This is a genomic window from Pedobacter rhodius (genome assembly GCF_027213645.1).
Lineage (GTDB): Bacteria > Bacteroidota > Bacteroidia > Sphingobacteriales > Sphingobacteriaceae > Pedobacter > Pedobacter rhodius.
This window is the reverse complement of record NZ_JAPWGL010000002.1, coordinates 922,744-980,414: the sequence shown is the minus strand read 5'-3', so window position 1 is coordinate 980,414 and position 57,671 is coordinate 922,744. Positions and strand designations below refer to the sequence as shown.

55 protein-coding genes (2 of these 55 only partly in view) are annotated in these 57,671 nt (G+C 37.4%); 44 read left to right on the top strand and 11 right to left on the bottom strand.

Translation table 11 applies throughout. The features are described from left to right. On the bottom strand, positions 1-502 hold the 5' portion of the coding sequence (locus tag O0931_RS09465; protein ID WP_269415318.1) for a hypothetical protein. It extends 83 nt beyond the left edge of the window; 502 of the gene's 585 nt are visible here — the first part of the coding sequence; its start codon is at positions 500-502; the stop codon falls past the left edge of the window. Between the two features lie 311 nt (positions 503-813). Here O0931_RS09465 and O0931_RS09460 point away from each other — a divergent pair, with 311 nt between their 5' ends. The 16 genes from O0931_RS09460 (at position 814) to O0931_RS09385 (ending at position 14,247) form a co-directional block, all read left to right on the top strand. Then, the gene (locus tag O0931_RS09460; RefSeq protein ID WP_269415317.1) at positions 814-1,392 is read left to right on the top strand and encodes a GNAT family N-acetyltransferase; all 579 of its coding nucleotides are present in this window, start codon (positions 814-816) and stop codon (positions 1,390-1,392) included. A 25-nt stretch (positions 1,393-1,417) separates the two neighbouring features. Next, a complete protein-coding gene (locus O0931_RS09455) occupies positions 1,418-2,338 on the top strand; it encodes a helix-turn-helix transcriptional regulator (RefSeq protein WP_269415316.1) in 921 nt (306 codons plus the stop codon). A gap of 230 nt (positions 2,339-2,568) precedes the next feature. Next, on the top strand, positions 2,569-3,462 hold the full coding sequence (locus O0931_RS09450) for an RteC domain-containing protein (protein WP_269415315.1): 894 nt from the start codon (positions 2,569-2,571) through the stop codon (positions 3,460-3,462). Positions 3,463-3,568: 106 nt separating this feature from the next. Next, positions 3,569-4,090, top strand: coding sequence for a hypothetical protein (locus tag O0931_RS09445; protein ID WP_269415314.1), 522 nt, complete (start codon positions 3,569-3,571; stop codon positions 4,088-4,090). 27 nt (positions 4,091-4,117) lie between these two features. After that, positions 4,118-4,432, top strand: coding sequence for a DUF4134 domain-containing protein (locus O0931_RS09440; RefSeq protein ID WP_428982662.1), 315 nt, complete (start codon positions 4,118-4,120; stop codon positions 4,430-4,432). A gap of 2 nt (positions 4,433-4,434) precedes the next feature. Continuing rightward, positions 4,435-4,755 (top strand): DUF4133 domain-containing protein, encoded by a 321-nt coding sequence (locus tag O0931_RS09435; RefSeq protein ID WP_269415313.1) that lies wholly within the window; start codon positions 4,435-4,437, stop codon positions 4,753-4,755. 2 nt (positions 4,756-4,757) lie between these two features. Further along, positions 4,758-7,229 (top strand): TraG family conjugative transposon ATPase, encoded by a 2,472-nt coding sequence (locus tag O0931_RS09430; protein ID WP_269415312.1) that lies wholly within the window; start codon positions 4,758-4,760, stop codon positions 7,227-7,229. Then, a complete protein-coding gene (locus O0931_RS09425; protein ID WP_269415311.1) occupies positions 7,226-7,648 on the top strand; it encodes a hypothetical protein in 423 nt (140 codons plus the stop codon). Before O0931_RS09430 ends, O0931_RS09425 begins: the two co-directional genes overlap by 4 nt. Positions 7,649-7,662: 14 nt before the next feature. After that, positions 7,663-8,361, top strand: a complete 699-nt coding sequence (locus O0931_RS09420) for a conjugal transfer protein TraI (RefSeq protein ID WP_269415310.1) — start codon at positions 7,663-7,665, stop codon at positions 8,359-8,361. Continuing rightward, a complete protein-coding gene (locus O0931_RS09415; protein WP_269415309.1) occupies positions 8,348-8,995 on the top strand; it encodes a hypothetical protein in 648 nt (215 codons plus the stop codon). The genes O0931_RS09420 and O0931_RS09415 overlap by 14 nt, the downstream gene beginning before the upstream one ends. Further along, a complete protein-coding gene (locus O0931_RS09410) occupies positions 8,979-9,626 on the top strand; it encodes a TerB family tellurite resistance protein (protein ID WP_269415308.1) in 648 nt (215 codons plus the stop codon). Before O0931_RS09415 ends, O0931_RS09410 begins: the two co-directional genes overlap by 17 nt. 5 nt (positions 9,627-9,631) lie before the next feature. Further along, positions 9,632-10,837 (top strand): conjugative transposon protein TraJ, encoded by a 1,206-nt coding sequence (traJ, locus tag O0931_RS09405; protein WP_428982661.1) that lies wholly within the window; start codon positions 9,632-9,634, stop codon positions 10,835-10,837. A gap of 19 nt (positions 10,838-10,856) precedes the next feature. After that, positions 10,857-11,471 (top strand): conjugative transposon protein TraK, encoded by a 615-nt coding sequence (gene traK / locus O0931_RS09400; protein ID WP_269415307.1) that lies wholly within the window; start codon positions 10,857-10,859, stop codon positions 11,469-11,471. Positions 11,472-11,719: 248 nt separating this feature from the next. Next, entirely contained in the window at positions 11,720-12,748 is a 1,029-nt protein-coding gene (locus O0931_RS09395) for a conjugative transposon protein TraM (protein WP_269415306.1), read from the top strand. 111 nt (positions 12,749-12,859) lie between these two features. After that, on the top strand, positions 12,860-14,029 hold the full coding sequence (locus O0931_RS09390) for a hypothetical protein (RefSeq protein WP_269415305.1): 1,170 nt from the start codon (positions 12,860-12,862) through the stop codon (positions 14,027-14,029). A 41-nt stretch (positions 14,030-14,070) separates the two neighbouring features. Then, the gene (locus O0931_RS09385; protein WP_269415304.1) at positions 14,071-14,247 is read left to right on the top strand and encodes a histone H1; all 177 of its coding nucleotides are present in this window, start codon (positions 14,071-14,073) and stop codon (positions 14,245-14,247) included. Positions 14,248-14,295: 48 nt separating this feature from the next. Here the strand turns inward: O0931_RS09385 and O0931_RS09380 are convergent, their stop codons facing one another. Both O0931_RS09380 and O0931_RS09375 read right to left on the bottom strand, forming a co-directional pair. Then, entirely contained in the window at positions 14,296-16,917 is a 2,622-nt protein-coding gene (locus tag O0931_RS09380; RefSeq protein WP_269415303.1) for a S8 family peptidase, read from the bottom strand. Continuing rightward, a complete protein-coding gene (locus tag O0931_RS09375; protein ID WP_269415302.1) occupies positions 16,910-17,896 on the bottom strand; it encodes an AAA family ATPase in 987 nt (328 codons plus the stop codon). Before O0931_RS09375 ends, O0931_RS09380 begins: the two co-directional genes overlap by 8 nt. 578 nt (positions 17,897-18,474) lie before the next feature. On the opposite strand from O0931_RS09375, the gene O0931_RS09370 reads away from it, so the two are divergent. The 10 genes from O0931_RS09370 (at position 18,475) to O0931_RS09325 (ending at position 31,826) form a co-directional block, all read left to right on the top strand. Beyond that, positions 18,475-19,050 carry a hypothetical protein gene (locus O0931_RS09370; RefSeq protein WP_269415301.1) on the top strand — a complete coding sequence of 192 codons (576 nt, stop codon included), beginning with the start codon at positions 18,475-18,477 and terminating at the stop codon, positions 19,048-19,050. Positions 19,051-19,107: 57 nt separating this feature from the next. Further along, positions 19,108-19,443 carry a hypothetical protein gene (locus O0931_RS09365; protein ID WP_269415300.1) on the top strand — a complete coding sequence of 112 codons (336 nt, stop codon included), beginning with the start codon at positions 19,108-19,110 and terminating at the stop codon, positions 19,441-19,443. Continuing rightward, positions 19,427-20,482 carry a DUF932 domain-containing protein gene (locus tag O0931_RS09360; RefSeq protein WP_269415299.1) on the top strand — a complete coding sequence of 352 codons (1,056 nt, stop codon included), beginning with the start codon at positions 19,427-19,429 and terminating at the stop codon, positions 20,480-20,482. The genes O0931_RS09365 and O0931_RS09360 overlap by 17 nt, the downstream gene beginning before the upstream one ends. A 548-nt stretch (positions 20,483-21,030) precedes the next feature. Then, complete coding sequence (dinB, locus tag O0931_RS09355; protein WP_269415298.1) at positions 21,031-22,182, top strand: DNA polymerase IV; 1,152 nt, start codon at positions 21,031-21,033, stop codon at positions 22,180-22,182. 10 nt (positions 22,183-22,192) lie between these two features. Continuing rightward, positions 22,193-25,138 (top strand): DNA polymerase III subunit alpha, encoded by a 2,946-nt coding sequence (gene dnaE / locus O0931_RS09350; protein ID WP_269415297.1) that lies wholly within the window; start codon positions 22,193-22,195, stop codon positions 25,136-25,138. A gap of 52 nt (positions 25,139-25,190) precedes the next feature. Next, positions 25,191-25,682, top strand: a complete 492-nt coding sequence (locus tag O0931_RS09345) for a hypothetical protein (protein ID WP_269415296.1) — start codon at positions 25,191-25,193, stop codon at positions 25,680-25,682. 75 nt (positions 25,683-25,757) lie between these two features. Next, entirely contained in the window at positions 25,758-26,027 is a 270-nt protein-coding gene (locus O0931_RS09340) for a helix-turn-helix domain-containing protein (RefSeq protein WP_269415295.1), read from the top strand. A 468-nt stretch (positions 26,028-26,495) separates the two neighbouring features. After that, positions 26,496-26,747: a hypothetical protein gene (locus tag O0931_RS09335; protein WP_269415294.1), complete on the top strand. Its 252-nt coding sequence runs from the start codon at positions 26,496-26,498 to the stop codon at positions 26,745-26,747. 214 nt (positions 26,748-26,961) lie between these two features. Beyond that, positions 26,962-31,104: a hybrid sensor histidine kinase/response regulator transcription factor gene (locus tag O0931_RS09330; protein ID WP_269415293.1), complete on the top strand. Its 4,143-nt coding sequence runs from the start codon at positions 26,962-26,964 to the stop codon at positions 31,102-31,104. A gap of 68 nt (positions 31,105-31,172) precedes the next feature. Further along, entirely contained in the window at positions 31,173-31,826 is a 654-nt protein-coding gene (locus O0931_RS09325; protein WP_269415292.1) for an RNA polymerase sigma factor, read from the top strand. 34 nt (positions 31,827-31,860) lie between these two features. Here O0931_RS09325 and O0931_RS09320 read toward each other — a convergent pair whose 3' ends face one another. The 4 genes from O0931_RS09320 to O0931_RS09305 form a co-directional block, all read right to left on the bottom strand. Continuing rightward, positions 31,861-32,529, bottom strand: coding sequence for a hypothetical protein (locus O0931_RS09320; protein WP_269415291.1), 669 nt, complete (start codon positions 32,527-32,529; stop codon positions 31,861-31,863). Continuing rightward, positions 32,516-32,671 (bottom strand): hypothetical protein, encoded by a 156-nt coding sequence (locus tag O0931_RS09315; protein ID WP_269415290.1) that lies wholly within the window; start codon positions 32,669-32,671, stop codon positions 32,516-32,518. The genes O0931_RS09320 and O0931_RS09315 overlap by 14 nt, the downstream gene beginning before the upstream one ends. Positions 32,672-32,728: 57 nt before the next feature. Next, positions 32,729-33,046 carry a hypothetical protein gene (locus tag O0931_RS09310; RefSeq protein ID WP_269415289.1) on the bottom strand — a complete coding sequence of 106 codons (318 nt, stop codon included), beginning with the start codon at positions 33,044-33,046 and terminating at the stop codon, positions 32,729-32,731. Between the two features lie 156 nt (positions 33,047-33,202). Beyond that, positions 33,203-34,162, bottom strand: a complete 960-nt coding sequence (locus O0931_RS09305) for an IS1595 family transposase (RefSeq protein WP_269415288.1) — start codon at positions 34,160-34,162, stop codon at positions 33,203-33,205. A gap of 114 nt (positions 34,163-34,276) precedes the next feature. Here O0931_RS09305 and O0931_RS09300 point away from each other — a divergent pair, with 114 nt between their 5' ends. Then, complete coding sequence (locus O0931_RS09300; RefSeq protein ID WP_269415287.1) at positions 34,277-34,717, top strand: hypothetical protein; 441 nt, start codon at positions 34,277-34,279, stop codon at positions 34,715-34,717. 5 nt (positions 34,718-34,722) lie between these two features. Here the strand turns inward: O0931_RS09300 and O0931_RS09295 are convergent, their stop codons facing one another. After that, positions 34,723-35,364 carry a hypothetical protein gene (locus O0931_RS09295; protein WP_269415286.1) on the bottom strand — a complete coding sequence of 214 codons (642 nt, stop codon included), beginning with the start codon at positions 35,362-35,364 and terminating at the stop codon, positions 34,723-34,725. A gap of 162 nt (positions 35,365-35,526) precedes the next feature. Between O0931_RS09295 and O0931_RS09290 the strand changes: the two genes are divergently transcribed. Beyond that, entirely contained in the window at positions 35,527-35,715 is a 189-nt protein-coding gene (locus O0931_RS09290) for a hypothetical protein (RefSeq protein ID WP_269415285.1), read from the top strand. Between the two features lie 197 nt (positions 35,716-35,912). Here the strand turns inward: O0931_RS09290 and O0931_RS09285 are convergent, their stop codons facing one another. Together O0931_RS09285 and O0931_RS09280 are read right to left on the bottom strand one after the other, a co-directional pair. Beyond that, entirely contained in the window at positions 35,913-36,470 is a 558-nt protein-coding gene (locus O0931_RS09285) for a hypothetical protein (RefSeq protein WP_269415284.1), read from the bottom strand. Between the two features lie 71 nt (positions 36,471-36,541). Next, positions 36,542-36,772: a helix-turn-helix domain-containing protein gene (locus O0931_RS09280; RefSeq protein ID WP_269415440.1), complete on the bottom strand. Its 231-nt coding sequence runs from the start codon at positions 36,770-36,772 to the stop codon at positions 36,542-36,544. A 75-nt stretch (positions 36,773-36,847) separates the two neighbouring features. Between O0931_RS09280 and O0931_RS09275 the strand changes: the two genes are divergently transcribed. The 3 genes from O0931_RS09275 to O0931_RS09265 are packed head-to-tail and all read left to right on the top strand — an operon-like array spanning position 36,848 to position 38,446. After that, the gene (locus O0931_RS09275; RefSeq protein ID WP_269415283.1) at positions 36,848-37,420 is read left to right on the top strand and encodes a hypothetical protein; all 573 of its coding nucleotides are present in this window, start codon (positions 36,848-36,850) and stop codon (positions 37,418-37,420) included. Positions 37,421-37,430: 10 nt separating this feature from the next. Continuing rightward, the gene (locus O0931_RS09270; protein ID WP_269415282.1) at positions 37,431-37,679 is read left to right on the top strand and encodes a hypothetical protein; all 249 of its coding nucleotides are present in this window, start codon (positions 37,431-37,433) and stop codon (positions 37,677-37,679) included. Positions 37,680-37,732: 53 nt separating this feature from the next. Continuing rightward, a complete protein-coding gene (locus tag O0931_RS09265) occupies positions 37,733-38,446 on the top strand; it encodes a hypothetical protein (protein WP_269415281.1) in 714 nt (237 codons plus the stop codon). 65 nt (positions 38,447-38,511) lie between these two features. On the opposite strand, the gene O0931_RS09260 is transcribed toward O0931_RS09265, so the two are convergent. Beyond that, the gene (locus tag O0931_RS09260) at positions 38,512-38,664 is read right to left on the bottom strand and encodes a hypothetical protein (protein ID WP_269415280.1); all 153 of its coding nucleotides are present in this window, start codon (positions 38,662-38,664) and stop codon (positions 38,512-38,514) included. A 362-nt stretch (positions 38,665-39,026) separates the two neighbouring features. Between O0931_RS09260 and O0931_RS09255 the strand changes: the two genes are divergently transcribed. The 13 genes from O0931_RS09255 to O0931_RS09195 all read left to right on the top strand — a co-directional run. Beyond that, positions 39,027-42,533: a heparinase II/III family protein gene (locus tag O0931_RS09255; protein WP_269415279.1), complete on the top strand. Its 3,507-nt coding sequence runs from the start codon at positions 39,027-39,029 to the stop codon at positions 42,531-42,533. Positions 42,534-42,710: 177 nt separating this feature from the next. Further along, positions 42,711-43,640 carry an ROK family protein gene (locus O0931_RS09250; RefSeq protein WP_269415278.1) on the top strand — a complete coding sequence of 310 codons (930 nt, stop codon included), beginning with the start codon at positions 42,711-42,713 and terminating at the stop codon, positions 43,638-43,640. 7 nt (positions 43,641-43,647) lie between these two features. Then, positions 43,648-44,163 carry a DUF4861 family protein gene (locus O0931_RS09245; protein WP_269415277.1) on the top strand — a complete coding sequence of 172 codons (516 nt, stop codon included), beginning with the start codon at positions 43,648-43,650 and terminating at the stop codon, positions 44,161-44,163. A 16-nt stretch (positions 44,164-44,179) separates the two neighbouring features. Beyond that, positions 44,180-44,833 (top strand): DUF4861 family protein, encoded by a 654-nt coding sequence (locus tag O0931_RS09240; RefSeq protein ID WP_269415276.1) that lies wholly within the window; start codon positions 44,180-44,182, stop codon positions 44,831-44,833. Positions 44,834-44,986: 153 nt separating this feature from the next. Then, on the top strand, positions 44,987-45,526 hold the full coding sequence (locus O0931_RS09235; protein WP_269415275.1) for a hypothetical protein: 540 nt from the start codon (positions 44,987-44,989) through the stop codon (positions 45,524-45,526). 330 nt (positions 45,527-45,856) lie between these two features. Continuing rightward, positions 45,857-46,057, top strand: coding sequence for a hypothetical protein (locus O0931_RS09230; RefSeq protein ID WP_269415274.1), 201 nt, complete (start codon positions 45,857-45,859; stop codon positions 46,055-46,057). 54 nt (positions 46,058-46,111) lie between these two features. After that, on the top strand, positions 46,112-47,326 hold the full coding sequence (locus O0931_RS09225) for a glycoside hydrolase family 88 protein (RefSeq protein ID WP_269415273.1): 1,215 nt from the start codon (positions 46,112-46,114) through the stop codon (positions 47,324-47,326). Between the two features lie 84 nt (positions 47,327-47,410). Continuing rightward, positions 47,411-49,861 (top strand): glycosyl hydrolase family 95 catalytic domain-containing protein, encoded by a 2,451-nt coding sequence (locus O0931_RS09220; RefSeq protein WP_269415272.1) that lies wholly within the window; start codon positions 47,411-47,413, stop codon positions 49,859-49,861. Between the two features lie 11 nt (positions 49,862-49,872). Further along, the gene (locus O0931_RS09215; RefSeq protein ID WP_269415271.1) at positions 49,873-51,771 is read left to right on the top strand and encodes a glycoside hydrolase family 97 protein; all 1,899 of its coding nucleotides are present in this window, start codon (positions 49,873-49,875) and stop codon (positions 51,769-51,771) included. 23 nt (positions 51,772-51,794) lie between these two features. Further along, the gene (gene fucP, locus O0931_RS09210; RefSeq protein ID WP_269415270.1) at positions 51,795-53,018 is read left to right on the top strand and encodes an L-fucose:H+ symporter permease; all 1,224 of its coding nucleotides are present in this window, start codon (positions 51,795-51,797) and stop codon (positions 53,016-53,018) included. Between the two features lie 38 nt (positions 53,019-53,056). Continuing rightward, the gene (locus O0931_RS09205) at positions 53,057-54,931 is read left to right on the top strand and encodes a class A beta-lactamase-related serine hydrolase (RefSeq protein WP_269415269.1); all 1,875 of its coding nucleotides are present in this window, start codon (positions 53,057-53,059) and stop codon (positions 54,929-54,931) included. Positions 54,932-55,006: 75 nt separating this feature from the next. After that, positions 55,007-56,647, top strand: a complete 1,641-nt coding sequence (locus O0931_RS09200) for a glycoside hydrolase family 43 protein (RefSeq protein ID WP_269415268.1) — start codon at positions 55,007-55,009, stop codon at positions 56,645-56,647. Positions 56,648-56,754: 107 nt separating this feature from the next. After that, positions 56,755-57,671, top strand: the 5' portion of a protein-coding gene (locus O0931_RS09195; RefSeq protein ID WP_269415267.1) for a GH39 family glycosyl hydrolase. It continues 757 nt past the right edge of the window; the window shows 917 of its 1,674 coding nt (coding positions 1-917); its start codon is at positions 56,755-56,757; its stop codon lies off the right edge, out of view.

The following is a 57,671-nucleotide window of genomic DNA, read 5'->3' as shown; positions in this document are numbered from 1 at the left end:
TAACTTCACCAGCATGTAGAGCTTCAACATCTGTTTTAATATATAACGCTACGTGTACCCATTCACGCAACTGATCCCTGTATTCCTGTGGTTTAATTTTTTTAAAGATTTTCTTAACCGCTTTGTATGGTTCAAGCTGTTCTTTTAGAGAAAGATTTTTAGGATAGTATTCCCATTGTTCTTTTTCTTCCTCTAATTGTTGTTCCGTAAGTCTTTTGCGCTGATAATAAAAATTTTTGTAGTTAAGTAACAATAGGAACATGGCTTCTAAAATTTTCAAATTGAGCTCATATATGTAAAGTAAGGAACCAGGGCCGTAACGTTTTTCATTATAATGCTCATCATTAACCACATAATAACGCCAGTTTTTTAATCGCTTGCCATGACCTTTTACCGAATCAGCATTGAAAAAATCTATTACTACAGAGATCGGATTTTGCACTTCTTGATGGCGAAGTGTTTTAGGGTAATGCTCCCATGGAGCATAGGTTTTATTGCGCATATTATTTTTTCTTAACACCGATATGTATTAATCGGTAAAACAAAAAAATAACAAAACATAATCGTATCAAACTATAAACGGATGTAATTTACAATAAAATGGTTGTTTTATACCGGACGTAAGCAATTTAAGAATAGGTTGGAATAAAATAATAATATCAATAAAATAGTATAACTACGCGTATGTATAAGTTATCATAATTAATTTTAAAATATTATAAGTCAGATATGTAATAAAATTATGTCTTCTTATCACATTATTTGCATTGTTTTTGCTTAGCTGTTAAATTATAATCTTTTAAAGTTTTCTCTATGACGCAAGCTACTTATGATGACAAGAAACTGGTAATTGACATTCTCTCACAGTCGTTTGATGCCAATCAAAGTGTAAATTATGTAATTCATCAAGATAACAAACGTATTCGACGAATTCAAGCACTTATGGCTTACTCTTTTAACGTATGTTTTCAATTTGGGAATGTATATCTAACAGATGACCGAACAGCTTGTGCTTTAATATTATTTCCTGATAAAAAGAAAACCAGCCTTAAAACGATTTCTTGGGACATCAAATTGATTATTAAAAGTTTTGGAATATTAAATATTTATAAAGTACTCTCCAGAGAATCCAAAATTAAGAAACACCAACCAAATGAATTAATGTATTATTTATGGTTTGTTGGTGTATTACCTGAGCGTCAAAATACTGGAAGGGGAACGCAGCTTATCAATGAAATAATAAAAGATAGTAAAAGAATAGGAAGAGCAATTTATTTGGAAACATCGACAGTAAAAAATATTCCCTGGTACAAAAAATTCGGGTTTGAAATATATGATCAACTGGATCTAAGTTATAGGCTATTTTTTTTAAAACGAGATATTAACAAATAATCGCATTATATAAAGATTCAGGACTATGCTTGTTTTTGGAACACAAATGCACATTGTAACTTTTGTTTTTGTTATTTTGGAAATTGCTATGTTCTTTTATCAGACAATTTATTATCTGTTTCGTCCACAGGATAGAAATAGATTGTGGTATATGATACTTTTGTTCCTACTTATAATTTATAATATTACAGGAGGAATATTTCCAGACGATGGTATCGAAGTCCCTATTGTTATCCAAAACATAATAGCTTATGGAAGCGGATTCTTAATGGCCTCTTATTTTCCATTTTACTTTTATAAAGGTTTAGAATTAAAACGGCTAAGATTTCATGCCATTTATGGTGTTCCATTTTTTTTGATATTGCCATATCTTATTTTTTTTGTTGTTGGTTATTCTCTAAACGGCAATCTTGATCTTGCTATAAAATATGGAGTTATAATTCCTTTCTTTTATGCTGTAGTCGTTCTGATTGCAATCCTAATATCTATTCGTACTAAGTATTTAGAAGCGACTAAGAATGTAGATATAATGGAAATGGTTGCTGTATATTGTGCTGTTATACCCTGGGTTTCCATGCCGGTACTCGCTTATTTGCATGCAAGTCAATTAACAGAAGTAATGTTTTCAAATATAGGGTTCCTCATCATTACTTTAATTTTTATTTCAAAATCAGTTAAAAAAGCTAGAAGAGAGCACGAATTATTAATGGAAGTTGAACCCACATCATACAATCCTCAGCTAATAAACAATAATTGTAAGCTTTACGCGCTCACAGCCAAAGAAGCAGAGATTGCTGAACTAATCTGTCAACGAATTAGGTTTAAGGATATAGCAGATAAGCTTTTCATTTCACCGAGGACAGTAGATAAACACGCAGAAAATATCTACAAGAAAGTTACAGTGAGCAACAGAGAAGAGTTAATTCGTAAGTTGAATAGTTTATAGAGCAGACCATTCTTATTCAATCTAAAAAATACGTAACGATTACGTATGAAGATACGTAGAACTCCTTATTGTTATAAATACCTATTTAATCCAATTTTGGTTCAAGACCTTAAATTATTGAAGTTTTTGAAACTTAAAGAAAATTATTTGATAACAATTATACTCATTTCCTGTATGTTGGAGTAGCCAGATAACTGGTAGGCAGCGGGAGTTACTAATATGTTTAATCTATGTTAGCTAAAGTGAGTGAAGAGCTGTATACACAGCTAGATGAAAAAATTACCCAGATTTTAATTGAAGAAACAGATATATTCAGATCATTATCTGAAATATTAAAGGCTGTACGTGAATCCTTAAGACAGTTAAAAGAATATATTTTAGCTAATCCATTTATTGATGATGATGAACAAATTTGGTTTTTCAAATATATAAAGCCGAAATTCTACTGTCTAAGACTTTTTTACTTAGAAAAATACGAACTTCAAACAATTGTTCCATCAGCTAATCCGAAACAAATTAAGCAATTCTATCATGACGAGCTAGCTACGATAATGCGTTTTTTTCAGCGTAATGCTTTCATTTATCAATATTATAGAAGAGGAGCAACCGAACTGGATAGCATTTACTTTTTGAGAGGAGTAGATGTTCAAAGCGTATTACTTCCAGATATCCCAGAACAGGATTGCGAATTTTCAACAAGCCAGGATTACCTGTTTTCTAAGATAAAAGCTTATGAACTTTTGCAGGAATATATCTTAACCCAGTTAAGGCTTCTTGATAATCAAATTTCCGTGCAACCAACGACGGCGGTAAAAAATGAAACCAATAGACTTACTTGGACGGGAGACAAAACAAATCTTGTCGAAGTAATTTATGGTCTTTTCTATACGGGGCAACTTAATAATGGAAATGCAACCATAGCCGACATCATTAAATGGATGGAAGCAAATTTGCAGATAGACCTAAGCCGTTCTTACCGTAATTTCATTGACATCAGAAATAGAAAGCGTGATAGTCCGACTCGCTTTTTGGACAAAATGCGTGATTTTATTTTGCAACGAATTGACGAGGACAATACCTATAAGCCGAATAGAGGTGCAAAATTGTTAGGTGATAAGCAATAATATCACGTACCTACCGAGATGGTTGCGATTGAAAAAAATGTAGTTTTTGAAACTTTGCTTTTGGAAATCCCGGTGCAATGGAGCATTGGGATAAAAGCAAAAGAATATGTTACAACATTTCACATGGCAACAGTTTTTAATTGCCTCAATGGTGCTTAGCCTAATTTGGTATCTAGGTGTAATCCTAATCTTCTATCGAAGTGAATTTTTAAGGTTCTTTAAAAGGGATGGTACATCCTCCTCTCTTGAAAAATTGCCACACCGGTGGGAAGATAAGGTGGATTTACTTCAAGAAGAATTGCAGGAGGATGAACTAATGGGAAAAGCAAAGCTTCCAGATGGCCTTTCTTCGGTTACCTTAGGGAGTTTCGGATTTGCTCCATCAGAAAAAGATAAGGCAGACCAAGTTGGGCTAATACATGACCTGCTCCAAGAAATCAAAGAGGTCTTTTCTCTAATTGAAAGGGAAGACTTCACTAAAAAAGACCTTCTCAACTTATTAGAGGTGGTTAAGGGAAATTACCCCAAGATCGGTTCACATCCGAATATCGGTCGCATCAATCAGTTCATCAGTAATCACGTCCCTTTTCATCTCTCTAGCGATGAACTAGAAAACCTATGGGATTAAAATCAATCATTTTTAATCAAGAGCAATATGAAATCTATTAAAAAATCAAAAATTAGCATCGTTTTCCTCTTCTGTCTAATGGGGTTAACGTTCGCCGCCAGAGCACAAGATGGTAATTCGGGCATACAAGAGGCAACAAACAAAGTGAAGGGCTATTTCGATACTGGTTGCGACCTAATGTATGCCATTGGTGCAGTAATCGGTATTATCGGAGCTGTGAAAGTCTACTCCAAATGGAACGGTGGCGAACCTGACACCAACAAGGTAGCTGCCGCTTGGTTTGGTAGCTGTATCTTTTTGGTGGTGGTAGCTACAGTTCTTAAATCATTTTTTGGGATTTAGTTATGGCAAGCATCTATCAGATAAACAAAGGTGTATCTAAGCCGATTATGTTCAAAGGATTAAAAGCCCAATATATTGCCTACTTAGCAATTGGACTTGTGTTGCTACTCATCGCATTTGCAATCCTTTACATTTCTAGAGTTAACCTGTTCATCATTCTTCCTGTAGTTGTGGGAACAGGTACAGCGATCTTCATGATTACATTCCGATTGAGCCAACGCTTTGGTGAACATGGACTAAGCAAGTTCATTGCAAAACGTAATCTGCCGACATGTTTGAAGTTTCGCTCTAGACAGTTATTTATCAAATTAAAATCAAAATAATTATGGTAGAAGCAAGAAACATCCTGCCAATCTATAAGGTGGACAACAATTGTATCCTTTCTGCTCAAGGCGATATCACTATAGCTTACGAAGTAAAGTTACCTGAGATATTTACCCTTTCGGACAGAGATTATGAAGCTTATCACCAAACATGGGTAAAGGCTATCAAAGTATTGCCACAGCACTCAATATTCCACAAGCAGGATTGGTTTACCGAAGGGAAACATAAGGCAGACTTTGAAGTTTCGGGTAACAGTTTTCTTTCCAGAAGCAGTGAAAGATTCTTTAACGAAAGAGAATGTTTAAACCACAAATGCTATATTTTCCTAACCAAAAAACCGAAGGATAGAAAACTATCTAGTTCAGTTTACAGTAACATTCTTCGCAGGTCAATCGTTCCTCTACAAACTATCAATCCTTTTCTTTTTAAGGATTTCTTGGACTGTGCAGGTCAATTCGAAAAAATTATGACGGATGGTGGCTTTGTATCACTCCAAAAACTTGGTAATGATGAGCTTGCAGGCACCGCCAACCACTCTGGAATTATAGAACGCTATTGCTTTTTGCAGGACTCCAGTTTACAGCCTGTTATCCGGGATATCCATATCAAAGACGAAATTAGGATTGGCAATAAACATCTAGAACTTTATACTTTAGCTAATACTGAAGATCTACCCGCTCTTTGTGGTAGTCGCATTAATTACGACAAGTACAGTACAGACCGCACAAAATTTAGTATCGGCTTTGCAAGTCCGTTGGGAACACTTCTTAATTGTAACCACATTTTCAATCAGTATATTTTCATAGAGGATTCGCAAAAGACTATAAAAAGGCTCGAATCCAAAAAACTACGATTGCAGTCGCTTTCTAGTTATTCGAGGGAAAATGCCATTAGTCGAGATGCGGTGAACGATTTTTTGAATGAGGCTGTTGCATTACAACGATTACCAATCAAAGCACATTTTAATGTATTGGCGTGGTCTGATGATGTGGGCAAATCCAAAGATCTGAAGAATATTGTTTCCTCGGCGATGGCTCAAATGGATGCCGTGGCAAAACAAGAAACTGACGGACAGGCGCAAATTTGGTTTGCGGGCTTGCCTGGCAATGAAGCTGATTTTCCTATGAATGATACCTTTGACACATTCGTTGAACAAGCAACCTGTTTTTTTAATCTCGAAAGTAATTACAGATCAAGTGTTAGCGCATTTGGCATTCGTATGGGCGATCGGTTATCTGGAAAACCTGTTCATGTAGATATTTCTGACGAACCTATTAAGCTTGGTTTCACCACAAATAGGAACAAATTCATTCTTGGCCCCAGTGGAAGTGGCAAATCATTCTATACTAATCACATGGTGCGAAGTTATTATGAGCAGGGTACACATGTAGTTTTAGTGGATGTTGGACATAGCTATAAAGGCCTTTGTGATCTTGTTGGCGGGTATTATTTCACCTATTCTGAAAAAGATCCAATTAAGTTCAACCCATTTTATCTGACTGATGGAGATGTGCTCGATACAGAGAAAAAGGAAAGCATCAAAACCCTTCTTCTTGCTCTATGGAAAAAAGATGATGAAACGTTTAAACGTTCAGAATATGTAGCCCTTTCTAATGCGCTAACCCTCTATTTTGAACACTTGGAGAAGAACTCCGATCTGTTCCCATGCTTCAATACTTTCTATGAATTCCTTTTATCAGAATACATGCAGGTATTAGATGATGCCAAGGTAAAGGAAAAGGATTTCGACATAGGTAATTTTCTCTATGTGCTTAACCCTTATTACAAAGGTGGCGAGTTTGACTATTTGCTCAATGCCACAGAAAACCTAGATCTTCTAAATGAGCCTTTTATTGTTTTCGAACTTGATTCGATTAAGGATCATCCAATACTTTTTCCAGCCGTTACGCTGATAATTATGGAAGTGTTTATTTCCAAGATGCGCAAACTAAAAGGCATTCGAAAAATGATTCTCATTGAAGAATGTTGGAAAGCAATTGCTAAAGAAGGAATGGCAGAATACATTAAATACCTTTTCAAAACAGTTAGGAAATTCTTTGGCGAGGCAGTAGTGGTTACACAGGAAGTTGAGGATATCATTTCTTCCCCGATCGTTAAGCAGGCCATTATCAATAATTCAGATTGTAAAATACTGCTTGATCAAAGCAAGTACCAGAACAAGTTCGATAGCATACAAGAACTGCTTGGACTTACAGAGAAGGAAAAGGCACAGATACTTTCGATGAACAAGGCTAACGACCCAAAAAGAAAGTATAAAGAGGTATTCATCTCCCTTGGTGGGCAATATAGTAAGGTTTACAGAACAGAAGTTTCCATTGAAGAATACCTTGCTTACACAACCGAAGAGAGCGAAAAACTCAAGGTTCAGCAATACGCCGAGAGGTATGGCAGCTATCAAAAAGGCATCTCTGTCTTGGCCAATGAAATTAGAAACCAAACCAGTAATCTATGAAAAATCTGATCATTTTATGTGCAGTTGCATTAGTGATGACTATTGCCTGCAAAACGGAAAACATACGCTCATTTATCCCCGGAACATATACTAATAAAGCCGGAAGTGAATTCAGCATAGCCAATGACACCCTTGTTATTGAGCCTTCAGAAAGTAATATTTTTTACATCCATAGTAAGACAGGATTTAATCTTGTGACCGATGGGAAAATTGGAAAACGAGAGTATGAGATCGAAAACTGGAATGCTGTTTTTGATGAGAGAACCAAAACGCTTACGGAAACAAAAAAAGGTAAGCTTATCACTTTTTATCCTGACTCGTTAAGGTTGAAAGTTGGCAATAGGTCTTACCAAAAAACTGTGAGCGAAGCGATCTTGAACGCCTTTGAAAACAGGATTGCTAGTGAAAAAATCAACTAACAAAATTTATCACCATGAAAATTATAAAAATTATGAAGACGTACATGGTCATACTGCCATTGAGCGCCATGACATTGTTTGTTGCTTTGCCCAAGGTGGCAAACGCACAGGTGGCAGTGTTAGAGGTCATCAAAGCGGGAGTAAAAAAAGTAATCAAGGCAGTCGACCTAAAAGTTCAGCGACTACAGAACCAAACAATTTGGCTCCAAAATGCGCAAAAGGTATTGGAAAACCAGCTATCGAAACTTAAGCTTACAGAAATATCCGATTGGACTGAAAAGCAGAAGAATCTGTACAGCGAGTACTATGAAGAGCTTTGGAAAATCAAATCTGCCATTGCCTACTATAAACGCATCAAAGATCTCACTTTAAAACAAGTCGCAATTGTAGATGAATACAAATGGGCATGGGGGCTTTTCAATAAGGATAAGCATTTCAAACCAGAGGAACTCGAACAGATGGAAAAGGTCTACAAAGGAATTCTGGACGAAAGCATTAAAAATTTAGATATGATAATTCTAGTAGTCAATTCTTTCAAAACCCAGATGACGGATGCCAAAAGGCTTGAGCTAATTAATGATGCCGTAAACAAAATGGATGGCAATTACAGTGATCTTAAGCGTTACAATCAGGAAAATATCCAATTGAGCATACAAAGATCGAGGTCATTGGACGAGACGGCTAAACTTAAGGAGATTTATGGAGTCAACTAAATTTAAAACAATTGTGTTCTTCGTTGTTGCTGTGCTCTGTTCTATTACATCAAATGCGCAAACTTATGCCGAATTTTTTAGGCAAAAGAAAACACAAAAAAAATACCTTATTGAGCAGCTTGTAGCCTTAAAGGTTTATGCAGGCTATCTAAAAAAAGGATATGATATTGCAAGTGATGGCATAAACACCGTAAAAGACTTATCAAAAGGAGAATTTAACTTACACAATTCCTTTATCAGTTCTTTAAAAGCAGTCAGCCCTGCAATTAAGAATAATGGAAAAGTTGTAGACATCATCATCCTTCAGCTTGACATCTGCCAATTATTTGGAAGTATTGGAAAAAGTAAATTATTGGATGCCACTACACTTAGGTACGTCGATCAAGTTCGGGACAACGTAGTCGGCGAATGCGAAAAAGACTTGGACGAACTTTTACTGGTCATTACTTCAGGCAAGGTTGAAATGAAAGATGATGAACGGCTTAAACGTTTGGAAAACATCTATTTGCGCATGGTAGACAAGTCTCAGTTCGTACAGCATTTCGCCAATCAACTCGAAATGTTCGGTCGCCAAAAACAGCACGAAGAACAATATATTCACGATTTAAAAAAGCTTTATGAAACCAATAATTAAACAAAGGATTATCTGTTTTGCATTTCTTCTGCTATTTATCTCAAAAGTTCAGTTTGTAAATGCACAATCACAGGAGACTCAACAATTATTGCTGAACGTCGAAAAGTTGAGCCAATTAAAAAATATCCTATCAGATATGAAGCGCGGATATTCGGTAATTTCCAATGGCTATAATTCGGTCAATAATATTGCTCAGGGCAATTTTTCACTTCACGAAGTCTTTTTGGATGGGTTGATGTTGGTTAATCCGGAAATCAAAAAATACAGGAGAGTTGCCGATATCATCAGCTACCAGAAAAAAATCATCACTGAGTATAAAACCGCATATAATAGGTTTAAGTCATCTTCTAACTTTAGCCCTCAGGAAATTGACTATTTGGGTAAAGTATATAGGCAGCTATTTGACCAGAGTTTAGATAACATCGAAGAACTGACGACAGTGATCACTTCATCCAAGCTTAGGATGAGTGATGATGAACGGTTGCAGGCCATAGAAAGAATCTTTGCGGACACTGAAGATAAACTGGTGTTTCTTCGAAATTTTAATAAAGAGGCAAGCATTCTCAACCTTCAGAGGAAGAGGGAAACTATCGATCTGAAAACTACCCAGGGCTACTTTGGGATAAACTAAAGCTTATGAAAACTAGATTTTTTTTAACCACATTTATTGTGGTATCAGCCATGCTTTTGCCCCAAGTTTCCAATGCCCAGGGCATGGCGGAAACGCTAACTGGAATGCAGCCCGTTCTTGACAGGGTGTACAATGATATGCTTCCACTTTGCAGTCGACTAATCGGTGTTGCCCGTGGCATCGCTGGATTTGGTGCCTTGTGGTACATTGCCAGTCGGGTATGGCGCCAAATGGCATCCGCCGAACCCATCGACTTCTATCCGTTATTGCGCCCCTTTGCATTAGGAATGGCCATACTGATGTTTCCAATTGTGATTGCGGTAATGAACGGGATTTTACAGCCAACCGTTACAGCGACTGGCGCTATGGTAAAAGATTCCAACAAAGCCATCGAAGTGCTTTTGAAAAGAAAAGAACAGGCCGTTAAAAAAAGCAAGTATTACGAAATGTATGTCGGTGAAGATGGACGGGGCGATAGTGATAAATGGTACAAATATACACATCCAAAAGACCCTGATCGTGAAGATGAGGGAATGTTTGAAGGCCTCGGAAACGACATCAAATTTTTCATGGAAAAACAGTCGTATAACTTTAGGAATTCGATAAAACAATGGATGTGCGAGGTGTTGGAGGTATTATATGCCGCGGCAAGCCTCTGTATCAACACAATAAGAACTTTCTTTCTGGTCGTACTTGCCATTTTGGGGCCACTCGTGTTTGGTTTTGCAGTCTTTGATGGCTTCCAGAATACGTTGACTGTTTGGCTTGCCAGGTATATCAACATTTTCTTATGGCTTCCTATTGCCAATATTTTCGGGAGTATTCTTGGGAAAATACAGGAAAATATGTTGAAGCTGGACATTTCCCAAATCGATCATCAGGGTGAAACTTTCTTTAGTAGCACTGATATAGCATACCTTATTTTTCTTGTGATCGGAATTGTAGGCTATTTTTCGGTGCCCAACGTGGCTAATTACGTTGTGCATGCAGGGGGCGGAAATACCATCCTTCAAAAGGTAAATTCAATTATAAGCACAACAGGCCATACAGGGATGCGAGCAGGTTCGGCGGGTGCAGGAATGGCGGTCGATATGCTTGGAGACAGTAAACGCAACATGAGCCAAGGATATGCTGCGGCTAGTAACTCTGATTATTTCCCAGATAAGCAGAATAATTCAAACCATCAGCATGATAAACTTTCGGGCAAATAACCCTTAAAAACACATTATTATGTTTACACAATTTAAAAACATCGATACGGCATTCAGCCACATTAAAAGATTCAGCATTTTTTTGATAGTAGCGTGTGCATTTATATCTGGCTTTTCTATTTATAAAAGCTTTGATATGGTAAAGACAGTTCAGGCGAAGATTTACATTTTAGCTAATGGAAAGGCTATCGAAGCCTTTAGCACGGAACGAAAAGACAATCTTCCGGTGGAGCTTAGGGATCATGTCAAAACATTTCATCACTTGTTTTTCACCCTTGACCCGGATGACAAGGTAATACAGAACAACATTTCAAATGCGTTGAATTTGGCAGATGAAAGCGCTAAAAAAGCCTATGATAATCTGCGAGAGCAAGGCTATTACAACAACCTCATCTCTGCTAATATTTCACAGGAAATTGCGACTGATAGCATAAAAATTGATGTTGAACAATATCCATTTTATTTCAAATGCTATGCTACACAGAAGTTGATTAGATCAACATCGGTCACATCTAGAAAACTCATTACGCAAGGTTATATACGGAACGTTACCAGGAGTGATAATAACCCGCACGGATTTCTAATCCAACGGTGGGAAACTTTGGAAAATACAGACGAACAATTAATTCATTAATGCAATGAGGCTATTTAAAAAAGAAAAAAAGGCGGTTAAATCCAATGATGCGATCGCTGAGAAAATTGCTAAAAAAATTATCGACAAGCAACGTCATCTAGCAGATTACTTAAACGCCAAAACAAGTAGGTTATCACGTCTAACGATCTCCTATATCTTATTTGGCCTTTGTATCGCATTTGCTTTCTACTGCACAATGTTGCTATTTAATTCAATCAATTAATCACAATTTATTAAAAATTTTAAAGATGGAAAGAAAACAAAGAGACAAAAGAAAGGTGCTATTGGTAATTCCATTACTGATACTCCCGTTCTTGGCGCTAGCATTTTATGCTATGGGTGGAGGAATTGGAAATGAGCCTTCTACATCAGCCAGCAAAGGCATTAATACTTCACTGCCCAACGCCGAATTTAAAAACGTAGACCCTTCCGATAAATTAAGTATCTACAATTTAATAGGAAACGATGCTGCCGAAAATGACATTGCAAAAGTTGCTGATCGGCTTGGGTTTAATCCTACGGGCGAGGACTCCCAGACTGAACAGATTAGCCAAAAATTGGAAGCATTAAACCGAGAGATATCAAAACCATCCACAAAGGCTACAACTACTTCGGGCATTAGTCAGCAATCAACTGGAATGAAAAATGATGTCGACCGATTGGAAATGCTGATGCGATCAATGCAGTCGGGAAAAACTTCAGACCCTGAGATGGAACAGTTGAATACAATGCTCCAAAGTATCATGGACATACAACATCCAGAGCGTGTGAGGGAAAAATACATTAATCAAATTGTAGATAGTCCCGATAGCTTGTTTAAAGCCATACCCGCAATTATCGTAGATAATCAAAGAGTAGTTCAGGGTGCAACAATCAAGCTTCGCCTCTTGGATAGTGTAAAGTTAAACGGGCAGATGATACCAAAGGGCCAGCTTATTTATGGCATCTGTAATATCGCTAATCAGAGATTGCTGCTCAACGTAAAAACTATCCGATTGGGCAATCGCATTGTTCCTGTTGATCTATCGGTTTATAGCTTGGACGGAATCCGTGGCATCGAAGCACCTGAAGCATTATTAACAGATGCTATTAATGGCGGTTCTGATGATGCTGTTCGCAATCTACAGTTCATGACCCTCGACCAATCTATGGGCGCACAAATTGCAGGTGCAGGGATTGAAACTGCAAAAAACCTTTTTTCAAAAAAGGTAAAACGTATTAAGGTCAAGCTGAAAGCGAATCATCCAATCCTATTGCGGAACAATAAACTAAAATAATCGAAAATGCGCTTGGAGATGACATTGTTGCGACTGAATGCGACAATTATGAACCTTCATCGGGATTTAAAAGAAGGATATGTTTAGACGGTTATCAATAACTACTATTGAGTGGAAGGCCCTTGGCATTTGCAAGGAATCAAAGAAAGGAAGATTGCAGAAGAGTATATGCATGAATACAGGGGTTACGACCGCGACTTTCGACTTTATCCTACTAAACATGTCATCAAGCATCTGAAAAAGATGTTCAACAGTGCAAAAAATATAAATAAAGAAAAAGAACTAATTCACATTGATATGAACTTAAATAATCTGGAAGATCTCAAAGATGAGATGAAGAAATTAGGCTTCAATGAAGCGTTAATTGCTAAAATGGAAGAGCACATGAAAAATGATGATTCGGCATTCAAGCTCTACGATGAAGTAAAAGCAAGCAGAGGCCAAGTAGATATTACCCTGCATTTTAAGCAATCCGGTCAGTCGGACTACTATTACCTTAACAAATTGGAAGCTGTACATAATCAGGGCAAACCTTTGGAAGAAGGCCAAAAGTACATGGTAATTACCAAAACAGATGAAGGAAAAAATATCGTTAAAAAACTAGAAAACGTAGCGGAAGCTATAGATTTCTTCAAGAAACAGAATGGAAATAGCGAGTTGGCGGTTGGTAAGGATGCAGCTCACAAAACCATGCTTGCAAACATGGAGGAAGGCAAAGTAAATTACGTGTCGAAAGATTTCAAAAGAGACTACTATTCTCCATCTATTCCGCAAACTTTTTGGTTAGACCATGGAAAAGGTTTCTCAAAAAAACAAGCAGCCAATCTAGTGCAGGGAAGAGCCGTTTACCGTGATGATTTGTTGAGTAGAGAAGGTACACCTTATAAAGCTTGGATGCAGCTTGATACCGAAAAAGAAAGAGATCGTCAGAACAACTTAACCTTTCGCCAGTTTACCGATGCTTACGGCTATGATATAAAAGCGTTATTGGATGATTTCAAGATTAAAGAAATGGCTGATCCTAAAAAAGCTGCCGCCTTAGAAGCATCTTTGATCAACGGTAACCGTCCACTTGTCACAGTAGAAAAAGAAGGGCAAGAAGCAAAAATGTACTTGGAAACGGCTGTACGTTACGGAAAGCTTAATTTCTATAGAGAAGATGGTAAGCCAGAAAAAAGAGAACAGTTCCTAAAAGAAACCGGACTTGAAGTTGCCAATATCTTCTCGAAAAAACAAGAGCAGGGTAAGGACCAAGAAATGGCGCAAGGCCGAGGCATTTAATTTCAACCCTTGATATAAGTATCAAATAAATTTAAATCGATATGGAAAAATTCGGAAAAGTAAAACAGCTCATTGCTGACATTGAAAAAGATGCAGATAAGTTTTATAAAGCTAATAATGGTGCTGCTGGCACTAGAGTTCGCAAAGCAATGCAGGACCTGAAGATTCTAGCAACAGAAATTCGAAGAGAGATTACAGGAAAAAAGAACGCCAAGTAGATTAAACGTAATTTGGGAATTAGCCCGGTCGAGAACGGTCGGGCTTTTTTATATTCTTTCTTGAATTCTCTGTTGAAGTCTAAGTTTAATCTCTTCGTAGATCATAGTATGAACATTTTCCTGAATCTCTAATGTTACAGTAAGTGAATAACGTACTGATTCGTTTACTGAAAGGCCAGATGCATCACCTCTACAACTTACTTTAATGTTAAGCGTGTCGCCGTCCCGAAAAACATCCGCATACTCCCCTGTCAGTATATCATGTTGAACAGTACCTTTTTTACCTAGTCTATAGTCATGACTATTTCTTTCTAGAGTTAAATATCCATTATCATCTAGGTTATCAAAAAAAAGATGCGCTTTTCGATATTGGGCAGTTTTGAAGTTGATTGGACTTATCCATGCGAGTGTAATAGCTAGTTTTTTATCTATATTAATCCCTGCTAATGATGGAGGTAGCGGAAAAGAATATGTATGAGCATCTTGCTCAGCTCTACAGGTAAGTTCTCCGAAACCAATCAACGTAATTCTATGGTCTGTACAATACAAGATCCTCTCTGTGTCTACGCATCCATAGCCCAGATAAGGGAAAATATGTCTTTTCAATGTATTGCCTGTTACACCAGGTTGTGCTCTGATTATGTTCGATAAAAAGTTTTGTGCTTCTCCCCAACTAGAGCTATGTACTAGTAGTGCTTTTAAAACCACAGTAAAATACTCTGATGGAATTCTTTGGTTGGCAGGTAACTCTCGATTAAGTTCTATCAACATTTCATAAAGCTTTGCTCCTAAACGAGTGGTTAATGCAGCTGAATTACTTGTTCCAGATAAATATCCCGCTTTCTGAATATCACCTTGAACGCCGGGCATAGCTACTAAATTTCCAGGTACTAACGATAAAGACTGGCTACTCTCCAAAGTAAGCTTAGTCTTCCCAGCATCGCGTTGAATTACAGGCTTTCTGAAAAGTTTTCTTCCCCCTGGCATTAAAATATCTGGCTTTATCGAATTATTGTATCCAAAACCAATCCTACTTATCGGACTCAAAAGAAATCGGCTGTTAATTAAGTTCTTTCTGTGAGGGTAATTAAACGGCGCACAACTATCATGATGAGCAGCGCCAACTGTTATCGAGTTTATCGACTCAGCAGGCGTTAAAATTTTCCTATCAAAATTACCTTCAATAATACTCTTTAGTGTAGCGGATTGAATATCTTCGACACTGGAAATATCAAAGTCATTAGAGGGTATATCTAAAGTAATGTCATCTGACTTATTGCCCGCACTTATTACAAATAATACATTGTATTTATATGATAGCCAATCCATTAACTTAGCCCATGTACTTATGTTTCGATGGAACGGTCGGAAAGGATCACCGATTGAGAAATTAATTATCTTCACGTTTGGAGCAGTCGGGGCAGTATTGTCTTCCCCCTCGAACATTCTCCTTACTGCACGGTGAATTAAATCCACTGGAAGCCTATCATCTGGTAAATATTCCCCACCAGTTTGGTTATTCGCTATTGGCTTCAAAATAGGGCGAACATACAGTGGCCTAGTTAGAGGAGTATCATCTTCACTTAAATCTCCGTTAACGATCAAGGATGCCATTGCAGTCCCATGAACACGATATTGACTGAGATAATTTCTCGAAAATTCTTCAGGATCATCTATTATTAACCTACCATCAAGTAAAGAATGATTTTCGAGGGGTAAACCGTCAAAAAGAGCTACTGACGGACTATTTGCGACTTCGACTCCCTGTATGTTATTATTATAATCCAAAAGAGGTGGTCCATCGGAAAAATCAAAAACTGATTGACCAACCGGACGAAAGAAAAGAATCTGCTGCGATTTTAAGAACGTAATATTTGTATTTTCTGATAAATCATCAAATGAAGATATGGGAGCTTCTGCTATAAAAGCATGATAAGTAATTTCTGGAAGCATTACCCTAGATTCCTGAATTATTCTACCTTCGTTTTGCCTAAGGAGCTCGCTCACCTCATTATAAGCTCGGGTGTCTTTAGCATTATCATTTTTATAAGCTAACTCTACCTCGAACTTCACAGGATCAACCTCTAATAGCCTCATCTCATTTATATAATCCTCAAGGCCTGTATCATATATCCGATCTGATACGCTATATGGTCTTAAATCCCTTAATTTTTCAAATAGTGTCCGAAATTTACTTGTTCCCCTCCTGAAATTTTGAGCATCTTTATCTTTTTTATATTCATCCCAGTAAGAGCGTAATTCTCTTAATGCATTTTGATTAGTCATAGTTAGAAACAAACGAGAACCAAACTTCTTGTCAGTCCTTTCTCCGTTCTTATTAACAGTGAAGAAATCATCATCAGGATCAATCTCTGACTGCAATTCACCCAAAAACTCCATGCCTGGGGTTGCAGCAACAGCACCGAAGAAGTCTTTCAAATCTCCAGCAACTTCCAACACCAATATCATTTCAGCAACTAGATTTGCCGGGTTAAGTCCAAGATATGCAGTTTGATTTTCAAGTACCCTTTCAAGATCTGTAATTCGATTGTCTAAGTTTTGAACTTGCTTTTCTTTATTTGGGTAACGTAAATTCCCTGTAAATGGTGGGAGTGTGTCCCTAGAGCCTGAAGCGGCTTTTGGAAAGATTAAGAGAGGTTTTTTAGCCATTTCGTATTTGGTACTTATTGGATATGTGGTGTAGTGAATCGTCAACTATTTTCTTAACATCAACCTCTGGAAGAGATAGTATATATTTTCGTTGTACGTCCAATACAAATTCTTCAATTTCTGAAAAACTCAAGCCTTCCAATTTCCCCGCTACGGTTTTATGCGAATGCTGTAAACTATACTTTACCTGCGCCTCAAATTTTTTAAGCCAATTTTCAATCATCAACTTATTGGGCTTCTTCAATTCCATTCTTACTTGAAATCTACGCCAAACTGCCCTGTCAAGTAATTCCGCGTGATTTGTTGCTGCTACCACAACAACATAACTAGGTAAACGATCAATCTGAAGTAATAAGGAACTAACTACACGCTTAATTTCACCTGTCTCATGGGTATCACCACGTTCCTTGCCGATTGCATCAAATTCGTCAAAGAAAAGCACGCATTCTTGTGTCCTTATAAAGTCGAACATTGCTTTTAATCTAGCAGCAGTTTCTCCCAAATAGCTTCCTATAATCCCATCATATCTAATTACATAGAAGGGAACCATTAAAGACTGGGCTATTGCTTCCGCTAAAGAGGTTTTACCATTTCCAGGAGCGCCCGCTAATAATATCCTATTTCGTGGTTCGAGGTTATATGAACGAAGCAAATCACTACGATGATGTTCATTCACTAATTCGTCAATGACCTTTCGATTTTCATGATCAAGTACAACGTCGTCAAGGCTTTTATTAGGATAAAGTCTGAAAAGAAAACTTTCCAACTTTTCATCCATTAATGATTTTGAAACACCATTTTGGCTTCTGCCTTTTTCTAATTGTTGATCTCTTAGAATATCCTCAAGTTGGTTAGCAACAACGTGATGCTGCTTACTCTTTTCTTCTGCAATTAGTGATTCTACAACCTTGTTAAACAGAGCTTTATCCCCTGCATTTCCTGCTTTGACTAATTTTAATAGAAGGTCTGCTCGTGCCATGAGAATCGCAAATTTGTACTAATAAGTTGTTGAGTAATGGTTATGAAGCTACTTAATTTAATGCAAATCTTCAAATAAATATTTGATAATGATTACAAATAATAGCTGTTTTCTGTTAAATTCTCTATAACAGGTAGTTACATTTTGTAATGAATTGTTTTATTATCTACAATACTTAACATCTTCCTACACAATGTAATCTCACTAAGAGAGGTGAATTCTCTAATTACATTTCAACAGCATTGAAATTACCCCCAACCTTTTTGTGCCAAAATTTCTGAACAATCCCTTAGGCTAGTCAAGACCAAGCCCTGCGGGTTTGCTGAAAAAAAATCTCCACACCTCGCTTCGCCTCGGGTAGTATTTTTTTTCGCAAAGTCTTGCCTGCCTATTGGATTGTAGTCAGGTGATTGGGTTTAACAAAAAGGCAGGAGGCTCCTGCCGACTGAATTTTAAAAGGAGAAAACCCATGAGCAGAACAAAAGGCAGAAGCCCACCCACAGCACATAACAATAGAACCCATTTACTAGCGCAAATAATTCAAATCATTATCGAAAACAATTTAAAAAACAGAAGTTATGAAAACTACAGTAATCACAAGCGGAAAAGAAAACGGAGTTATTAAAAATACATCGACCGATAAATCGGCAATCCGTCCGGCATTACCATTGAAAGATGTCAATCAGCAAGACAGGGAAAAGCCAAAATCGGAAATGGAAACCGCAAATTCTGCATCCGTTAAAATTGACCCATCAAAGGAAGAAGCAAAAGCAGTTGTTGTTACACCTGAACCACCAAAGGCAGAGCCGACCAAAATTGAAATTAAAGAGCAGTTGAAAGAAGAAAAACCTGCAATGAACTTGGAAGCTACCATAAAGTTAGCGTTGGATTTAAACCGTCGTATTAACCAAAGAGGTAAACTCTTAGAAACAATTGGAACGCTTGAAACCTTTGAAGTGGCGCAAAAAGATGATGCAGAAGAAACTGATAGTACACATTTTCAGCGTTGCGAATTAACGATTGAAGATGATAAGGGTAGGGAATTTACCACTAAAAATCCTTTTATCATTAATGCAGTTGCAAAGATGGTCAATACACTTTGCGTAGATAAATTGGCAGAAATTGAGGGCGAAATCTTTATTCCTAATAAATAAACTATTGGATGCCCTGCAAAATAGGCGGGGCGTTCATTGTTTTTAAATTAGATATCCATGTTAGAGGCATTTATAGAATTTTTGGATCATCTGTACTATGAGGGCTACGCAGCTAAATTCGAGGAACAGAACCCCAACATTTTTTCTCGTCAACTGGCGGAATTTGCAAAAAATTATTCAATTCTTAAAAAAATGAAGAGAGAAGTTATATATCTATTGGTTCGGGTTGAGGTGGAATCGGAGCATAAAAATACCGGTGATACGATTCAAGAAATTGAAAACGAAGGGCGCTTTATTTTGCCCAATACAAAAAATGTCCGCATCTGGGATGCAGAGATTTTATTAACAAGAGTACGAAATCCTAAACACATACCTTATGGCACACAACATTAATTATAATAGTAAAATAGAGAAGCACGCCTTTATGAGCGTGAAAGAAAAAGCCTGGCACGGGTTGGGAACAATCATAGAAGATTATCCTACAAGTGCAGAAGCATTAAAACATGCAGGGTTAAATTATGCCGTAGAAAAGCGGGGATTGATTACGTTTTCCGAATATATTGATGAAGATGGTTTGCCTAATAGTATACCAGATGTTGGCGTAGAAAATTATTATGCCAATGTAAGGACAGATACAAACGAAGTATTAGGAGTTGTTGGTAAGGATTATCAAATAGTACAGAACATAGATGCATTTTCATTCTTTGATGATATTGTTGGCGGAAAAGATGGCATTTTATATGAAACTGCAGGTGCGTTGGGAAAAGGCGAGCGTATTTTTATAACGGCCAAACTGCCCGAGTATATCAAGGTTGGCAGGAACGATTTAATCGAGCAGTTCTTGTTTTTGACCACGTCGCATGATGGTTTTGGAAGTATTACTGCATCTTTTACCCCCGTTAGGATTTGTTGTCAAAATACGCTGAATGCGGCATTGAGACAGCAAAGTAATGCAATCAAGATACGCCATACCGCAAGCGCGCACGACAGGTTAAAGGAAGCGCACAAACTATTGGGAATCACCAACCTGTTAGCAAAGGAAATGGAGGGCGTTTTTAACCAATGGTCAAAGGTGAGGATTACCGATAAGCAGGTAAAAAAATTGGTGCAGATGGCCATGGCTCCAAATAAGGAAACGCTACAGAATTTGCAGATAGGAAAGCTGGATGAATTTTCCAGTCTGTTTATTAATATGGTAGATAAAGTTTTAGAGTATTCCTCCACAAGTCCGACCCAACAAATGGAAACTACAAAGGGCACTTTGTTTGGTGCTTATAATGCGGTAACCGGTTATTTTCAGAATATGAAAAGCTATAAAGACACCGAAACAAAGTTTAAATCCATTATGACAGGAAATGCTCTAGGTAAGGCGCAAGCTACGTTTGATTTGTGCAACGAGTTTGCAAAAATTGGTGTAAATGCATTAAATTAATAGCAATTCCTAATGAAGCAAGGACTACCTGATATTCGCAAAAAATATCGGGCGGCCCTTGCGGGCAATAATTTGATATTAGTGATTTTTAAAGATTACAGCTGGTTTCTAATTCGTTACAAGTTGGGAATAATCGAATAATAAATGAAAAACTTTAAAGGGTTCTTTCTTTTTGAATGTTTTTTTATGAATGGAAAAATAGCTCCCATCAAATGTTTTGCTGAATGCAAGAGAAGTTAATAGTTTTTTTGTCTGCAATGACGAAAACTGTATTTGTTAGATTAAATTGACATAAGAAATATAGAGGATTAATGGCGTTGGTACATTTAATATGGCATTAAGAATATCTCTTTAGCATTTGTAAAGCATTAAAGTTATCAACATTTAATTTCTTAGGAGATTAGTTAAATAGCCCATTGCAACTATGCTAATCGGTTTTCTATAATTGGCATCGCTAATCAGAATAGTGTCTATAGCTTTCAGGAATGGTGATTGTATTTTAATTGCTAATATTATTAGTAATTTTGATTTGTTTCAAGTTCACAAAAATGGATAAGCACATCATACACATGGATCAGGATGCTTTTTTCGTATCAGTTGAGATGCGAAAAAATCCTGAATTGATAGGCAAGCCGGTTATTATCGGTGGCAGTTCAGATCGTGGCGTTGTTGCATCCTGTTCTTATGAGGCCCGTAAATTTGGTATACACTCGGCAATGCCGGCACGAATGGCCAAACAACTTTGTCCGCATGCCATATTTCTACGCGGCAATATGGATGAATATTCCAAAGCTTCCCATGAAATCACGCATATTTTGAGAGAGCGGGTACCCCTGATTGAAAAGGCCAGTATTGATGAGCATTATATAGATATGACGGGCATGGATCGCTTTCATGGCTGTATGAAGTACGCGCACGAACTCCGTGCAAGGGTAATCAAAGAAACAGGGCTGCCCATTTCGTTTGGACTTTCGGTAAACAAAACCGTTTCCAAAATGGCTACCAATGAGTGCAAACCAAACGGCGAGTTGAATATAGAATCTCCCCGTGTAATTCCATTTTTAAATCCCTTATCCATACGTAAAATTCCCGGTCTTGGTGAAAAGACTTTTATCAAGCTCAGTGACATGGGCATCCGGAAAATTGAAACCCTGTCCCTTGTTTCACCAAGCCACATTAGCGCACTATTAGGCAAAAACGGAATTTCCCTATTGCAAAAAGCGAAGGGGATAGATCATTCACCAATCATTCCATATTCAGAGGCCAAAAGTATCGGCACGCAAAGTACCTTTAAATCGGATTCTATCGACGTGACTATGATCAAAAATCTGCTCACCGCAATGGTCATGGATGTTGCTTTTCAGCTTCGTGAACAAAAAAAACTTTGTGCCTGCGTAACCCTAACCATCCGTTATTCTGATTTTGAAGATGTAACGAAACAAGCCGCCATTCCATATACGGCGTTGGACAGCGTTCTGATTGCCAAAACAAAAGATCTTTTTCATCAGCTTTTTCAAAAGCGAAAACTAATCCGGCTCGTGGGTGTTCGTCTTTCCAACCTGGTTACCGGCTTTGAACAAATCGATTTATATAAGCAAAGTGAGGAGCAGTATGCGCTTTGCCAGGCGATGGATAAGATCAGGCATCGTTTTGGTTCTCATTCCATAGCCATTGCATCGACAATGAAACTAGACCTTTAATAATTCTGCGATGTATTTGAACGTGCATTCTCAATATAGCCTCCGGTATGGTACACTATCTGTTTCTAAACTCATTGAAGAAGCCGCTTGCAGGGGTGTGACCCAAATGGTGCTGACAGACATTAACAATTCAACCGGCGTAATGGAATTTATACGAGCATGCAGGGAAGCGGGTATAAAGCCAATCGGTGGTCTGGAGTTTCGTAAGGAAAAACGATTGTTATACATTGGAATTGCCAAAAATAAAGAGGGCATGAGGGAACTGAACGAACTGTTGAGTTTTCATAATCTTAATAAGGAAGTATTACCTGATGAGGCACCTTCAATGCAACACAGTTATATCATTTATCCTTTTGGCTATGCAAATCCGCTTAAAGCAAATGAATATATTGGTATTCGCTACGAGGAACTTCATTCCCTGTATAATAAAAACGTAGAAGTGCTTAAACAAAAACTTGTTGTTTTGCAACCCGTATTTGTTGCCGGTAAAATTGAATATCGTTTACATGAGTACCTGCGGGCAATTGATTTAAATACCCTCCTGACCAAGGTGGAGAAAGAAGATAGGTGTTTAGCAAACGATTGTTTCCAGGAACCGGGCTTTCTTGAAGCTAAATTTTCGAAATTTGCTTTCATCTTAGACAACAGTCGGGCCTTATTGGATAGCTGCTCGATGGATGAATATGCCGGTAGCAGGGTAAACTTAAATCGAAAGACTTTTACAGGAAGTAAAAAAGATGATAGAGAGCTGCTGGAAAAACTGGCCATCGGTGGTGTTGAATATCGCTACGGGAAAAGCAATAAGGGGGCGCTAAAAAAAGTGAAGCAGGAATTGAAGGTCATCTTTGAACTGGATTTCTGCGCTTACTTTCTCATCACCTGGGATATTATCCGTTATGCATCATCCCGTGGTTATTACCATGTGGGCAGGGGTTCGGGCGCCAATAGTACCGTGGCCTATTGTTTACGCATAACGGATGTCGACCCAATTGAACTGGACCTTTACTTTGAGCGCTTTCTAAATGCACAGCGTACTTCACCGCCTGATTTTGATCTGGATTTCAGTTGGGATGAACGGGAAGATGTACAGGACTACATCTTTAAGCGCTACGGTGCAGCCCATACCGCTTTACTCGGTGCGATGTCTACCTTTAAAGATCGCTCGGTCATCCGGGAAATTAGCAAGGTAATGGGCTTGCCGAAAGCCGAAATTGATGGGTATACTGACCCATCCCGATCCGCACTTAACCGCGACAATGCAACTTTTAAAAAAATTACGGCCATTTATGCCATGCTGCAGAACATGCCTAACCAGCGCAGCATACACGCAGGCGGGGTGTTAATTTCCGAAGAACCAATAACCTACTACACGGCGCTTGATTTGCCGCCAAAAGGCATGCCTACCGTGCAATGGGATATGTATGAAGCAGAAAAAATAGGCTTCGATAAATATGATGTGCTCTCTCAAAGAGGCATCGGGCACATCAAGGAAGCCGTAAGACTGGTGGAAGATAACCTGGGGAAAAAAGTAGACATTCACCAGGTTAAAAAATTCATGAAAGATCCGGAATTGAATAACAAACTCAAAATAGGGGATACCATTGGTTGCTTTTACATTGAATCTCCGGCAATGAGGCAGTTGTTAACTAAGTTAAGCTGTGATAATTATTTGGTACTTGTTGCCGCAAGTTCCATCATCAGGCCCGGGGTAGCCAGTTCGGGTATGATGCCGGCCTATATACGTTACCATCACGATCCTTCTAAAGTTGTTTACCTGCATCCGGTAATGGAAGAACTGCTGGGCGAAACGTATGGTGTGATGGTCTACCAGGAAGATGTGATTAAGATTTGCATTCACTTTGCAGGAATGGATGGTACGGATGCGGATATCCTTCGCAGGGGCATGAGTGGGAAATACCGTTCCAAAGCGGAATTCGACAGGCTGGTGGAGAAATTTTTTAGTGAAGCCAGAAAGCTCGGGCGGCCGGAAGAAACCATAGCCGAAGTATGGCGACAAGTATCGAGCTTTGCAGGTTATAGTTTTTCTAAGGCCCATTCCGCAAGTTTTGCCGTGGAAAGTTACCAAAGTCTCTTTTTAAAGACCTATTTTCCTAAAGAATTTATGGTCGCGGTTCTCAATAATTACGGCGGTTTCTACACGAGGTGGTTGTATGTTCATGAACTTCAAAAGGCCGGCGCAAAAGTGCACCTGCCTTGCGTGAACAATAGTTTGACCGTAGTTTCCATTAAAGGTGCAGATGCCTATCTCGGTTTTATCGGCGTGTTGGGCCTCGAAAACAAATTAATGGAACGGATTGTAGAAGAACGTTTTGAAAATGGAAATTATTTGTCTGCCGAAGACCTGATTAAAAGAACAGGTATTGGCTTGGAGCAGGTAGTTATTCTTATTCGTGTAGGTGCATTACGTTTTACTGGTAAAAGTAAAAAGGAGCTGTTGTGGGAAGTTCATCTTTTAATGGGACAAAAAGCTCAGCCGGCTAACCACACAGAACTTTTTGTAATGGAGAAGAAAAACTATTCCATGCCCCAGCTGGTCGATACCGATTTGGAACACGCGTACCATGAACTCGAACTTTTAGGCTATTGCCTTTCGATGTCGATGTTCGATATGCTGAAAACGAATTATAGGGGAGAAGTAAGCGCTAAATCGCTTAAACCTCACACCGGACGGATGGTTAAAATGGTGGGCTGGTACGTTTGTGAAAAAACGGTTCACACTAAAAATAATAAAAAGATGTGGTTCGGAACTTTCCTCGATGCAGAAGGCAATTTTTTTGATACGACGCATTTTCCGAATACGACACCAGCTTATCCATTTCGTGGCCATGGCTGTTACCTAATATCCGGCATGGTTGCTGAAGACTTTGGCTCTCCAAGCATTGAGGTTAAGCAGTTTGCAAAATTGCCCATTCACGCTAACCCCATCATGGAATGAATTTAAATTAAAAATGATAGATAAGTTTTGTTGTAAAAACAGGTAAAAAATAATGCAAGGTTTAGATAAATACAGAAAGGAACTTCCCACTTTGACCATGAAAGTCATATTGAATTATGTAATTGGACAGGGAAAGGCGGTTGAAACTTATCAATTGGTTAATTATCTGGAAAGCGAGGGCTGGCATGTATTATCAGGAGGATACCTGATTGGCCGTCTTCAAAAAGTCAACAATGCCTGGCTATCAACTATACCTAACAGTTTAAATCAGAAAAGGTTATTCGAAATAGGTTCTTTTATTGACGCTCAAAATTTTGACCATATTTCTTTAAAAATAAAAAACCATTGGGCAACCTATATACAAGAAGTTATCATGCAGAGCGATAGTGCTTATCTGGTTATTTGTCTTAAAAATATTAACTTCGGGCGATTTAAATTGCTGTTTATATCATTTATAGGAGATTTGGTTGAAGTGCCATGGCCTGTTGGCTTTAAGGTGTATAATAGCGACTTTTCAGATGAATTTTTAATTGAAGTGAAATAATCTATTATTGGATATATTTTAAAAAGCGTTTATCTATTTATTTTATTACATACAACAATCAACAAATAAATTAATATGAAAAGCAATAGTCAGATAAGCGATCAGGAAGAACTACATAAATTAGGTTTAAAGCTCAAAGACCTGCGAATGGCAAAAGGTTTTACCGACTTAAATAAATTTGCGCAGGAGAATAACTTAGACTGCTCTCAATATCGTAAATATGAGGAGGGAACAGCTGATATAACAATAAGTATGTTGTTTTATGTTTTAAATATTTTCAATTTAAGCATGAATGATTTCTTCAATGAAGATATACCGAACAAAGATGAACCGTTTGGTCGTTAATTATTGTTTATAAAGAGCTTTTACCATGCAGGCATTTGGAATTAACGAATCCACTGTTTATCCGCGAGCCTTGGTCTTCGTCGACCAGACCTTTTACTTTCAAAGAAAAGTGTTTTTCTCCCTTTTTTCCATACAATCTATCAACCAGAATTTGGCATCCATGAATTAGGAAGATTAAGTGCTTTGGATCCGGAAATACGAAAAAGTAGATTGTAACTAATACTAATTTTATGAAATAAAATCATTAGTTAGTAACACTTGGGGGATAGCTCTTATAGCCAGATCCCTCATTGCCTATGTAATCTGCGCATTTCCCTCTATATCTTATAAGATTAAAGACAAGTTCGTAAAGAATCATGGTGTTTTTTCTCACATACTCTACTGTGAGCCTTTTATTGGAGGTGCAGCAGTATTCTTGCTAAACAACCCTCGCAGGTAGAGGTAATCAATGATACAAATAGGGAATTGATGAATTTCTACAGGGTTTCAAAAGAAGATTTTACATCTCTTGAAAAAGAAATCAGGATTTCACTCCACTCCAGGGATCTGCACCGAAAAGCTTCAGTTATCTATAATAATCCTGATATGTTTTCCGAGGTTAAACGCGCCTGGGCGGTATGGCTAACGAGTTCTCAGAGTTTTTCCTCACAGCTGGGTAGCAAGCTTATTATTAATGGCAAAAATGTAGCCATAAACATTAAAATAATTCATGTTCATTAAATCTTAAATCTGTAAAGCATCATGGTATTTTATTTCTGTGAAGACCCAACTATCATACAACAATAGAATTTTAAAATCATTTAAGCACGATAATTAATTTATGGAATTCGCCATGCTAAGATGGACTTTAAGAAGCATATTATAAAGCAACAGAAATTTTCTGTTTGCAGTACTTAAAAAATGTTTATATTTTGAGATTAAATAAATATCCCTTGTGAGAGTCCTGCTGTTCCTGATCCTAAGCTTCCTGTTTACAAGCCGTTCGGTTTCCCAAACGAAACCGATAGTTTCTTATCTGGGTATCGAAAACGGACTTTCGAATAATCAGGTAAGAAGCATTTATCAGGATCATAAAGGTTTTCTCTGGTTTGGTACCAGAGATGGATTGAACCGTTATGATGGTTATGGTTTCAAGGTTTTTAGAAACCAGATTAAGAATCCACATTCCGTTACACATAATATTATTTCTGTAATTAGGGAAGACGCTCATCATAGGCTTTGGATTGGTACCCGACGTGGCGTTAGTGTTTATAACGGACTTTACGGAAGCTTTACGACCATTCAGTGCCGTACAGTAGAAAGCAGTAAGCCTGTTCCCTTAAATTATGTGATTAAAGACATTGGAACAGACCGTACTGGAAAGGTATTTATCGGAGCGGAAGAGCGTGGATTGTTTTATTGTAAGCCTAACACTTTTGTAGCCGAGCCGATAGCGCTTATAATTTCAGGAAAGGAAACCAAGCACTATGGTGTTCAGTCTATCCGATTCGCTAAAGACGGAACCTTATGGGCGCTTATTCAAAACTTAGGACTCTGCAAACTCGATTACCGATCGATGAAACTGATGGTGGTGAATGATAACCTGCCTCTTACCGATTGTATGGAGCTTGATGGCGATAATATCTGGCTTGGAACGGTAAACGGACTTTATAAGTATAATGTAATCGACAAACAGATTACGCGGTTAACCGGGAAAAACGGCAGTAGCTACACAGGAGGGATTTTGAGTATGGGTATCGATCAAGCTAAAAATGTATGGCTAGGCACCCCAGACAGCGGTGTTTTATTGTTCGATATTCGTAAAGATACATTTATTAGCGTAGCACTTGATGCGAACAGGCAATTGCCAATTGGTGTTATTTACGCCATTTATATTGATAAAAATGCCAGAAAATGGATAGGTACTTCGTTAAGAGGAGTGGGGGTAGTCGATCCGAATAAGAAAGGCTTTAGTAACATTTCCCTCAAAGGAGAGAATTCGGAAGCCATTTCATCCATATTTGAGGATGAAAATAACAGGCTATGGATTGGTACAGAATATTCGGGTCTGGATATTTGGGACAGAAAAACAAATAAACGTATTAATTTCAGAAATAGAGCCGACAATCCGCAATCTATATCGTCAAATTACATTACTTCAATTCAGCAAGATGCTAAAGGCCGGTTTTGGCTGGCCACATTCAGTTCAGGAATTAATCTTTATGATCCGAAGCTGAACAAATTTAAAAGGTACAAATGCATAAACCCAGGTACAAGGATCGAAAATAAGGTTGTATTCGTACTTCATAAAGATCAAAATCAAACCTTATGGGCCTCTACGTTAAGGCGGGGTAGTATATTAGGTGCTTTGTATCGGTTCAATCCATCGCTTGATCAGTTTGAACTTTTTGATACCCGTCTTTCTGACCTTTTTGATCTGTATGAAGATTCGAAAGGTGATTTTTGGGGTGGAAACCTCAGTCAGCTAGTGCTGATTGATAAAAAAACGAAGAACCATAAATTCTTTGATATCGGTTACACCTTACGCAACATACTGGAAGATACCAAAGGGAATTTCTGGGTCGGTACGGAGGGTGGCGGTTTATTGCTGTTCGACCGGAAGACGGGGAAGGTATCAGCACGCTATACCACCGAAGATGGCCTTTCCAACAATGCGGTGCTGTCCATTCTCGAAGACAAAGGCGGAAATATCTGGCTGAGTACCTATAACGGAATATCTAAATTTAATCCGGTTACAAAGTCTTTCGAAAATTTTTATCAAAGCGACGGGTTGCAAAGCAACCAGTTCCAGATTAATGCAGGACTAAAGCTCAAAAGCGGGGAGTTTGCATTCGGAGGAATTAAGGGATTAAATATTTTCGATCCTCTGGCTATTTTTCCAATCAATAACTTTCCCAGTCTGCAGCTTACAGGCGTATCTATCAATAATCTTCCGATTGAAATCAGTCACGATTATGTAAAAAAGGAATCGGATGGCATGGTGAAGCAATTAAAAGTTCCCTATAAAGATGCCATATTCTCCTTTGAATTTACGGCACTGGAATATTCTGCCGCCAATAAGATTTCTTATGCTTATTTTTTGGAGGGTTGGGATAGAGATTGGAATAAGGCAGGAAAAAACAGAACTGCGGTGTATACTCATGTTGATGAAGGTTCCTATGTTTTCAGGGTTCAGTCTACCAATGCTGATGGTATCTGGAACAAAAATGAGTTGGTCTTAAATATTATTGTTTTACCGCCCTGGTACCGAACCTGGTGGGCATACCTGGTTTATACGCTGTGTTTTATAGGTATGATTTACATTTACCTGCAGTATAAAAACAAGCAAAATAAACTTAAATATGAAGTGCAGCTGATTAATTTAGAATCGAAAAGGAAAAAAGCAGAATACGAAACGGCAGCGGCCTTGCATGAAAAAGAGAAGGCAGAGCACGAAAAAGAAAAGGTAATTAACGAAAAAGAAAAAGAGCTGAACGAAAAAAGGCTTAGCTTTTTTACCAATATATCGCATGAATTCCGTTCGCCGCTTACTTTAATCATTAATCCGGTTAAAGATTTAATGGAGCGCACAAGCCGGCAATCCAATGAGGATAAACCGGAACTAAACATCATCCACAGAAATGCCAGAAGAATGCTGAGCCTGGTTGATCAGCTATTGCTGTTCAGAAAGGTTGATCAGGGGTCTGATCGCATCAACCCGTCTAAGCTGAATGTTGTTAATATCTGCGAGGAAGTTTACCTGTGTTTTACGCAGCAAGCAGTATCAAAAAACATCAATTTTAAGTTGATCTCGGAAGAGCAGGAATTGTTTGTTTTTGCCGACCGGGAAAAACTGGAGATTATACTTTTTAACCTGCTTTCTAATGCGCTTAAATACACACCGGCATTCGGAACGGTAAAATTAATGGTTAGCGAAGAAGAATCATTCATATCGATATTTGTTGAAGATACCGGACCGGGGATTGCCGGGAGCGAAGGAGAACAGATATTTCAGCGATTTTACCAGGCAGAAAATAAAAATGGCTCGGCTAAACCCGGTTTTGGAATTGGTTTGTACCTGGCCCGGCAATTCGCCGAAGCACATTCGGCAACCTTAACTTATACAAGCAAGGTTAATGCCGGTACAACTTTTAGTTTAAAACTATTAAAAGGTACTTCACATTTAAAAGGGATAGCTGAAGTTCTGCCCAATACAGAGTCAAAACTGTTGAACGAACTTATTACTGATGATTTTAATCCTGGACCAAACTTTTCGGAGCAATTGCTCGAAGAAGAATCTATTATAAGTGAAAAAAAATCGATATTAATTGTAGATGATGAGGCTGAAATCAGAGGTTACATCAGGAGCGTGTTTAAGTTAAGCTATACGATTTACGAAGCAGAGGATGGAGAATCGGGATTGGATATGGCATTTGAAAAGATGCCTGATTTAATTATTACAGATTACAGGATGCAGCAATTGGACGGCATTGAACTTTGTGAAAAAATTAAAAGTGACCCTACCTTATCTTATATACCCATTATTTTATTAACCGCCAGTTCATCAAATGAACTTAAAATAAAAAGTTTAAAAGGCGGGGCAGATGATTACATCAATAAACCTTTCGAAAAGGACTATTTAATTGCCAGGGTAGAAAACCTGCTCAAAAACAGGAATAATCTGCAGAACTATTTCTATAATGAAATTACACTTCAGAAAAATTCAATTGTAATTTCTGAGGATTATAAAAAATTCCTCGATAAATGTATCCTTATAGTTGAAGAACACCTTAACGACCCTGATTTTGGTATAAAATCGCTGGTAGCCGAAATCGGCATGAGCCATAGTAACCTTTACAAACGTGTAAAATCAATTTCCGGTCAATCTGTAAACGCTTTTATCCGGTTTATAAGGCTGCGTAAGGCAGCAGAACTTATGATTAACTCTGACTGTAATGTAAATGAAGCGGCCTTCCGCTGTGGTTTTAACGATCCGAAATATTTTGGTAAGCAGTTCTTAAAGCTCTTTAAACTCAACCCTTCTGAATTTATAAAAAAGCACCGCAAATCTTTTAACAATCGGTTTAAAATTAAATAGGAAATTTTCTTTCCCTGTTTCAATAAATGATTTGTGGAATGCCCAAAAGCCTCGGTTAGTATAGCTTGTTGAAAATACACTCTTTCTTTACGATTTTATACCCCTCTGTTTTTGCCGAACAACCCATATTCGTATCAACCAAATATGAATATCTTATGAACCGGGTTGAAGAACTTAACATCCTTTGGGACAGAAGCTGCAGCGGAGATCAAAAATCTTATGCCATATTACACCGCACACTGTACCCTGTTTTATTTAACTATGCCTGTAAAATATTAAAGGATGAAGACCTGAGCGATGATCTTTTGCAGGATCTTTTTGTCAGATTCTGGGAAAGAAAGACCAAAATTGGTCCGCTTCAAAATGTTAAAGCCTATTTCATCAAATCTACGCGTTCTATTGTGCTGAATCATATTAAAAGTGCGAAATTAAAACAGGATAAACTCGATGTCTTACCGGAACCCGATTTCCAGTTTTCTGGAGAAGAACTGATTATTTTTGAAGAAAAAGAACTGGCGCTTAAACAACTTATTTACAAAGCAATAAATACACTTCCGTCAAAGCAGAAAGAAATCATCTATATGCGATTTTATGAGGATATGGAATACAATCAGATTGCTGAAATAACCGGTATAAGATACCAATCTGTTATCAATCATGTATATAGAGCCATTCAGGTTTTAAGAACGCTTAACCTGGGTTCTTCAGTTTTTGCTGCATAATTTGATAAGGTAACTATACCCAGTTGGGACAAGATTAGTGATTCCCATTTTTTGCTTTTTCTACCCATATTAACGGGTAATTGCTCCACCCTTTTAAAATAGTGAAATTATTGGTAAAATTAGATGATATGGAAGGATGAGTAATAACTTGAAATCCATTTAATTTTAAGTTTCGTACTAACTCATCACCTAAAATCCCAGACTCTTCATCTTGATGTATTACCACATCAATTTTCGTAGTGTCATAATCAGGATATTTTATATAAAGTTCGTCAATTTGGCGCATAATACTCTTGTAAGTTTCTTCGTCTAAGTGACGTTGCTTAACTCCATTGTAATTGTTCGTTACTGCATTATCTCCAATTGCACTATTTGTTACTGGTGCAGTAATATTATATTTAACAGATGGTTTAATTTTTTCTCTTGAATGAAAATTTGTCGATGATGCCATTTTCGGGTTTGGCTTATCCTTGACAGACGGTACATCCTTTGATGTAGGTATATCTTTAATCGTGGTATCAAGTTGTGGTTTTGGAATATTATATTCTAATCCAAATAGTTTAACATGGTCACCATTATAGATTTTAATTGTTGTAACTATGGATAATAGTATGATAATTACAAGTACGACAACTATAACAGCCCAAAAACCACCTTTTAAAGTTTTATCTTCGAATTTCTTATTGAAATCAACTTTTCCCATCTATCCGTTTTTCTTTCTTAGGTTGAACAGAAAGATTCAATAATTCATCAAAAGTGCCGTCAAAAGATACCTTTTCTTCATACTTATTTGCTCTTGGCTTTGATTCCTTAACCTTTGATGGTTTATCCTTATTCTTTTTCATTATATAAAGATAACGCTTAATTGAGAAAAATCAATTTGAAAGATTCTTTTCCTTAAACTATATCAAGCCCTTAACTAAAAGAAATAAAAATAGCAGTGTTAATAAAGACCCAATGAATAACAATATTTTTGTGAATGGGGTGTGAATAATTTCTTGCCATTGCATGAACCCTCCTGGGATAAATTCTTGTACATAACATAACGCCTTAAAATTAGCGACACTAATCACCACTAATCCAATACCTAACCCAAACAGATGTTTTGAATTTAAAAAATCAATCGTTTTGAAAAAAGGAGCAGCGCAGCATAACATCCCTAAGTATAATGTAACTCCATACCACTTGTCTAAATTGATTTGTTTTAATAAATCTCCCATGCGAAAATATTTTTATATATTATGTAACAATACTGTTGTAAATCTAAAAAACATTATTGATAACTTCGCATGATGAAAAATCAAGTTTTCCACACACTTACTGTTGAATAATTATCTCTAACTAAGCCTTTCCATAATTAGCTTGCTTAACCAGTTTTAGCTAGTTCGCTCTTTTTCAGTAAGTTTTCGATATGTAATTCTAGGTGTATCACATTTTAAAATAGCCATCTCAAATCTATTAGAATCTGCAACTTTTCTTGTGTTATAACGATAACTCGTTTCATCCATGTATCGTTGAAGGTGTTTTGGTGACATGTAATGGTAAGTACCCACAAGACCACGCTTAAACAAACTCCAAAACCCTTCAATGTTGTTGGTATGCTTATCGCCTTCTGTTTTATAGTTATTTTCCGTGTGTTTAACAGTAATGTGATTGCACACAGTACCCAAACCATTGTATGACCGATAGGCATCAGTAATAAGAGTTACATTAGCATCGATATTACTTTTAACAATATTGTGTAAGGTGTCAGAATTGGTATCTTGAACCACGAAGGTTTTAACTTTACCATTACGTTCAATCATACCAACTACTGGTGTTTTATCTTTTGCACTTCTTCCCTGTGTTGAATCTATCTTTTTGTGAGCATGTCTATTCTTATTTTTGCCACCAACATAAGTTTCATCAACTTCTACAGTTCCCTGCATTAATGAAGGGTCTTGGTCATTCAACATTTCTCTAATACGGTGCAACATAAACCATGCTGTCTTTTGAGACACATCTAAATCTCTTGCAAGCTGTAATGAACTAATTCCTTTCTTATGTGCAGTTACGAGATATAAAGCACCAAACCATAATCTTAATCCAATCTTAGTGTTTTCGTATATGGTTTTGGTTTTAACAGTGAACTTTTTATGACAGTCTTTATCTGAACATTTATAACCTCTGTTGGTTACATATGCTTTCTTAGCACTACCACAGTGTGGGCAAGTAATAGTATCGCCCCAGCGTTTAGCACCTAAATACTTTTCACAAGTTTCATCATCTTTAAAGTAATCGAAAAGCTGAATAAGAGAGTTGAATTTGTTCATATACAAATATACCATTTGTCCCATTAAATACCTAATTTATTTTAAACTATTTTTGTTAATAGCTTAAAAAATAGGTTGATATATAGATTTTTTAAATGGTATTTTTATAGGTACAAAATAAACTCCCATATTACTTCTATGAAAACAGGACACTGGTTATTAGAAATACCGTTTTTCAAAGCAATTTTTTTAGCAAGTTCTATTGTGTATTGCATTGCACCTGGCATTGTTTATTGTTTTATAAATTTTAAAGATTTGTTTGAAAGAACAGATTTACTAAAACTCCTATTACTCACAACAAGTTTTAGTACACTTATATATTGTGTAAACTATTTTATAACATTATTAGTGTTCGGCATTGCTATGAAAAGGCAGTTAGATGACAAAGAAATATATACAGTATCAGCGCAAGCCCTCATTAATATTTATACGCTTATATTTTTAATTAATTTATTAAATTATGTGTTCTATAACGATATATTGACTATTAAAGAATCACTCATTTTATTTTATTCATTTATTTTAATGTCAATTGTATTTAGTATCATTTTTCCTATGAGAAACAAAATTGAGAAGTAATTTTCTTAGTTTTCATCACCAACCAACAAATGAAAAAGCAATTCTAAAAGTTTTTCGATATCTTCAAATAAACCGAACACATGCTCTGCATCCATTGTAGCTATGCTACTGTTATCGTTAAATGAGCAATAAATCCATTCCTGTAAGCCATATCGGATTTCGGAAATGCGGCTAAATGTCAAAATCTTTTTGAGGTAGAGAAAAGGATTTTCCATTTCTGTTTCAGATAGTGAATTAACTTCATAACTGCTTGCTGCTCCAATACCCTCATCAATTTTTTCTTTCCTCATATCATTCACCCAGTCCTTAAAGCTTTCTGTATTTTCTGAATAACGGGTTTTACTGGCATATTTTATATTGTTTTCTACAATTAAGTATCCAGCATGAAGAAGTTGAATTAACTGGTTGTGGAAATAAATGGTATTACTATGATTTTCTACTGTTAAATCAGGTGTCATAGCAATTTTAAACCAAGAGCGTAGTTCAAATCTGTAAAACCCTAAACTTGCTCCATTGAAAAAAGATTCAATTTCGAGATAAGGATTTAATTGATGTTCGGTTGATAACAACAGTGGGCAAGTATATTCAAATCTTTCGCTGACTGAATGTGAATTTGGTTGCATAATATTGAAATTGTCTTTGTTCATAAACAAAGCAAATCAATATAAAGGATTATTAGTACCTCTAATAAGAAACTGCTAATGAGACACACTTATTGAGATACACCTAATTAGCAACAATAAAAGATGTAAATGTTATTAATTTGTTGAAAGTATTAAAATTATACATGTTAGGTGATATTTATAGATATGGAAAGTATTAAAGAATTTAAAAGTGACAGAAATGGTTATATACAATTTTGGAACTATCCAAATTTTAACGAAGAATTTAAGATAGCTAAGAAAAAGTATTATAAAAATAAATATGGTACGGATGACTTATTGAACTTGTTTGGTGAACCTAGAGTTTATGATTGGCAAATTCCAAATAATCCTTAATATATTTTAACACTTTATCAATTTCGTACCCATTAGTTTCATTAGCAATCACGTTTAATAAATCAGTAGAATAGTAATCTAAAATCGAAGCTTCATTACATACTCCTGCATTAATGGTATCAACTATCAATTCGTGTAATTTCTCGTTTGTTTGTATTTTCATACTTATGGTATATAAAGTTAAATGCTATAGGATTTTAAAGTTCTGGTCGAATTTTGTATGACTTATTTGATTTATCGGCATTATCATAAAGTGTATAAAATTTGGCATCATGAGCATTATAATATTCTAATAACAGCTTTAAGACTGTGAAATCGACAGGAGTTTCTGATGTTCTTTTTCTTTGGTCTGGCAATGTATCACTGACTTCAAAAAAAACCAATTCAACTTCTCTTGATTCTCCACTAGCAATTGGCTTTAATTCCTGAATTTCACCCATAGTAATATTAGGAAATACCTCTACATTGTAGCTTATTTTTGGAAAAAGAACAAGTTGGTCTGAATTATTTGTAACAGTCATTTCATACCGCCAAGTTAAATGATACCTAACGATTGATTTATCTCTTACGTTATATCCGTCTTCATCTATAAATTCTTTAACTACACCCATCGGCTCACCAATGCCGTTTGAAAAACGTAGTTCAACTGTCAGAAATCCACCAACGAAATATTTTTTACGATAGTAGATAAATATTGGAATACAAACAGCCAGAAATAAGCCTAAAATTGTTAATAATAATTGTTGAGAGGTCATGATTTCAATGTAATTCTTAAACTAAGATAAATAAAAAGTATCCAAATTATTCAATTGGATTTTATAATTATTCATTCTTCTAAAAGTTTATCGATTGATACTTCCAATGCTTTAGAGATGGCATAAGCTGTACTAATAGTACAATTGACTTTTCCTCTTTCTACGGTACTGATTGCACCTAATTCTACATCGCAAAGTCCAGCAAGTTCATTCATGGTCAAACCCTTGGCATTGCGATATTTTCGCACATTATCACCAAATCTAGTTATGATTTGATTATTCCTCGGATTCTTGGTCGCCATCGTAACAAAAATATTTATATCATATTTTGAAACATGTACGACATGTCGTATATTCGATTTTTTAAACAATTTTATATGAAGAAAATTCTATTTGCTCTTGCTCTCATAGGTATTATATCCTGCAAGAAATCCAATTCAAATTCTAATGAAACACAACCTGAACCTAAGCCAATTGTATTACACAAAGTAGGCGATAGCTTTGGTGGTGGTATCATAATAAGAGTAACAAACGAAACAGGTGAACATGGAACTATTGTTTCGCCACAAGACCAGACTACAGGTGGATGTCAATGGGCTGTAGTTGGTAAATCTGGAAAACCTGATGTAGTGGGTGCTAATGGTGCATTAATTAACACAAATAAAATCTTAGCATTCTATGGCAGTAATGCGAATATCGCTGCTAAAATTGCCAGAGATTATAAAGGTGGTGGTTATTCAGATTGGTGTCTCCCAATGAATGTTGATTTACAAGCAATGTATAAAAACAGAAACTTACTTGGCTCTTATACTAGTCAATATTGGAGTTGTCAGGAAGGTGCAGACCTTAATCCATCATCATCCCCATATTTCTATAGCATGATATATGGTAACTCTTTTACAGGTTCAAGTGGTGCAGTAATTAATGTTAGAGCAGTTAGAGAATACTAATTATAAAGCAATGGAAAATACAGAACAACAAAAAACCTATAAATCTTGCGCACTTTTACTTTTATTATTTCTTTCAATTTGGGGTGGATGTTATTATATGATGGGGTCTAGTGCCGATTGCATCAAAACGTTACCAGATGGTGCAGTAAGGTGTGAATGTGATTTTAAATCCAGTGATGACTGGCAGAAATTCAAAGAGGATACTCATGGAGCATGGGAGGCAGTTGTGTTAGATGAAGACCCTTGTAAAAATAAATAATTAGATTGTTATAATAAGACATCTTAATCGTACATTTCTAAAATATGAACGATTTGACCGAACAAGAATATTTCAAAATACGTAGTGATTTAATACTTAATCAAATCGAGTTACTTGAATCGACTAGGGGAAAAATAAAGGACTATATCGAGGAATTGAAAGACACTACTTCTTGGGATATAGACAAAGATGTTAGAATTAATATACTAAACCAGATTAATGCTATCATGAGCGTTAACATAATGAATATGTGTTTTAACGTTCAATATGTAAATAACCACTCCTTTCAAGTTCAACATTTCAAAACTGAAACTTTTAAAGATGCGGACATGATGTTTATTGCATATCTGACAATGAATAAAAATGGATTTGTATATAATTTATCTGCAATAATAGAAAGGTATTTGAGAATTGTCATTTTAGAATTTGATTCTACAATAGATATTACAAAAGGGATATATTCAATTAAGAAAAAACTTTTTTCATTTTTAGGTATTTCAAAAGACAGTGATGAATGGAATGGTTTAAAATTATTATCGTCTATAAGAAATACAATCCATAACAATGGAATTCATTTGAGCAAGAACGATGAAGAAATTTTGTACCGTGAATCGGTACATCCTTTTATAAATAATCGTCCTCATATTTCAGCGTCCTATAATAACTTGAACAATATTATTACAGACTTATTGAGTTTAATAAAGATGATAAATAATTTTCCATTAATTAAATCTAAGGATATATTTATTGATTATTCCACAAATTAATAAAGCCCTTGATTCTTCATCAAGGGCAGTTACGATTTTTTCATTTAATTAGAAATTTGTATTCTTTACTCTTTCTTGCCTTGCCTTTGCTTTTCTGCTAAAGCCTTCATCAAATTGAACGTTTCTAAATCACTTAGTGGATTCTCAATTTCATTTTGTAATTCTTCATCAGAATCATTTTCTAATTCCTCATCTGTTTTTTTTCTTTCTAAATTCATTTTATTTTGTTTTTATGCAATGTGAATGAATTTTAAAAATTTAAAAAATCTATTTTAAAATAGTACACTAACTTGATTTTTGTAAATAATCATATATTTTTGATTGGGATTTAAACTTCAAACTAAAGTTAGTCCCAACTGGGTATAGTTACCTTTGATAAAAAGCAATGTGCCGGATACAAGTTTCCCTTAAACTGATTCGATAGACAGTTCAGATTATCAAACAGTTAAAAAAAATTAATTTTTCCGCTAATAAATAAGCTTAAACTTTAAATCAGGAGAGTAGCAACGACATATTTTATTGTCATTGTTATAAAAAGGCTAATCCTTTACATCCAGCTTACTGTTTCGATTTATTTATAATGCTTGACAATAAAATCCTAATTAAAATTGTTTTAACTGCTTTTTTATCCATTTTCAGCAGTTTTGCTTTTGCTCAAAATACCCTTTATGAACAGACCGAAGCCTGGAAAAAATTAGCTATCGAAAATTGGAAAGGAGCGGAACAAAAAGGTAATGAATTAAGCCTGACAGCACCCGGTACTGTAAGCTATGAGGTTCCGGATGGTGGTAAGAAATGGTTTACAAGAGGCTTAATGGAAGAATATGACGGGGTAATCGACGGGCGGCAGTGGTATGGTATCCAGATGGATTTATACCTGGAAAGTGATGCTGTATTTGAAACGATTGCCACCATTAGCATCCCGAAACAAGCCGGTCGGCACAACCTGCCCGATTCGTCAAAAGCGACGATTCATGTTCAGGGGAAAGGATGGCATGCTATTAATATTCCGTTCAGCAGCTTTGATTATAATCGTGGTCAATTTTATTTTCTGAAATTTTTAAAGACAATTTCCTTTTCCGGAGCTTACCTGAATTTAAAGGGAGCGAAATTTCTTTTAAAAAACATCAAACTTGTAAAAGGAAACCCGCTTAAATTATCATCTTTAATTCGCTCAAAAGCCGGTTTACCGGGTAATACGATAAAATATGAGGTAAATATCTGCAATAGTTCAGAAGTAACGCAACAGGTAAACTTAGCGTTTCGGCGAACAGGTTGGGAAGGCATGCCAGCTACCGTAAATCCTTCTGTTGTGGCTTTAAAAGCCGGCGAAACGAAAAAACTGGAAGTATCCGTTTTAGTGCCCGGAACTTTTCCTGAAGGTGCTCAGGAAACACAGGTTCTGGAAGCCGTTTCAGCAACAACAAGTACTACGGAGAAAATCGAATTTATCACCCTAAGAAAATTAGAAGGACCCTTTTTAATTCATCAGGAACAAGGCTGGAAAAATGTACTGGAAAAAACCAAAAAATACGATTGGGCAAAGAAATCAATGATCGATTATATCCGTAAGGCGGATGAATTTGAGGTGCCGGAAGTACCTTCCGGCGGCATTCCGGCTGAAAATTCAAAAGCGGTTTATAAAAGTTATTTAGAACAAAGATTTTGGCCTGTTGGAGTTGCTTATAAACTCACCGGTGAAAAGAAATATGCTGAGAAATTAGCACTGGTGCTTACCCGTTTAGCTGCCCCTGATGCTTACCCGCAAACTTTGCATGCCAATAACCAGGGTATTCCGCAGGAAGGTGGTTTTTTTGAGGCTTGTGCCAGAAGCTATGATTTGATTAAAGATGCCGGTGTTTTGAGTGATCTGCAGAAAGCACTTGTAGAGCAAACATTTCGTTTATACATCTACACTGTGGAAGACGGGCTTGGGAATGGCGGCATATCGAACTGGAGTGTTTTTAACCTTTGCCCGGCTGCGCAATGTGCCTTAGTTTTGCAAGACATGGCTCATTTTAATTATTTAATGGATGGTCCATGCGGGATTAGAGATCACCTGAAATACGGGATGATGGATGATGGCTGGTGGTATGAAATGTCGTTAAGTTACAATTTGGGCTGCGCAGAAAACATGACGGCACTCGGCTTAGCTGCAAGACCATTTGGAATCGATTTTCTGAACGAAAAAATACCTGTTCCGCTTACAAAAAAAGTTGGATTAAGGCCCTTTGAATTTGAAAATTTTCAGGGGATGGCCTTTGGGAAATTCGGACCGGTTAAGGAAAATTTCATTACGGTTAAAAGAATGTGGGATGCCATTACCATTTACCCGGATTACAGAAGTGTTATGTTTGGAATGGGCGATGGGCATGAACACGAAGTTGGTGGTGTAGATTTTGAAAAGGCCTATTTTGCATTCAGGGACAGCAGTTATGCCGCTATTATCAAACAGGGAAAAAGCAGGGATCTGATTTATGGCGTGCCGGAATTACCCTTAAATACTCCCAAATTATACACGAAATCCGGTCATTCAGATAATGCCGGGCTGGCCGTACTGCGATCGCAAACCGACAACCGGGCGCCACGTGAACAAATTCAGGCCGCATTAAAGTATGGTACCCATGGTAGTTATCATGGCCATTTCGATCGGCTGAGCCTGGTTTCTTTAATGCGGTACGGCAGAAGTTTCTGGAATCCGGAAACCAGCTGGTTTGGTTACGGCAGTTATATGTACAAATGGTGGGTTCAACCGTCAATGGCGCATAATATGGTTGTGGTTGATGGTAAACAACAAGAACCGGTAGAATCGAAACCTTTGCTTTTTCACAGTGGTAAAATGATGCAGGCTATCGCTGCGGAAACCTTTGTCCGATGGAGTAATCCGCCGTATTTTGGAGGCTATGCGCAGGTAGAACAGGTTAAAAAAGCCGATGCGCCATACGTACCTATACCGGGTAACCACCCCAATCCAACGGATGTAACCGATTACACAGAACCTGTTTTACAACGAAGATTATTATTGGTAACCGATGATTATGTAATTACGGCAGATTATTTGAAAGCTAAACAAGCCCATACTTTTGATAACCTGCTGCATTTGCGAGGGGCTAAGCCGGATGCATCATTGCAACTCATCGGCCGGGATGAAAAATTTGACACGAACCCGTTAAGTAGCGGACAGTTTATTACCAATGTGACCAATTATTCATTTAATGGGATTGCGAAAGTCCATTCCAAACTTATTGCGGACCCTACCGTGGGATGGGAGAGTGGTGGCTTCAACGGTTTTCAGGAACCAGGCGAATTAAATACAGATACCTACCAGGTTTGGCCGCAAAAAGCATTAGTACGCATAGGAAATTATGCTGAGGCTTATAGCATTAATAAGAAGTTGGTTTATGAGGTATTAGGAGATGAGCAAATACTTGCCAAAGATTCCATGGGGACATGGCTTTTAGGACGTGCAGACTTAGATGTTCCTGTCAAAAATATAAAAACGTTAACGTTAAAGACCACCAAAACCGGTAATGCTAAAAACAGTACACTGTTTTGGGCGGGTGCAAAAATTATAACCTCAAAAGGCAAGGTTATTCCGCTTGACCAGTTAAAGATTTCTACGGAGCAGCTTATTCCTGTCGAAACGAAAAATACGGATTATAAAGGCGGCCCGGTAAGGATAGCAGGTGTAACGTATACGGAATCGATACCTGCAGAACCACAAAATGATAAGAAACCTGGCCTAATCAAGGTTGATTTATCCGGCCTCGATGCGGCTCGTTTGCTGGTATCAGTAGGTGGAGATGCGCCGGTTGGAAATGAAGACCAGGTTCGAAAAACGGTAAGTTTCAGAACAAGAGGAAAGGAAACGAGTTATTTAACATTGATAGAACCTTATGAAGCGAAACAAAATGTTAAAAAAATAACATCAAACCAGGAGAATTTAATTGATGTTGAACTTATCGATGGACGGATACAACACCTGAAGATAGACGGTCTCAAAAGTAAGGATGGAAAACTAACTGTGGAAATCACCGAAGAAAAGAATGGAAAAATTTTGCGTACTGAAAGAACGGAAACGCATTAAGCTAAACTGAATACAGAATAAAACAAGTAGCAGTATATCAATTTTTTTTATATAAAATTTAATAATTTAAATCTGCTCATTAATCACCAACAATTTATTCAGATTGCTTGTTAAATTGCTTCTACCAGAGGATTAATAAATTAAAATCTATACTACTTTAAAAATCTGCTTAATGAAATGCTTCAAAAACTTAACGGAAAAAAGATAATAGGCATTGATATAGGAGGAACGCATATAACGGCTGCTCAAATAAATATGAATGACCGTTGTGTTGTAGAGGGTTCCGGTTGCACAAATGTTGTTAAAACCAATGGCGTGTCAGCTGAAATTATCGACGTTTGGGTTCAGACGATAAAACAAGTCATCAACCATCTGGATAAAAAAGAGGTACTTTTGGGCATTTCCATGCCCAGGCCATTTGATTACGAAAATGGTATATCTAAAATTAAAGGCATGAACAAATATGACGCGCTTTATAATATGGATATACGTCATATGCTTTCAAAAGAACTTGAAATTATGCCGTCGAATATATTATTCAGAAATGATGCTGAATCTTTTCTTCATGGAGAGGTAAACTGCGGTGCTGCAATGAATAAAAAAAACGCTTTTGGCATTACACTGGGTACCGGATTAGGTTCAGCAGTGAGCGAATGCGGATTTATACATGATGCTAATTTAGGAAGTGCCCCCTTTAAAAGAGGAATTGCTGAAGACTATTTATCGACCAGGTGGTTCCTGAAACGCTATTACGAATTAACTGGAGAAAATATACCTGATGTGAAAACCTTGGTAGAAGACAATTCTAAGCGTTATTATACTCAGATAATTTTCAATGAATTTAAATTAAATCTTGCCGATTTTTTATGGCCGGTTATTTTGAAATATAAACCTGAAATTGTTGTAATTGGCGGTAATATTGCCAGGGCAAGTGCATTATTTCTAAACCAGTTGCAGGCATTATTAAATTTAAGGGACTTGCAGGTTATATTAAGGCGTACAGCGCTTTGGGAAGAAGCTGCCATGATCGGGGTGGCCTATTATTGGAAAGATGTTGCCGCAGAAAAAATTATTAGTTTAACTTCGAAATCATTTACTGACTATTAAATTAAATATGAGATTTTACTTCTTTATCCTGTTATCGATATGCTGGGCACCTGCTTTTTGTCAGGAAAAAACTTTTATGCTTTACAATCCTGCGCCTGTAGCCAGGATGGACGAGTTGGTCATACTCAGGAAAAAAGATTTGATTAATAAAATAAACGGCCTGGATGATAAAAAATATGTAGCCATAAAAGATGTAAATAAACAGCTACAGTCCTTGCAGTTTGATGATTTGGATAAGGATGGCAGTTGGGATGAGGTTATTTTTCTACATTCGTTTAAAGCCTATGAAAAAGCTGTATTTTCAATAAGTATCCGTGATGAAAAACCCGAAAAAGGGCTAACGCGTGCCCATGTAAGGCAACGCAGAAAGAATGCGGATGACACATTCGGGCCAAATATTCCCAATGATGCAATACCCGCCGGGCAATTAAATACAAATTTTAGCAAAGTAAAATTACCGCCTTTTTTAACAGAGGGCCCGGCCTGGGAAAACGATATGGTGGGTTGCAGTTATTTACCATAATAAAGCCTCATGGGGGATGGATATATATAAGGTAGGCTCATCACTAAGTGCTGGCGCTTTAGCTTTATCCCTTAAACTCCCCGATGGAAAAGATTCACTGATTCGGTTGGGTGGGGTAAATATGGGTAAGGTAATTTATGAGCAAGTAGCAGACGGACCATTGAGAGCAATTTTTAGAATGCACTACCCTGAATGGAATTTTGCAAAAGGTTATGGACCGATATCGCTCACTGAAGAAATCAGCATTTGGGGTGGCCAATACTATTATCAGAGTCGTATCATTGCTGAGAATATGCCTGAAAATGCAAATCTGGTTACCGGGTTTGCCAATTTATACGGACTACAAGCGAGTGAAATGATTGGAAAACATGCCAGGGCTTTATATTCATATGGCTTGCAAAGTGAAAATAAAGACAATCTCGGTTTAGCAATTATTGTTCCCGATCAATTGGTTAAAGCTTTTAAACAAACAACCTCGTCAGAAAAAGATATAAAAGACAGTTACCTGGTTTACTTCCAGTCTAAAAAGCAAAAAATTGAACCCACTTTCCGGTTTTATGCCTGTTGGCAGGCCAGCGATTACCGGTTTTCTGATTCTGCAAAGTTCAATTTGTTTTTAAATGAGCAGCTTAAGTTAGCAGACCAGCCCCTAAATTTGAGCTGGAAGTGATGGTTTTTTATTGAATTGTTAATTTATCCATCATTAGATTATGTTTATTTTATAATTAGTTTACCTTTTTTATTAAAAAGTTAATTTTTAATAAGATTTTGCTAAACCGGTTTAGTTTTTTAAATTTGATAAACAAATCTAACCGGATATTTTATGATCAATAATCCTCAATTACTCGATCAATGCAGTTCTGTCTCTAAAATTCAACAACCATGTTCTTGTTCAGACGTAGTTCATGTTCCATTTAATAACGAAAACGATATCCAGTTTATACACTATAATTTATATCCTGTCTTATTTCAGTATGTAGATCGTTTTATCCAGAAGGAGGCAATTTCTGATAGCCTGGTCGCTGATTTATTTTTTCAGATGGTAAAAAATGATGAATTGAATAGCGATTTGGAACAAATGGTACTATTTTCTCTGAAACATGCCCGTGAAATTTGTGCAAACTATTTAAATAAAGATTCCGCTTTTTTAGGTGAACTTATCGAGCTTGTTGAGGCTGATTTTAATGAAGTGACTCAAAAAGACTTATCACTTTTTACGGAGATGAGTCCTGTTTCCAAAGAGCTTGTTTTTCTAAAATATGGCTTGGGGTTTGATTTGAACGGTATTTCTGAAATACTTAATCTTCCATATCAGGATGTTGCGCTTATTTATTTGAATATGAATAAGAAAATGCTGCAATAAGAAACCGTCTGAATTTATTAACACCTTTATATGTCGTTCTGAAGGATAATTTATTTCATTAGAATTTATATAAATGAAAAAAAAATGCAGATAAAATCCTCTAGATCCCGTCCTTTCGAGCGGAGTGCAACGAAGTCGAGAAATCTGTTTAAATAGATCTCTCCATTCCGCTGCGCTCCATCCGATAGCATAAAGATTGCCTACCTGCAGGAGGCAGGCTTGGTCGTACTTCCTAGCAAAGACTACCCGTTCCAGCTGCGTCAATGGCAGGCTGTAGTTAATTCTTTGCCATTATCCTGATTTTTTTAAATCTTTTATACTTAAAAGAGTATGAAAGCAGACTTTGTGTGTCTTAAGGTTATGAAAATAAATAAGCATGTACCGATTGAGGATGAAGATGAGGAGCTTTTTTCATTTAGAAAAAAACAAATTTCGAAGGAGAAAATAGAAGCGCACTGGAAAATACTACATGAAAAAATAAAACATTATGAAGAGGAAAAAGGCGCAAGTAACCCAACTGAGGCCCTTTAGTAGTCAATTCAAAATAAAGTAATCATATTTTAAACAAACCGGGTTCTTCACCGTATGAATAAAAGAAAAATCTTCGCCATTCTAATTGCACTTTTTTTTTACTTACCGAACATTCAGGCACAGGTTAATCCGGATAAGGCACTATTGTATTGTGCTGAACAGGCTAAATCTACACTTAAACTAATTCCACGTCAAAGTCCTGATATTCCAAGGAGTATAAATCAGGGGAAGAAAGACTGGCGGTATGTAGATTATAAAGACTGGTGCAGTGGCTTTTGGCCAGGGATATTGTGGTATCTATATGAAGCTACCGGAAACAATCAGTTTAAACTTGCAGGCGATAAATTCTCAAAAGAACTCATTCCGCTATCCAGGGAAAAGGCTTTCGATCATGACTTGGGCTTTCAGATTTTCAGTAGTTTCGGTAACGGTTACCGCTTAACCCAATATCCCGAATATAAAAAGATTATACTTAGAACAGCAGATACACTGGCCACTTTGTATAACGCTAAGGTTGGCACCATCTTATCGTGGCCCAGGTCGGTGCCAAATATGAATTGGCCGCAACACAATACCATTATCGATAACATGATAAACCTAGAATTACTTTTCTGGGCGTCTAAAAACGGAGGCAGTAAGCACTTGTATAATATAGCTGTCAATCATGCTAAAACAACGATGAAGAATCATTTCAGGGCTGATTTCTCTGCATATCATGCAGTCGTTTACGATAAATTGACTGGTAAAAAAATAAAAGGTGTAACTCATCAGGGTTATGCCGACGACTCGATGTGGGCCAGAGGCCAATCCTGGGCCATATATGGTTATACGATGTGCTTTCGGGAAACTAAAGATCCTGTTTTTTTAGATTTTGCTCAAAAAGTTACGGATGTTTACCTTAAATCGCTTACTGTAGATGGAATTCCATACTGGGATTTTAATGATCCCGCAATACCAAATGCACCCAAAGATGCTTCTGCAGCAGCGGTGGTGGCCTCTGCATTAATAGAGCTTTCTGCTTTTGTAACGGATAAGATTAAAAGCGAAGCTTACTCAAAGGCGGCTAAGCAAATGCTTACGACACTATCATCAGCCAATTATCAAAGCCGGAATCAGAACAGCGCATTCCTTTTGCATTCTACCGGACATAAACCCAACGAGTCGGAAATAGATGCTTCCATTATTTATGCGGATTATTATTATATCGAAGCCCTGTTAAGGCTTAAAAAAATCCAAAAAGGCATTAGTATCTATCAGAAATTAAAATAATTTTTTCATAAAAAAATACCTGAAAAACCAATTATGTGTCTTCGCATCGTGAATTTAGCCCTGTCCAAACCTTTCAGGCACCTTATGGTCCTGAGCCTCTTATGCTGCGCCATAAATGTTAGCGCTCAAAGTGAAACATCGCTTAAATTATGGTATGATCAGCCTGCAAGTAATACCTGGACTAGTGCCCTTCCTGTCGGAAACGGAAGACTGGGCGCTATGGTTTACGGAAATCCGGAGCAGGAACTTATCAAGCTAAATGAATCTACGGTTTGGACCGGTGGGCCGTCGAGAAATGACAATCCGGATGCACTTCAGGCTTTGCCGGAAATCAGAAAACTTTTATTTGAAGGGAAAAACCGGGAAGCGCAGGAACTGGCAGGCAAAACAATTCAATCGAAGCGCAATAATGGTATGAAATATCAGCCGGTTGGCGAGTTGATACTCGATTTTCCGGGCCATAATCATCACAAACAATATTACCGGGAATTAAACATCGAAAATGCAGTTGCTAAAACGATGTATACTGTTGATGATGTAAAATTTACGAGGGAGGTTTTTACGTCTATTCCCGACCAGGTAATTATAGTTAAGCTTTCTGCCAGCAAGCCATCCATGCTTAATTTTTCAGCCGCCATGCAAAGTCCGCAACGTGCAACTGTTCAAACTAAAGGTGATAATCAAATTGATTTAACCGGTATTACTGAAGATCATGAAGGTGTTGCGTCTAAAATTAAATTTCACGCCATAACCAGAATTGTAACAGATGGTGGCAAATGTACACAAACGGATTCTACCATTAACATTCAGCAGGCAAACGCTGCTTTGATTTACATATCCATCGCAACCAATTTTGTAAATTATCATGATGTAAGTGCGGATGAAAACCAGCGCGCAGCAAACTATCTTAACCAGGCGCTAAAAAAAACATTTGCGAAGGCCAGAAAAGATCACATCATCAGTTACCAGAAATTCTTTAACCGCGTTAAGTTCGATTTGGGTAAAAGTGAATCATCGGTTTTACCAACTAACATTCGACTGGCACAATTTGCAAAGGGAAGTGATCCGTCGTTGATTACGCTTTATTACCAGTTTGGCCGATACCTGCTCATTTCGAGTTCTGAGCCAGGTGGTCAGCCCGCCAATTTACAAGGCATCTGGAATGATCAGATGAATCCACCCTGGGACAGTAAATATACCATCAATATCAATACACAGATGAATTACTGGCCCGCTGAAAATACAAATCTCGCAGAAATGCACATGCCTTTTATCAACATGGTTAAGGATTTATCCGAAACCGGACAAGAAACGGCTAAAGTAATGTATGGTGCAAATGGCTGGGTGGCCCATCACAATACAGATATCTGGCGTATAACAGGGCCGGTAGACAGAATTTATTGGGGAATATGGTCGATGGGAGCTGCCTGGACCAGTCAGCACATTTGGGAAAAATATTTATATGGTGGCGATAAAAAATACATGGCTTCGTATTACCCTATATTAAAAGGTGCTTCACAATTTTTTCTTGACCACCTGGTAAAAGAGCCTACACATAATTGGCTGGTTAATGCACCCGGTACATCACCTGAAAATGAACCTAAGCTGCCCGGATGGAATGGCGTTTCGATTACAGAAGGCGCTACAATGGATAACCAGATTGTTTTTGACTTGTTTTCGAATACCATACAGGCCGCTGAAGCTTTAGGCGAAGATGATGAATTTATAGCGAAGGTTAAGGCCGCACGCAAGCAAATGCCACCTATGCAAATTGGTAAATACAGTCAGTTACAAGAATGGATTACGGATATGGACGATCCAACCGACAAGCACAGGCATATTTCGCATCTGTTCGGACTTTTTCCCGGTAAGCAAATTTCTGCTTATCGTACGCCGGAACTTTTTGAGGCAGCGAAAAATTCCTTGAATTATCGTGGCGATATATCTACAGGGTGGAGCATGGGCTGGAAAGTAAACCTCTGGGCCAGGTTTTTAGATGGTAACCATGCTTTCGAATTGATTAAAAAACAGCTGTCGCCTTTGGGTATGAATGCAGGTGGCGGCGGTACTTACTTAAACTTATTTGATGCGCATCCGCCTTTTCAGATTGATGGCAATTTCGGGTGTACAGCAGGTATAACTGAAATGCTGATGCAGAGTCACGATGGTGCACTGGATTTGTTACCGGCTTTACCAGATGCCTGGGCAAAAGGTGCGATAAGCGGCTTGAGGGCCAGGGGTGGTTTTGAGATTGTAACTATGGAATGGAATAACGGGAAGTTAAAAAAATTAATACTTAAATCGACGCTGGGCGGCAATTGCCGGATAAGACTGGCTGATAAAATAATGGCTGCGAATGGTATAAAACTATCCGAAGCCAAAGGAAATAACCCTAATCCATTCTACCATACCGATACCGTTGCCGGTTTAATTATTTCGCCTGCTGCGGTTTTAAATAAACCCGTTGTAAGATCAAAATTTCTTTACGATTTAAAAACAGAAAAAGGCAAAACATATACAATTACGGCGCTTTAAACAATATTATCATGCTCAAAAACAGCTTATTATTTTTATTATTTAGTATTACATCCACCAATATTTGTTTTGGACAACAGGTAGTGGACGGAACAAAAAAAGAACTTTTATCGCCCAATAGAAAACTATTGGTTAAGTTTTTCCAACAGACAAAAAACAATAAAAGAGAATTTTATTACCAGCTTAACTACCAGGATAAAACAGTGATTAAACCATCTTTAATGGATTTACAACTTGATAATCATTTGTCAGAAAGTGCAATGGCGTTGCCGGTGGATAAGCAAAATAAATGGTTTGATAACTTAGTCGTGAAGCATATTATAATTTCATCAAAAGATACCACCTGGAAACCTATTTATGGGGAAAATGCAGCTGTCCGGGATCATTATAATGCCCTGATTATTGAAACCGTTAAAGACGATAATCCCATTTACAAAATGAATATCGAAATCAGGGCTTATGATGAGGGTATCGCGTTCAGGTATTATTTTCCTGAAAATGAGAAGGGAACCTATTACCGGGTTGTTAGTGAAAATACAGAATTTGCATTACCAGAAGGTACGATGACCTGGGTGGCGCAATGGGCACAGGCACCTTATCATAAAATAAAACTGGCCGATTGGAAAGCCGAGGCCGAACGGCCTTTAACACTCGAACTGGCTAACGGATTGTTTGCATCACTTGTTGAAGCCAAAATGGTTGATTACGCCAGAACCAAGTTTAAGTTGAGCAAAACTAAACCCAATACGGTTGAAACCTCGATGTTTACGCCCGCAGATTTAATTTCTCCGTTTGCCACGCCATGGAGAGCGGTTATGGTTGCTGAAAGTGCTACAGAACTAGCGGCAAATAATGCGTTGATTTTAAACCTGAATGATCCAGGAGAAATTAAAAATCCGGATTGGATAAAACCGGGAAAAATAATGCGGGTAATGGCACAAACCACTAAAGATGCCATTGAAAATATAGATTTTGCGGTAAATAGGAATCTCCAATACATTTTATTCGATTGGAAATGGTACGGGCCCGCCTTTAGTTTCAGTTCGGATGCAACCAAAGTAGCCATTAAAGATTTTGATCTGCCTGCCATTATTAAGTATGGAAAGGAAAGAGGCGTAGGGGTTTGGTTATACGTTAATCAGCAGGCTTTACTGACTCAAAGTGATAGTTTATTTACGGTATATAAAAAATGGGGTGTTGCCGGTGTGAAATTTGGTTTTGTACAATCTGGGTCTCACCGTTGGACAACCTGGCTGGAGAAAACCATCAGGCAGGCTGCAGATGACCAGATTATGGTTAACATACATGATGATTGGCGTCCGACCGGAGAACAGCGTACCTGGCCAAATTTGATGACGGCTGAGGGCATTAGAGGAAATGAAGAAATGCCCGATGCAACCAACAATACCGTAATGCCCTTTACCCGCTATCTTGCAGGTGCTGCGGATTATACCATCTGTTATTTTGATAAACGAATTAAAACCACCCACGCCCACCAGCTGTCGCTTGCGGCAATTTATTTTAGTCCAGTGCAAACCTTATACTGGTATGATAAGCCCTCTTTTTACAACAATGAACCCGAACTTGAATTCTGGGATAAAATTCCAACAAGTTGGGATGAAACTAAATTCTTACAGGGAGAACCCGGCGAGTTTGTGAGTACAGCAAGGAGAAAAGGGACAGATTGGTTTTTAGGTACCATAACCAATACTAACCCAAGAGATTTAAAGCTTAAATTTGATTTCTTACCAGGAGGGAAAACTTATACCGCAAAAATTTATAGTGATGACGACTCCATGAAAACTGAAACTAAAGTAGGTGTAAAAACCATTAAAATCAATTCGTCAACTGTTTTAGATGTAAATTTAAAGCCATCGGGCGGCCAGGCCATCTGGCTCAAACAAAATTAATAACCAAAATAAACTTTAAAATCATGGTCAACAAGGCTACATTTACCGATAAGAAATATTTAGTAACCCTCATATTTGTCGTTTCACTGTTTATGTTATGGGGCATTGCCATTACGATGGCAGATGTACTGAACAAACACTTTCAGCATGTATTCAGCCTGAGTAAATCTCAATCTGCATTTGTTCAATTCGCAGTTTTTGGTGCCTATTTTGTAATGGGTATTCCGGCTGGCTTATTCATGAAAAGATTTGGTTATAAATATGGCGTGATTTTAGGCCTATCGCTTTTTGCCTTAGGCGCATTATTGTTTGTACCCGCCGCTTATACAGAAACTTTTGGTTTTTTTGGTGCAGCATTATTCATTCTTGGCTGTGGTTTATCCACTTTAGAAACCGTTGCACATCCATTTGTGGCCTCCCTGGGCGATCAAAGAACAAGCGATCAGCGGGTAAACTTTGCGCAAATGTTTAATGCCGTTGGTGCAATGCTGGGGCCACTAATCGGTTCGTATTTTTTATATCGGAATTATACTCCTGGCAGTACAGATTTAACTTCGGTTAAAGTTTTATATTTAGTTATCGGTATTGTAATTGCCTTAATTGCAATCTGTTTCTCTTTTGTTAAAGTTCCGGCTACTCAAGATCCTCATATAATGGATGAAAATGCTGTGAACATCGATTCTGCACCTGATAAAAAATTAATTCAGCACCGACATTTTGTGTGGGCCGCCATATCGCAGTTTTTTAATGTAGCCGCACAAGCCGGAACCTGGGCATTTTTTATCAACTATGTACACGAAAAAATGGGATTCAGTGATTTGAAGGCCGGAAGTTACATGACCTTATTTATGGGTATGATGCTGGCCGGAAGATTAGTAGGCACATTTTTAATGCAATACATTTCTGCAAATCGTTTACTGGCTATTTTTGCTATTGGCAATATTATTATGTGCATTATCGTTGCTCAAAATTTTGGCTGGGTATCTTTTATCGCATTGCTGATGATTAATTTCTTTTTCAGCATTATGTTTCCAACCATTTTTAGTTTAGGCATCAAAAATCTGGGCGCAAGAACACAACAGGCCTCTTCCTTTATTTCTATGGGGGTTGTGGGCGGTGCATTTTTTCCTTTTTTAATGGGTTTTGCCGCCGATCGTTTCGGTATTGCACAAGCCTATTACCTGCCAATAATATGTTATTTGGTGATATTTTTATTTGCCGCTAAGTTTTATAAAGTACAACATTAATGGTTTTGCGGTTCACGATGATTAAATCTGGGTTGTTTTTGTCTTGTTTTCTGCTATTTAGTTTTAGTGAATTAGTATGTGCACAGCAGGTTAAAAAAAACAAATTCGATTTTTCTTATCTGGACCGCAAAATTAATGGATGGATAAATGCTGGCTACTATAAAGGCGCTTCCATCCTGATCGTAAAAGATCATCATACTATACATCAGAAATATTATGGAAACCATACTCCAAAAACTGTGGTTTTTGTTGCTTCTGCCGGGAAATGGTTAGCTGCAGCCACCATTGCAGCCGTAGTTGATGATGGGCGGTTATCGTGGGATGATCCGGTGAAAAAATGGCTTCCACAATTCAGAAGTGTACTGGGAGAAGCAACGTTAAGGCAATTGCTTTCACATACTTCAGGTTTTCCAGATTATCAACCGGATGGGCAGCATCCTGACGATTATCAAACATTAACAGAATCGGTAGCACATATTATAAATTTAAAGGCAGATACCTTGCCGGGAACAAAATTTAAATATGGTGGTTTGGCGATGCAGGTTGCTGGCCGTATGGCAGAACTGGCCACTGGAAAGGATTGGGAAATCTTGTTTCAGCTAAAAATAGGTCGGCCTTTAAAAATGGATGCTACACATTTTACCCCGGTTGATGCAGCTCCTGGTCATAATCCCATGCTTGGTGGCGGTGTGAGAACAAATCTTCAAGACTATACCAATTTTTTGGAAATGATTAATTGCAATGGCGTATTCAAAGGAAAAAGAATTTTATCTGAAAAATCGATAATGGAAATACAGGCAGATCAGGTTAGAGATGCCATTATGGAAGATGATTACGTAAAAAAGGTTAGAGCAAGCGAAAGAAAGGATGTTTATGGTTTGGGCGAGTGGAGGGAAGAAGTAGATTCGACGGGTAAAGCTCAGTTAATCAGTAGCCCCAGCTGGGCAGGTGCCTATCCATGGATAGACAAGAAAAATCAAGCTTATGGCTTTTTCTTAACGCATATAGATTCTGCCAAAAATAGTTTTAATTCATTTTTAGCTAGTCCTGTATTGCCCTATCTGGTTAGAGATGTACTAGAACAGGCAAGCCAAACGAACATAAAAAAAGGTTACATTCATACGCCCGATCAGGCAAAATTATACTATGAGGAATCGGGGCAAGGCCAACCGATTATTTTGATTCATGGACATGCTTTTGATCACAGCGAGTGGAAACCTCAGTTTTTTGAATTTACCCAAAAATATCGTGTAATATGCTATGATGTTAGGGGATATGGCTGGTCGAGTATGCCTTCTGAAAATCAGAAAGCACTTCACGCCGATGATTTATATACCCTAATGAAACAATTGAAAATTATAAAAGCTCATGTTTTGGGTTTGTCATTAGGTGGTTTCATTGCGACCGATTTTCTGGCACTTCACCCAGAAAAGCTATTATCGGTTACAATGGCAAGTGGCGATATTTTTAATGTACCAGGCCCAAACGCACCATGGACACCTCGACAAATAGAACAGCAACGCCAAAAAATTAACCAGTGGCAGGATAATGGTATTCATTATGAAAAAATAAAATGGTTTAATGCCTTAACACAAAGAAATGGGATAAACATCGAAAGCCTGCAGGAACCCGTGTGGAATATGATTTATAAATGGGATGCCTGGCAACCTCAGCACCTTGAACCCCGGTATTTACTGGGTGATGAAGCCCTGTTAAAAATAAAAGCTTTAAAAATAAATGTGCCGGTATTGATTTTAACAGGAGAATTTGATCAGGCGCACATTAACAATTTATTAAAAATCCTGCCCAGGGCAAAACAACTTTTTGTTAAAAATGCTGGTCATGTCAGCAATCTGGAAAACCCTGTAGATTTTAACAAAAAATATTTATCCTTTTTGCAAAATCTAAATTAAAGCCTAAAGCCGGCTTGATCTTAAAGGTAAAGTTGGTTTATTCACCACAGATTTAAATGAATCAATTCAATAGCTATGAAATATTTAATAAAAGTTTCCACCATCTTTATTTTCCTTATTTCCCGGTCTGTATTGGGCATAGCCCAACAGCCAGTGGTTTCAAAAGTATGGGTTGCCGATCAAGGTGATGGAACATATAAGAATCCCATTTTAAATGCAGATTATTCTGATCCGGATGTAATTCGTGTAGGCAATGATTATTACATGACAGCATCTAGTTTTAATTGTGTGCCTGGTTTGCCCATATTGCATTCAAAGGATTTGGTGAACTGGACTTTAGTTAATCATGCCTTAAAGAAACAATTACCAGAAGATATTTACAATACTCCTCAGCATGGTAAAGGTGTTTGGGCACCAAGTATGATTTTCCACAAAGGTGAGTATCGTATTTATTATCCCGATCCAGATTTTGGCATTTACATGGTGAAAACCAAAGATCCACTGGGTGATTGGGAAAAACCCATAATGGTACTTCCGGGTAAGGGCATTATAGATCCAAGCAGTTTTTGGGATGAAGATGGTGAAGCATATCTAGCGGTAGGTTGGGCAGCAAGCAGGGCAGGCGTAAACAGTTTGCTTACGGTATATAAAATGAATGATGAGGGCACCGAAGTTATGGATGAGGGTACTCATGTTTTCGATGGACATGAAGGAAATCATACCGTAGAAGGTCCGAAATTTTATAAACGAAATGGCTTTTACTACCTATTTGCACCCGCAGGTGGAGTAGCTACAGGTTGGCAACTGATACTTCGTTCAAAAAATATTTATGGACCTTATGCTCAAAAAATTGTGATGGACCAGGGAAAAACAACAATCAACGGACCACACCAGGGCGCTTTAGTTCAGACGCAAAAAGGAGAAGATTGGTTTTTGCATTTTCAGGATAAGGGCGTTTATGGCCGTGTTGTGCACCTGCAACCTGTAAAATGGAAGGATAATTGGCCGGTTATTGGTACTGATTTAGATGGAGATGGAAAAGGGGAGCCCATTTATACCCATAAAAAACCCGATGTTGGCAAGATATACCCGATTGCCACCCCAGCGGAAAGTGATGAATTTGACGCAGATAAAATTGAGTTACAATGGCAATGGCATGCAAATCCTAAAATACAATGGAGTGCTTTGATTAAAGGCACCGGCTATTTGCGATTATTTGCTTATCCATTTCTTAAAGAGGAATCAAACCTTTGGAATTCGCCAAATTTATTGCTTCAAAAATTTCCATCATCTGATTTTTCGGCCACTACAAAAATTAAGTTCAGCACCGAATGGGACGTCTGGCAAGGGAAAAAAGCCGGTTTATTAATTATGGGCAATGATTATGCTTATCTATCCATTGCTAAAGATGATAAAGGATATAAATTAAACCAGGTAGTTTGCAAGGATGCTTTAAATGCGGCTAACGAAAAAATAACTGCCGAAGTTAGAATTAAAGTACCTACAGCCTTTTTAAAAGTAAAAGTTTCGGGGCCAAACGCTATCTGTAATTTCAGTTACAGCGAAGATGGGATTAATTTCAAGCCCATTGGAACTCCTTTTCAGGCACAACCGGATAAATGGATTGGTGCTAAGATCGGACTTTTTTGTACAAGTTCGAATCAGGTCAAAACGGGTGGTTATGCGGATGTGGATTGGTTTAGAATTGATAAATAATTTTAAAGCAGATTTAATGGGTATAACTTATAAATCTATTTGTCTTAAGGCTTAGGATTACAATTGTAAAAAGCCAGACCATTCTGTTTTAATATTATATAAATACAATGCAAAGACGAAAATTTATAAGAAACACATTTATTACCACTACCGGTGCCGCCATTATTCCTAAGGCATTGCTTGCTGATTATCACTTATTTCCATCAGATCCGGAGTCCGATGTGAAAGCCATGGTAAATGCGAACGCCGCCGGAAAAAAAATTAAACATTTTTGGAGTACTTGTGTAGGTGCAGGTCGGGCAAATGAGGGTTTAAGAGCCTCCTGGCTGGAGCAGTTAAAGCTAAGTCAGGACTTATGCGGGTTTAAATACTGTCGTTTTCATGGTCTTTTTCATGATGATATGTTTGTTTACCAGGAGATAAATCGTAAAGCGGTTTACAATTGGCAATACATAGATGATTTGTTTGATCGAATGCTTGATATTGGCGTAAAGCCTTTTGTAGAACTGGGTTTTATGCCGAAAGACCTTTCATCAAATGATACAACAATGCAATTCTGGTGGAAAGCGCATATTTCGCCACCGAAGGATTATGCAAAATGGGCAGCGCTGGTCAGCGAATTTACCAAACATTGCATCAGTCGTTATGGTTTGAATGAAGTTCGTACCTGGTATTTTGAAGTCTGGAATGAACCTAATCTTCGGGGTTTCTGGCTGGGGACAAAAGCTCAATATTTTGAATTGTATAAAGTTTCAGTAAAGGCAATTAAAGCCATAGATCAAAAAATTCCTGTAGGCGGCCCATCTACCAGTAATTTTGTGCCCGATGAACGCTTTGACGGCGATTTGGAGGATAAAAGCAAACATAAAACACTCACCGTTAAGGATATTAATACTTTGGAGTGGAGAGCGGTATGGATAAAAGACTTTTTAATATACTGTAAGCAGGAAAATCTTCCTGTCGATTTCGTTTCTACACACCCATATCCAACCGACTGGGCTTTGGATCCGATGACAGGTAAAGG

Coding starts and splice junctions, on each gene's coding strand:
- O0931_RS09460 (WP_269415317.1), top strand. CDS start 814: ATGACGCAAGCTACTTATGATGACAAGAAACTGGTAATTGACATTCTC.
- O0931_RS09455 (WP_269415316.1), top strand. CDS start 1,418: ATGCTTGTTTTTGGAACACAAATGCACATTGTAACTTTTGTTTTTGTT.
- O0931_RS09450 (WP_269415315.1), top strand. CDS start 2,569: ATGTTAGCTAAAGTGAGTGAAGAGCTGTATACACAGCTAGATGAAAAA.
- O0931_RS09445 (WP_269415314.1), top strand. CDS start 3,569: ATGTTACAACATTTCACATGGCAACAGTTTTTAATTGCCTCAATGGTG.
- O0931_RS09440 (WP_428982662.1), top strand. CDS start 4,118: ATGAAATCTATTAAAAAATCAAAAATTAGCATCGTTTTCCTCTTCTGT.
- O0931_RS09435 (WP_269415313.1), top strand. CDS start 4,435: ATGGCAAGCATCTATCAGATAAACAAAGGTGTATCTAAGCCGATTATG.
- O0931_RS09430 (WP_269415312.1), top strand. CDS start 4,758: ATGGTAGAAGCAAGAAACATCCTGCCAATCTATAAGGTGGACAACAAT.
- O0931_RS09425 (WP_269415311.1), top strand. CDS start 7,226: ATGAAAAATCTGATCATTTTATGTGCAGTTGCATTAGTGATGACTATT.
- O0931_RS09420 (WP_269415310.1), top strand. CDS start 7,663: ATGAAAATTATAAAAATTATGAAGACGTACATGGTCATACTGCCATTG.
- O0931_RS09415 (WP_269415309.1), top strand. CDS start 8,348: ATGGAGTCAACTAAATTTAAAACAATTGTGTTCTTCGTTGTTGCTGTG.
- O0931_RS09410 (WP_269415308.1), top strand. CDS start 8,979: ATGAAACCAATAATTAAACAAAGGATTATCTGTTTTGCATTTCTTCTG.
- traJ (WP_428982661.1), top strand. CDS start 9,632: ATGAAAACTAGATTTTTTTTAACCACATTTATTGTGGTATCAGCCATG.
- traK (WP_269415307.1), top strand. CDS start 10,857: ATGTTTACACAATTTAAAAACATCGATACGGCATTCAGCCACATTAAA.
- O0931_RS09395 (WP_269415306.1), top strand. CDS start 11,720: ATGGAAAGAAAACAAAGAGACAAAAGAAAGGTGCTATTGGTAATTCCA.
- O0931_RS09385 (WP_269415304.1), top strand. CDS start 14,071: ATGGAAAAATTCGGAAAAGTAAAACAGCTCATTGCTGACATTGAAAAA.
- O0931_RS09380 (WP_269415303.1), bottom strand. CDS start 16,917: ATGGCTAAAAAACCTCTCTTAATCTTTCCAAAAGCCGCTTCAGGCTCT.
- O0931_RS09375 (WP_269415302.1), bottom strand. CDS start 17,896: ATGGCACGAGCAGACCTTCTATTAAAATTAGTCAAAGCAGGAAATGCA.
- O0931_RS09370 (WP_269415301.1), top strand. CDS start 18,475: ATGAAAACTACAGTAATCACAAGCGGAAAAGAAAACGGAGTTATTAAA.
- O0931_RS09365 (WP_269415300.1), top strand. CDS start 19,108: ATGTTAGAGGCATTTATAGAATTTTTGGATCATCTGTACTATGAGGGC.
- O0931_RS09360 (WP_269415299.1), top strand. CDS start 19,427: ATGGCACACAACATTAATTATAATAGTAAAATAGAGAAGCACGCCTTT.
- dinB (WP_269415298.1), top strand. CDS start 21,031: ATGGATAAGCACATCATACACATGGATCAGGATGCTTTTTTCGTATCA.
- dnaE (WP_269415297.1), top strand. CDS start 22,193: ATGTATTTGAACGTGCATTCTCAATATAGCCTCCGGTATGGTACACTA.
- O0931_RS09345 (WP_269415296.1), top strand. CDS start 25,191: ATGCAAGGTTTAGATAAATACAGAAAGGAACTTCCCACTTTGACCATG.
- O0931_RS09340 (WP_269415295.1), top strand. CDS start 25,758: ATGAAAAGCAATAGTCAGATAAGCGATCAGGAAGAACTACATAAATTA.
- O0931_RS09335 (WP_269415294.1), top strand. CDS start 26,496: ATGAATTTCTACAGGGTTTCAAAAGAAGATTTTACATCTCTTGAAAAA.
- O0931_RS09320 (WP_269415291.1), bottom strand. CDS start 32,529: ATGGGAAAAGTTGATTTCAATAAGAAATTCGAAGATAAAACTTTAAAA.
- O0931_RS09315 (WP_269415290.1), bottom strand. CDS start 32,671: ATGAAAAAGAATAAGGATAAACCATCAAAGGTTAAGGAATCAAAGCCA.
- O0931_RS09310 (WP_269415289.1), bottom strand. CDS start 33,046: ATGGGAGATTTATTAAAACAAATCAATTTAGACAAGTGGTATGGAGTT.
- O0931_RS09305 (WP_269415288.1), bottom strand. CDS start 34,162: ATGGGACAAATGGTATATTTGTATATGAACAAATTCAACTCTCTTATT.
- O0931_RS09300 (WP_269415287.1), top strand. CDS start 34,277: ATGAAAACAGGACACTGGTTATTAGAAATACCGTTTTTCAAAGCAATT.
- O0931_RS09295 (WP_269415286.1), bottom strand. CDS start 35,364: ATGAACAAAGACAATTTCAATATTATGCAACCAAATTCACATTCAGTC.
- O0931_RS09290 (WP_269415285.1), top strand. CDS start 35,527: ATGGAAAGTATTAAAGAATTTAAAAGTGACAGAAATGGTTATATACAA.
- O0931_RS09285 (WP_269415284.1), bottom strand. CDS start 36,470: ATGACCTCTCAACAATTATTATTAACAATTTTAGGCTTATTTCTGGCT.
- O0931_RS09280 (WP_269415440.1), bottom strand. CDS start 36,772: ATGGCGACCAAGAATCCGAGGAATAATCAAATCATAACTAGATTTGGT.
- O0931_RS09275 (WP_269415283.1), top strand. CDS start 36,848: ATGAAGAAAATTCTATTTGCTCTTGCTCTCATAGGTATTATATCCTGC.
- O0931_RS09270 (WP_269415282.1), top strand. CDS start 37,431: ATGGAAAATACAGAACAACAAAAAACCTATAAATCTTGCGCACTTTTA.
- O0931_RS09260 (WP_269415280.1), bottom strand. CDS start 38,664: ATGAATTTAGAAAGAAAAAAAACAGATGAGGAATTAGAAAATGATTCT.
- O0931_RS09255 (WP_269415279.1), top strand. CDS start 39,027: ATGCTTGACAATAAAATCCTAATTAAAATTGTTTTAACTGCTTTTTTA.
- O0931_RS09250 (WP_269415278.1), top strand. CDS start 42,711: ATGCTTCAAAAACTTAACGGAAAAAAGATAATAGGCATTGATATAGGA.
- O0931_RS09245 (WP_269415277.1), top strand. CDS start 43,648: ATGAGATTTTACTTCTTTATCCTGTTATCGATATGCTGGGCACCTGCT.
- O0931_RS09240 (WP_269415276.1), top strand. CDS start 44,180: ATGGATATATATAAGGTAGGCTCATCACTAAGTGCTGGCGCTTTAGCT.
- O0931_RS09235 (WP_269415275.1), top strand. CDS start 44,987: ATGATCAATAATCCTCAATTACTCGATCAATGCAGTTCTGTCTCTAAA.
- O0931_RS09230 (WP_269415274.1), top strand. CDS start 45,857: ATGAAAGCAGACTTTGTGTGTCTTAAGGTTATGAAAATAAATAAGCAT.
- O0931_RS09225 (WP_269415273.1), top strand. CDS start 46,112: ATGAATAAAAGAAAAATCTTCGCCATTCTAATTGCACTTTTTTTTTAC.
- O0931_RS09220 (WP_269415272.1), top strand. CDS start 47,411: ATGGTCCTGAGCCTCTTATGCTGCGCCATAAATGTTAGCGCTCAAAGT.
- O0931_RS09215 (WP_269415271.1), top strand. CDS start 49,873: ATGCTCAAAAACAGCTTATTATTTTTATTATTTAGTATTACATCCACC.
- fucP (WP_269415270.1), top strand. CDS start 51,795: ATGGTCAACAAGGCTACATTTACCGATAAGAAATATTTAGTAACCCTC.
- O0931_RS09200 (WP_269415268.1), top strand. CDS start 55,007: ATGAAATATTTAATAAAAGTTTCCACCATCTTTATTTTCCTTATTTCC.